Origin of the sequence: Aquimarina megaterium XH134, from assembly GCF_000520975.1 — a bacterium.
GTDB lineage: Bacteria > Bacteroidota > Bacteroidia > Flavobacteriales > Flavobacteriaceae > Aquimarina > Aquimarina megaterium.
The window spans coordinates 1-44,312 of sequence record NZ_JACB01000066.1 but is presented as its reverse complement, the minus strand read 5'-3'; the positions used below and the strand labels follow the sequence as shown (position 1 = coordinate 44,312).

At 33.5% G+C, this 44,312-nt stretch carries 39 protein-coding genes; 30 read left to right on the top strand and 9 right to left on the bottom strand.

The features are described 5' to 3' along the window. Window positions 1–334, top strand: a 334-nt coding sequence (locus Z053_RS29380) for a T9SS type A sorting domain-containing protein (protein WP_035096926.1), incomplete at its 5' end; no start/stop codon positions are given. A gap of 71 nt (window positions 335–405) precedes the next feature. On the opposite strand, the gene Z053_RS0126100 is transcribed toward Z053_RS29380, so the two are convergent. Then, window positions 406–867 carry an Lrp/AsnC family transcriptional regulator gene (locus Z053_RS0126100; RefSeq protein WP_025667904.1) on the bottom strand — a complete coding sequence of 154 codons (462 nt, stop codon included), beginning with the start codon at window positions 865–867 and terminating at the stop codon, window positions 406–408. Between the two features lie 483 nt (window positions 868–1,350). Here Z053_RS0126100 and Z053_RS0126095 point away from each other — a divergent pair, with 483 nt between their 5' ends. The 7 genes from Z053_RS0126095 to Z053_RS0126065 all read left to right on the top strand — a co-directional run bounded on the left by Z053_RS0126095 (window position 1,351) and on the right by Z053_RS0126065 (window position 15,427). Beyond that, window positions 1,351–4,506: a SusC/RagA family TonB-linked outer membrane protein gene (locus tag Z053_RS0126095; protein ID WP_025667903.1), complete on the top strand. Its 3,156-nt coding sequence runs from the start codon at window positions 1,351–1,353 to the stop codon at window positions 4,504–4,506. A 108-nt stretch (window positions 4,507–4,614) separates the two neighbouring features. Then, entirely contained in the window at window positions 4,615–6,291 is a 1,677-nt protein-coding gene (locus Z053_RS0126090) for a RagB/SusD family nutrient uptake outer membrane protein (protein WP_025667902.1), read from the top strand. Between the two features lie 162 nt (window positions 6,292–6,453). Next, window positions 6,454–9,453 (top strand): GH92 family glycosyl hydrolase, encoded by a 3,000-nt coding sequence (locus Z053_RS0126085; RefSeq protein ID WP_051476151.1) that lies wholly within the window; start codon window positions 6,454–6,456, stop codon window positions 9,451–9,453. Between the two features lie 77 nt (window positions 9,454–9,530). Beyond that, window positions 9,531–10,439: an ROK family protein gene (locus Z053_RS0126080; protein WP_025667900.1), complete on the top strand. Its 909-nt coding sequence runs from the start codon at window positions 9,531–9,533 to the stop codon at window positions 10,437–10,439. A 94-nt stretch (window positions 10,440–10,533) separates the two neighbouring features. Beyond that, window positions 10,534–11,832 (top strand): sugar MFS transporter, encoded by a 1,299-nt coding sequence (locus Z053_RS0126075; RefSeq protein ID WP_025667899.1) that lies wholly within the window; start codon window positions 10,534–10,536, stop codon window positions 11,830–11,832. A gap of 70 nt (window positions 11,833–11,902) precedes the next feature. Next, window positions 11,903–14,245 (top strand): GH92 family glycosyl hydrolase, encoded by a 2,343-nt coding sequence (locus tag Z053_RS0126070; protein ID WP_025667898.1) that lies wholly within the window; start codon window positions 11,903–11,905, stop codon window positions 14,243–14,245. 270 nt (window positions 14,246–14,515) lie between these two features. Continuing rightward, window positions 14,516–15,427, top strand: coding sequence for an ROK family protein (locus tag Z053_RS0126065; protein ID WP_025667897.1), 912 nt, complete (start codon window positions 14,516–14,518; stop codon window positions 15,425–15,427). A 49-nt stretch (window positions 15,428–15,476) separates the two neighbouring features. Here the strand turns inward: Z053_RS0126065 and Z053_RS0126060 are convergent, their stop codons facing one another. From Z053_RS0126060 to Z053_RS0126045, 4 genes are all read right to left on the bottom strand, one after another. Beyond that, a complete protein-coding gene (locus Z053_RS0126060) occupies window positions 15,477–15,872 on the bottom strand; it encodes a rhodanese-like domain-containing protein (protein WP_025667896.1) in 396 nt (131 codons plus the stop codon). 11 nt (window positions 15,873–15,883) lie between these two features. Then, entirely contained in the window at window positions 15,884–16,201 is a 318-nt protein-coding gene (locus tag Z053_RS0126055; RefSeq protein WP_025667895.1) for a rhodanese-like domain-containing protein, read from the bottom strand. Between the two features lie 118 nt (window positions 16,202–16,319). Then, window positions 16,320–16,946: a thioredoxin family protein gene (locus Z053_RS0126050; RefSeq protein ID WP_025667894.1), complete on the bottom strand. Its 627-nt coding sequence runs from the start codon at window positions 16,944–16,946 to the stop codon at window positions 16,320–16,322. Window positions 16,947–16,985: 39 nt separating this feature from the next. Beyond that, window positions 16,986–17,510 carry a TlpA family protein disulfide reductase gene (locus tag Z053_RS0126045; RefSeq protein WP_025667893.1) on the bottom strand — a complete coding sequence of 175 codons (525 nt, stop codon included), beginning with the start codon at window positions 17,508–17,510 and terminating at the stop codon, window positions 16,986–16,988. A gap of 330 nt (window positions 17,511–17,840) precedes the next feature. Between Z053_RS0126045 and Z053_RS0126040 the strand changes: the two genes are divergently transcribed. From Z053_RS0126040 to Z053_RS0125990, 11 genes are all read left to right on the top strand, one after another. Next, on the top strand, window positions 17,841–18,212 hold the full coding sequence (locus Z053_RS0126040) for a MarR family winged helix-turn-helix transcriptional regulator (protein ID WP_316930215.1): 372 nt from the start codon (window positions 17,841–17,843) through the stop codon (window positions 18,210–18,212). A gap of 24 nt (window positions 18,213–18,236) precedes the next feature. After that, window positions 18,237–18,803, top strand: a complete 567-nt coding sequence (locus Z053_RS0126035; RefSeq protein WP_025667891.1) for a YceI family protein — start codon at window positions 18,237–18,239, stop codon at window positions 18,801–18,803. Between the two features lie 223 nt (window positions 18,804–19,026). Continuing rightward, entirely contained in the window at window positions 19,027–20,424 is a 1,398-nt protein-coding gene (locus Z053_RS0126030; protein ID WP_025667890.1) for an anthranilate synthase component I family protein, read from the top strand. A gap of 124 nt (window positions 20,425–20,548) precedes the next feature. Then, window positions 20,549–21,121 (top strand): anthranilate synthase component II, encoded by a 573-nt coding sequence (locus Z053_RS0126025; protein ID WP_025667889.1) that lies wholly within the window; start codon window positions 20,549–20,551, stop codon window positions 21,119–21,121. An 88-nt stretch (window positions 21,122–21,209) separates the two neighbouring features. Further along, window positions 21,210–22,205, top strand: coding sequence for an anthranilate phosphoribosyltransferase (gene trpD / locus Z053_RS0126020; protein ID WP_025667888.1), 996 nt, complete (start codon window positions 21,210–21,212; stop codon window positions 22,203–22,205). Between the two features lie 83 nt (window positions 22,206–22,288). Continuing rightward, a complete protein-coding gene (gene trpC, locus Z053_RS0126015) occupies window positions 22,289–23,098 on the top strand; it encodes an indole-3-glycerol phosphate synthase TrpC (protein WP_025667887.1) in 810 nt (269 codons plus the stop codon). A 36-nt stretch (window positions 23,099–23,134) separates the two neighbouring features. After that, window positions 23,135–23,800, top strand: a complete 666-nt coding sequence (locus Z053_RS0126010) for a phosphoribosylanthranilate isomerase (RefSeq protein ID WP_035096923.1) — start codon at window positions 23,135–23,137, stop codon at window positions 23,798–23,800. 28 nt (window positions 23,801–23,828) lie between these two features. Further along, window positions 23,829–25,010 carry a tryptophan synthase subunit beta gene (gene trpB / locus Z053_RS0126005; protein WP_025667885.1) on the top strand — a complete coding sequence of 394 codons (1,182 nt, stop codon included), beginning with the start codon at window positions 23,829–23,831 and terminating at the stop codon, window positions 25,008–25,010. Between the two features lie 80 nt (window positions 25,011–25,090). Next, entirely contained in the window at window positions 25,091–25,852 is a 762-nt protein-coding gene (gene trpA, locus Z053_RS0126000; protein ID WP_025667884.1) for a tryptophan synthase subunit alpha, read from the top strand. Window positions 25,853–25,992: 140 nt separating this feature from the next. Beyond that, complete coding sequence (locus tag Z053_RS0125995) at window positions 25,993–26,598, top strand: hypothetical protein (protein ID WP_025667883.1); 606 nt, start codon at window positions 25,993–25,995, stop codon at window positions 26,596–26,598. Between the two features lie 52 nt (window positions 26,599–26,650). Next, on the top strand, window positions 26,651–27,241 hold the full coding sequence (locus tag Z053_RS0125990) for a DUF1287 domain-containing protein (RefSeq protein ID WP_025667882.1): 591 nt from the start codon (window positions 26,651–26,653) through the stop codon (window positions 27,239–27,241). 7 nt (window positions 27,242–27,248) lie between these two features. Here Z053_RS0125990 and Z053_RS0125985 read toward each other — a convergent pair whose 3' ends face one another. From Z053_RS0125985 to Z053_RS31200, 3 genes are all read right to left on the bottom strand, one after another. Next, window positions 27,249–28,673 (bottom strand): flotillin family protein, encoded by a 1,425-nt coding sequence (locus Z053_RS0125985; RefSeq protein WP_025667881.1) that lies wholly within the window; start codon window positions 28,671–28,673, stop codon window positions 27,249–27,251. Between the two features lie 20 nt (window positions 28,674–28,693). Beyond that, entirely contained in the window at window positions 28,694–29,272 is a 579-nt protein-coding gene (locus Z053_RS0125980) for a hypothetical protein (protein WP_025667880.1), read from the bottom strand. Window positions 29,273–29,488: 216 nt separating this feature from the next. Further along, window positions 29,489–30,148 carry an endonuclease/exonuclease/phosphatase family protein gene (locus Z053_RS31200; RefSeq protein WP_025667879.1) on the bottom strand — a complete coding sequence of 220 codons (660 nt, stop codon included), beginning with the start codon at window positions 30,146–30,148 and terminating at the stop codon, window positions 29,489–29,491. Between the two features lie 661 nt (window positions 30,149–30,809). Here Z053_RS31200 and Z053_RS32105 point away from each other — a divergent pair. Further along, the gene (locus Z053_RS32105; protein ID WP_025667878.1) at window positions 30,810–31,073 is read left to right on the top strand and encodes a 30S ribosomal protein THX; all 264 of its coding nucleotides are present in this window, start codon (window positions 30,810–30,812) and stop codon (window positions 31,071–31,073) included. Between the two features lie 14 nt (window positions 31,074–31,087). On the opposite strand, the gene Z053_RS0125965 is transcribed toward Z053_RS32105, so the two are convergent. After that, complete coding sequence (locus tag Z053_RS0125965) at window positions 31,088–31,741, bottom strand: uracil-DNA glycosylase family protein (RefSeq protein WP_025667877.1); 654 nt, start codon at window positions 31,739–31,741, stop codon at window positions 31,088–31,090. 360 nt (window positions 31,742–32,101) lie between these two features. Here Z053_RS0125965 and Z053_RS0125960 point away from each other — a divergent pair, with 360 nt between their 5' ends. From Z053_RS0125960 to Z053_RS0125920, 10 genes are all read left to right on the top strand, one after another. Further along, window positions 32,102–35,320: an RHS repeat domain-containing protein gene (locus Z053_RS0125960; RefSeq protein WP_025667876.1), complete on the top strand. Its 3,219-nt coding sequence runs from the start codon at window positions 32,102–32,104 to the stop codon at window positions 35,318–35,320. Between the two features lie 12 nt (window positions 35,321–35,332). Beyond that, window positions 35,333–40,051 (top strand): DUF6443 domain-containing protein, encoded by a 4,719-nt coding sequence (locus tag Z053_RS0125955; protein ID WP_025667875.1) that lies wholly within the window; start codon window positions 35,333–35,335, stop codon window positions 40,049–40,051. Window positions 40,052–40,053: 2 nt separating this feature from the next. Beyond that, window positions 40,054–40,545 (top strand): hypothetical protein, encoded by a 492-nt coding sequence (locus Z053_RS0125950; protein ID WP_025667874.1) that lies wholly within the window; start codon window positions 40,054–40,056, stop codon window positions 40,543–40,545. A gap of 201 nt (window positions 40,546–40,746) precedes the next feature. Further along, complete coding sequence (locus Z053_RS0125945) at window positions 40,747–41,109, top strand: hypothetical protein (RefSeq protein WP_035096918.1); 363 nt, start codon at window positions 40,747–40,749, stop codon at window positions 41,107–41,109. Between the two features lie 285 nt (window positions 41,110–41,394). Continuing rightward, window positions 41,395–41,544 (top strand): hypothetical protein, encoded by a 150-nt coding sequence (locus Z053_RS31695; protein WP_160170151.1) that lies wholly within the window; start codon window positions 41,395–41,397, stop codon window positions 41,542–41,544. Between the two features lie 3 nt (window positions 41,545–41,547). Further along, on the top strand, window positions 41,548–41,778 hold the full coding sequence (locus Z053_RS0125940; RefSeq protein WP_025667872.1) for a hypothetical protein: 231 nt from the start codon (window positions 41,548–41,550) through the stop codon (window positions 41,776–41,778). A 122-nt stretch (window positions 41,779–41,900) separates the two neighbouring features. Further along, window positions 41,901–42,593 carry a hypothetical protein gene (locus Z053_RS0125935; RefSeq protein WP_025667871.1) on the top strand — a complete coding sequence of 231 codons (693 nt, stop codon included), beginning with the start codon at window positions 41,901–41,903 and terminating at the stop codon, window positions 42,591–42,593. Window positions 42,594–42,613: 20 nt separating this feature from the next. Next, window positions 42,614–43,111, top strand: a complete 498-nt coding sequence (locus Z053_RS0125930) for a hypothetical protein (RefSeq protein WP_025667870.1) — start codon at window positions 42,614–42,616, stop codon at window positions 43,109–43,111. 20 nt (window positions 43,112–43,131) lie between these two features. Beyond that, the gene (locus tag Z053_RS0125925; protein ID WP_025667869.1) at window positions 43,132–43,707 is read left to right on the top strand and encodes a hypothetical protein; all 576 of its coding nucleotides are present in this window, start codon (window positions 43,132–43,134) and stop codon (window positions 43,705–43,707) included. A gap of 5 nt (window positions 43,708–43,712) precedes the next feature. After that, entirely contained in the window at window positions 43,713–44,186 is a 474-nt protein-coding gene (locus tag Z053_RS0125920) for a hypothetical protein (RefSeq protein ID WP_025667868.1), read from the top strand. The last annotated feature ends 126 nt before the right edge of the window (window positions 44,187–44,312 follow it).

Genomic DNA, 44,312 nt, shown 5'->3' with positions numbered 1-44,312 from the left:
TCTTGATTACGACGGTGATTATCCATGGAATCTGGATTGCGGTAGTAACAATCGAAGCAATCTTCAAACAGTAGAAAACAAAAATCCTGAAAGCGCATTCAATTTAAAGTCATATCCTAATCCAGTAAAAGATAAATTGCTTTTTGTAAAACCACAAAACTTAAAAAACACCTCTTTACTTTTTGAAATTTATGATACCCAAGGCGCTCTAATTTTTACAGAAAAAACTTCAGGCAACGAACTAAGCCTAGATCATTTAGAAAGCAAAATGTATTTTATAATTGTAAAACAATATGGAAAAACCATATATAGAAATAGATTTATAAAGCGCTAACACCGGTTTATACTATACCATAGTTAATTAGAATTGTAAAAACACCTGTACTTTACTGTGCAGGTGTTTTTTTATAAATAATATTCTGAAGTATGCTTAATCACCTTTAAAGAAAAAGTGGTATTCAGGACTCCGATATTATCAATTTTTGATAATTTAGAACGCATAAACTCATGATATTCTTCTAAGCTTGGCATATTTATTTTTAGCAAAAAGTCTACCTGTCCTGCCATATGAAAGCACTCTTGAACTTCTTTCAAATTTTTTATTTGATTTTCAAACTTATCAATAAATGATTCTCCATGAGATTGTAGAGACACCTGGCAAAATGCTGTAATGGGCAAACCAACCATATTTTTATTCACAATTGCAACATATTTTTCTATATACCCTTTACTTTCTAAACGTTTTATCCTCTCATATATAGGAGAAACAGTTAAGTTTAAAAGATTCGCTATTTCCTTCGCAGTTTTTTTAGAATCTCTTTGAAGGATACGCAAAATAGTTTTGTCTGTGTTATCTAACATTTCCATATTATTTATACTATTACACTATTCAGATAAAAATACTTTTATTTTATAACAACAAAGCTTTTTTTATCACAATAATACATTTATCCAATCTATTTAACCAAATATACTCATATTTAAGAAACAAATCATAAAATCTAATTATAAGTGAATTTTCTATCAAATTAACATTTTAAATACATTAAATCAACTTAAAAACACATATACACTTACTTTTATCAAAAAATGAGTAGAATTTTAACACGAAAAAAAACTTAATAGTGTAGTAATACATATTATAAAAAGATAAAAAAACTTCATAAACTAATTTTTACCATAAAAATCACTAATATTTATAGCAAAATACAAATATTAGTCTTCATATTATAAATTTGAAAACAATAATCCTCTTAAACATAACGCATTGTTAATCTTTCAGAAACGCCAATTGATTAAGAGTTTATTAGAGAAATCAGCAGTCAAATTATTAACTAAACCAATTTTAATATGAAGAATAAATTAGGATATCTATTTTTTGTGCTTACCTTCATGTCATTTGCCAATATGGTTACCGCCCAGGAAATTACAATTACTGGAAAAGTAGCAGATAATACGGGAATGTTATTACCAGGGGTAAACATTATTATAAAAGACTCTTCTACAGGAACACAAACCGATTTTGACGGAAACTATTCATTAACAGCCTCATCAGGAGATACATTGTTATTTAGTTATCTGGGAATGGAAACTCAAAGTATTACGGTGTCAGATTCGGGAGTACACAACATCACTATGCAAGAGAGTTCTAATCAACTAGAAGAAATTGTAGTTACCGGGTATTCAAAACAATCGGTAAGAAATATAACTGGATCTGTTACCGTAATCAAAGCAGAAGATTTAGCCGCTACTACTCCTGTCGATATTGAGCAATCTTTGCAAGGATTAGCCTCAGGAGTTACTGTAGGTTCTGAAGGAGGCCCCGGAGGATCTGCAATGGTAAGAATACGAGGGTTTGGAACAATCAATAACAATGACCCTCTTTATGTAATTGATGGTACACCAACAACTACCGGAATTAACCAGCTAAATCCAGCAGATATTGAATCTATGCAAATACTAAAAGATGCATCCTCTTCTGCTATTTATGGATTTAGAGCTGCTAATGGGGTAATCCTTATCACCACCAAAGGAGGTAAGTATAATAGCAAGACTAAGTTTACATTTAATACAAGTCTAGGAGTTGACAACATTGCAAAATCTGCTTTTCCGGATTTATTATCTCCTCAGGAGACTGCAAATGTTATTTGGACCCGTTTTAATAATGATGGCTTTGCTCCTTCTCACCCTCAATATGGTAACGGAAGTACCCCTGTATTACCAAATTATCTAACCCCTGCTGGAGCAGATTCTGCAGATCTATCTACATATGATGCCCAAACTAATAAGATTACCAGAGCAAATAAACAAGGTACAGATTGGTTTGATGAATATTTTAATGATGCTTTTGTTCAAAATTATAATCTGGGATTATCCGGAGGGTCTGAAAATGCAAAATTTCATGTCGGAATGGGTGCACTAAAACAAGAAGGTGTAGCCTTACATACTTTCTACAACAGATATGTATTAAGAGCAAATTCAGAATTTAAAATAACTGATAATTTCAGAATAGGAGAATCGTTTAACCTTTCTTATTCTGACCGAGTTGGTTCTGTTGGAAATCAATCTACCGGAGGGGATATTTCTTTCTTATATAGAGCACAACCTATCATTCCTGTATACGATATTGCAGGTAATTATGCCGGCCCTCAAAGTCCGGGATTAGGTAATGGCATTAACCCTGTAGCCAGTGCAACTCGAAACAAAAACAACTTGCAAAGAAGCTACAGAACAATTGGTAATGCATATGCAGAGCTAGACTTTTTAAACGATTTTACTTTTAAAACTAACATAGGACTGGATTACAACAATAACAACAGCTCGTTTTATGTTTTTCTTAATCCAGAAGTTGCAGAGCCAAATTCTGTTAATCGTTTAATAGAAAGTAACGATTATACCATCTCTTCTACATGGTATAACACACTTAGTTATTCTAAAAATATAGGAAACCATTCTATTAATGCAATGTTAGGAACAGAATCTAATAAAACACAAAGAAAATTCCTGAGTGCTTCAAGAACTGATTTCTTTACCGACGAACTAGATTATAGATATTTGGATAGAGGAACCGGTTCTAGAGATAATAATGGTAGCGGAATTAAAAGTGGATACTTCTCTAGCTTCGGAAAAGTAGATTACAGCTACAACGATAAGTATTTATTATCATTTTCTCTACGAAGAGATGCTACTTCAAAATTTGCTCAAAACAAAAGATCAGATTATTTCCCTTCATATAGTGCCGCATGGAGAATATCTAGCGAAAATTTCATGAAGAGTCTATCATTTATCAATGATCTTAAAATAAAAGCTGGATACGGAGAACTAGGAAACGAAAGCATTCCTCAAGGTAGAATATTTAGTCAATATATTAATAATGATAACAGTAATTATGATATAGGAGGAAACAATTCTAATGTCACACCTGGATATAGTTTATTCATATTTGGAAACCCAGATTTGGAGTGGGAAACAACGACAACAAAGAATATCGGAATTGATGGCGCTTTATTTGATCGAAAATTAACATTCAGCTTTGAATACTACAATGCATTAACAAAAAAATTATTAGTTCAGGATCAAGCCAATGTAACTCTCATAGGTCTTGCCCAGGCTAAATACATCAATGCAGGATCTGTAGAAAACAAAGGATTTGATTTTTCACTGGGATATAGTGATCAGATTAATGAAAATCTAAAGTACTACGCTTCAATAAATGTTTCTACTTATAAAAACACAGTAAAAGAATTAGGAAACAATCCAAATTATTTCTTAGAAGGAAATTTAGCACGAGAAACCAGACCTTCTAGAACACAAGCTGGCCATCCAATTGCTTCATTTCATGGTTTTATTATTGATGGTATTATTCAAAACGACGCAGAACTTGCAGCTACTGGTGATTACCTGGGAAAAGAGATAGGAACATTTAAGTATAGAGATGTTAATAATGACGGAGTGATTAATGATGATGATAGAGATTTTATAGGAAATCCTCATCCTGATTTTACCTATAGTTTTAATTTGGGGGCAGAATACAAAAATATTGACTTTGGAATATTCTTTCAGGGAAGCCAAGGAAACGATATTTATAATTTCACTAAATTCTTTACAGATTACAACAGTTTTCCTGGAGCAAAAAGTAGAAATTATCTAAATTCCTGGAGCCCCTCTAATACAGGTGCTACTTTACCTAGACTTTCTAATAACCCTGCAGAACACTATTCTAGTGCTAGTAATTATTATATAGAGGATGGATCATACCTTCGTCTTAAAAATATTCAATTAGGATACAGCTTACCAGAACGATTAACATCTAAACTAAAGATTTCGAAATTAAGGTTTTTTGTACAAGCCAAAAACCTATACACCTGGACAAAATACTCTGGATTAGATCCTGAAATCAACTTACAACAATATGGCGGCGATTCTGTAAACCTGGATATCGGTATTGATAGAGGTGCATACCCTGTAGCGAGAACCTTTATACTAGGTGTTAATCTTGCTTTATAAATAAAAAACGAGGTAAAATTGAGCATAGGCAAACAAATGAAGATGAAACCAATGATGATCTCTTATTGCTCATTCTACACAATAATCAAAAAAATCAAATATAAACAGATGAAAAAAATAATCTTATTTGTATTCGTTACGTTACTAGTGATTTCTTGCGAGAAAGAACTAGACATTGAACCACAAGGATCTCTCGTTGAAGGAGTAATAGAATTTAATAAAGAATGGGTCGACCAACAACTTATCAGCGCCTACGCTATTTTGGATGGGAATCCTGGTTATTTCTGGGCACCAGCATCTAACTGGGCTCTTGGAGATGTAGCCTCTGATGATTTTCATAAAGGTTCGTCTATAGATGATCAGCCTCAATTGAATGATGTTGAGCGTTTCTCTTCGGGAACAACAAACATTTATCTATCCAGAAAATGGGAATCTTTATTTGAAGGTATTTCCAGAACAAATCAAACGATAGAATCAATTACCAAAGCTATAGAAAAAGGCACTCTAGAAGAAGATTTAACAGTTCTGGGTGCAGAAGCACGTTTCCTAAGAGCACATTATCATATGGATGCAAAAAAAATATGGAACAATATACCTTTCATGAAAGAAGGACTAACCACTACTCCATCTAATGATACCGATATCTGGCCACAAATAGAAGAAGATTTAACATATGCAATAAACAATCTTCCCGAAAGCCAGGATGATGCTGGTAGAGCTACCTCATGGATAGCTAAAGCATATCTGGCAAAAGCACATATGTTTCAAAATGATTATACCGCAGCAAGGCCAATTTTAGATAATATTATTAATGAAGGACCGTTTCAATTGGTTCCTAATTATCATGATAATTTTAATGCTGAAAAAGACAATAATTCAGAATCTGTATTTGCTGTTCAAAACTCTGTAAATGACGGAGGAGATGGGTTTATTAATGGTAATAGGGGTAATAGATTAAACCACCCATATGCTCCTGATGCTCCTGGCGGAGGATGTTGCGGTTTTTTTCAACCTAGCCAAAATTTAGTGAATGCATTTAAAACCGATGTTAATGGATTACCATTATTAGATGCTTTTAATGACTCTGATATCACCAATGATCAAGGAATCACATCTGATCAACCTTTTACACCATATACTGGTAACCTAGATCCAAGATTAGACTGGACAGTAGGTAGAAGAGGTATAGAATATTTAGGTTGGGGGATTATGCCCGGATCGAGATGGACACGTGATCAATCTAACGGAGGGCCGTATGTTGGTAAGAAACATGAAATATTAAAATCTCAAGAAGGCTCAATGTCTGCTGCTGGATTGCCGCAATACAATGCGATTAACACACCATTAATAAGATATTCTGATGTATTATTATGGAGAGCAGAAGTATATGCTCAGGATGGTCAATTAACCGATGCCATGAATCTTGTAAACAGAATAAGAGCTAGAGCTGCAAATCCCGATGGATTTGTTAAAAACCCCGACGGAACACCAGCTGCAAACTATGTAATTAATGAATACACATCGTTTCCTGATCAGGAATATGCCATTAAAGCGGTTCGTTTTGAAAGAAGATTAGAATTAGCCTCAGAAGGACATCGATTTTTTGACCTGGTACGTTGGGGGGTAGCTCCGCAGGTATTAAACAAATATATTAGTGAAGAATCTTCAAAACGTGTTTACCTTAACGGAGCAAGTTTTACCCAGGGAAAAAGCGAATACTACCCCATTCCTCTCGATGCAATAAACTCTTCAGGAGGAGCTTTAAAACAAAATTCCGGATATTAATTATAAACCAAGTTCTACTAATAGATTTGTTTCATTAGTTATTTTTTGTTTTAGATTGTAAAGACAGAATCATTCATACAGATTCTGTCTTTCACATGTTAATTCATCATACATTTTTAACACCCAATGTAATTCAACCACGAAGTTCAAAATAAATGAATTATGAAATTGTTTATGCTTAGAAGAATACTCCTAACCCTTATGATTGCAGGATTAGGGGTCCATTGTACAAATAAAGAAGAAGTAAAAAAGCCGGCAGATTATGTAGATGTTTTTATCGGAACAAAATCACCCGGACATACATTTCCTGGCCCTATGCTTCCTTTCGGGATGGTACAATTAAGCCCTGATACCAGAAATGATCACACCAGCTGGCCGGCCTGTGCAGGATATGATTATACAGACACTTCTATTATAGGGTTTACCCATACGCACTTATCAGGAACAGGAGTTCCCGATTTAGGTGATATTTTACTCATGCCTACAACCGGAGAAGTACAATTTCAAGCAGGTACTCCAGAAAATCCTGATACCGGATATCGTTCTAGATATACTCACCAAAATGAGTTTGCCGAACCTGGATATTACTCTGTTATTCTGGATGATTATAATATAAAGACAGAATTAACAACCACAAAACGGGTCGGAGTACATCGATACACATATCCAGAAGCAGAAAAAACAAGTATCATTGTCGACCTAGAACATCGTGATCCGGTAATAGAAGCAACATTCGAGATCATAAGCAAAACAGAAATTGCTGGATATCGAAGATCAAAGGCATGGGCCGGTAACCAACGCCAGTATTTTGTGGCACAATTTTCTAAACCTATCGCGTCCTATCAAATTCTTACTGGAGAAAAAACAGCAACTACAGGTACCAAATTTAACAACAAGAAAATAATAGCAGCTCTTAATTTTGACAGTGCAGGAGATCAGGTTATCGCGAAAGTAGCATTATCTGCGGTAAGTATTGATGGTGCCAGGAAAAACCTAAAAAAAGAATTACCACATTGGAACTTTGATAAGATTAGAAAAGAAGCAAAAAAAACCTGGAATACTTCGTTACGTAAAATAGCAATATCTGATAGCAACGAAGATAAAAAAGAAATATTTTACACCGCTTTATACCACAGCCTTTTGACCCCTAATTTATATAACGACATTGATGGTCAATACCGAGGAATGGATGACAACATCCATACCGCAAAAGGGTTTAACAATTATACAGTTTTCTCTCTTTGGGATACATTTAGAGGCCTGCACCCATTATTAACAATTATAGAGCCAGAGGTAACCCGAGATATTGTTGTTACCTTACAAAAAAAACACGAACAATACGGTGAAATCCCCATGTGGGAATTGGCAGCAAATGATACAAGGTGTATGATAGGATATCACGGAGTTTCGGTTATGGCAGATGCATACTTAAAAGGAATAACAGATGTGAATGCCGAAAAAGTATTAACTGCCATGATAGAAAGTTCTAATGTAAAAAAAAGAGGCATTAACTACTATACCGAATTAGGTTTTGTACCCTCAAACAAAAGCAGTCAATCCGTTTCTAAAACGTTAGAATATGCATATGATGATTGGTGTATTGCACAAATGGCCAAAGCGTTAAACAAAACAGATATCTATAATGAATACTCTCGAAGAGCTCAATTTTTTGTTAATCTATATGATCAGCAAACAGGATTCATGAGACCTCGATATTCTAATAGAAAGTGGTATGAAGATTTTAATCCTACATCTGTCGAAAAAACGTATAATTTTAATTTCACCGAAGGAAATTCATATCAATACAGCCTGTTTGTTCCTCATGATATAGCAAGCGTAATTAATTTAGTTGGGGGTGACACTAATTTTAATCAATGGCTAGACGACCTTTTCTCTAAAAATTTTGATGAAGAAATTAGCGAAGATTCTGATGTTTCTGGATTGCTAGGTCAATATTCTCATGGAAACGAACCCAGCCATCACCTCGCTTACTTATACAACTATGCCGGTAAGCCCTGGAAATCACAGCAAACTATTCACAAAATATTAAACGAAATGTATACTTCTGAACCTGATGGGCTCTGCGGAAATGATGATTGCGGACAAATGTCTGCATGGTATGTATTAAGCAGTTTAGGATTTTACTCTGTTACACCGGGGGCTTCAGAATATGTTATTGGAAGCCCATCTTTTGAAAAGGCCGAAATTCACCTCGATAACGGAAAAACTTTTACAATAAGAGCTCATAATGCCAGTGAAAAAAACATCCATTTTTCATCCTTGAAACTTAATGGTAAAGAATATCCTAACACATATCTAAAACACGAAGATATTCTAAAAGGAGGGGAATTAGTTTTTGAAATGACAGATATTCCTAATAAAGATTGGGGTATTGATCCATCAAACAGACCACTATCAGATACAAAAAAAACAGTGCATATACCCTATCTAAAATCTGATCATACCACATTTTTAGACACCAAAACAATCGTTTTAGGTTGTGATACAGAAAATGCTAATATATATTATACAGTTGACGGTAGTGAACCCACAGAAAATAGTATACCCTACAACTCTCCTTTCGAGGTGAAAAAATCTACAGAACTAAAAATCAAAGCTTTCAAAAATGATTTAATATCTAGTTATACAACAACATTATTTTTAGAGAAACTAGAGAGTATAGATCCAAAGAAATTAAAGACCAAACTTAAAAACGGGCTTTCATATAAATATTATGAAGGTATTTTTCGATCTGTTTACGATTTCCTACAAGAAGATCCCATACAAAAAGGAGAAGTATCAACTATCAATATAGAACCCCGTTTACGAGATGAATGGATAGGTTTTGAATTTGATGGATTTATCAATATTCCTAAAAATGGCGTATATAATTTTGAAATTGCTGCAAATGATGGTGCCCAACTATTAATTGACGGCAAAGAATTGTTTGAAAGTGATGGAAGAAAATCATTTAGTTTTATTCAAAAAAACGATATAATTTTATCTAAGGGACTGCATAAATTTACTATACGATATTTTCAATGTTCAGATAATATCGGTCTAAAAACATTATGGAGTGGTCCTGATTTTGAGAAAATAGAAATTAACACTTCTCATCTTTATCATATCGTTGATCAAAATAAAAACAAATCTAATCCATAACTTTCGAAAAGATACTAAAAGTAGACTAACCATCGACAGCATACGTAACAACTAACAAACAAAACATAGAATAAAAAATGATATTAGGAGTAGATATAGGAGGTAGCCATATTACTGTAGCCCGCATTGACACCAAAAACCACAAAATACCAGATTCTAATTTAATTTCAATAAAAGTAGACAGCACCGCTCAAGCAAGTGAAATTATTGATCAATGGATTTATGCTTTACAAAAAAGCATAGATGCTCTTGACAACGAACCTCTTGAGGGAATATGCATTGCAATACCAGGTCCTTTTGATTATCATCAAGGAGTTTTTGCCTATAAAATGAAGAATAAATTCACCTCTCTCTTTGGTATAGATATTAAAGAAATAATTAGTAAACGATTAACATTATCAGACACTACGCCATTACGATTTTATAATGACGCTGCCTGTTTTGGTATAGGAGAATTCTGGAAAGGAAAACTTAAGTCTACAGAAAAAGCACTAGCCATAACTTTAGGTACCGGTTTTGGAGCTACCTTTTTATTGCAAGGACTCCCTATACTTTCTGGAGATGGTGTTCCCGAAAATGGTGAACTATACAATATTCCTTTTAAAAATGGAATAGCAGATGAGTATTTCTCTACCCGTTGGTTTATTAAAAAATATAAGGAAGCAACAGGGATTACCATACGTGGAGTAAAAGATCTAATTACCGATTCTAACTCCAATCCGTATACAGATCAAATATTTACTGAATTTTCTAGAAATTTAGCCACCTTCCTGTCTCCCTGGTTAAAAGAATATAATGCAGATGCTGTTGTAATTGGAGGAAATATATCTAAAGCATGGAATTCTTTTGCAGAGCACCTGAATACAGAACTAAAAAATCAGGGATGTACTACCAAAATATATCAAAGTGAATTAAAAGAAAAGGCTATTTTACTAGGTGGGGCGCGTCTGGTTAATAACATATTTTATCAGAGCCTCTGTTTTTAGAGTTATATAAACCGAGCATATTGGCAAAAGATTAAATTATAGTAACCAACAATATTAAAAGATAAAACAAATTATAATCTAAAAAAACACTATTTTGAAAAACAGTACAACATATAAAAGTGCTTTTATATTTTTAACTTCCTTATTCTTTTTATGGGGGTTTATAACAGTACTCGTCGATTCTCTAATCCCGAGACTTCGGGAAGTTTTTACTTTAAATTACTTTCAAGCTGGATTAGTTCAATTTGCGTTTTTTGGAGCCTATTTTTTATTATCAATCCCTTCTGGCTTTATTCTATCTAAAATTGGATATAAAAAAGGGATTATATTAGGCTTGTTAACTCTGGCAACAGGATGTTTATTATTTTATCCTGCTGCATCGTATCGCGAATTTAGTATTTTTATGTTAGCGTATTTTGTTGTGGCAAGTGGAATTACCATTCTACAAGTTGCTGCTAATCCATATGTAGCTGTATTAGGTTCTGAAGAAGGTGCTTCGAGCAGACTTAACTTATCTCAGGCCTTTAATTCTTTAGGTACTACTATTGCTCCGGCTATTGGAGCTATGTTTATTTTAAGTGATAAAGTTAAAAACCCTCAGGAAATTGCCGCTTTAAATACCATAGACAAAGAGAGCTATTATATTTCTGAGGCCGCTGCAGTTCAATCTCCTTTCATAGGAATCGCCATATTTGTCGCCATCCTAGCCTTTATATTTATATTTATCAAACTTCCTAAGCTAATAAAAAGCAGCCCAAAAGGTGGGTATATAAAAGTTTTACAAAGTAAATCTTTGATGATGGGAGCTATTGGAATATTTGTATATGTTGGTGCCGAAGTTGCTATAGGTAGCTATCTAATCAATTATTTTTTGGATATGAATCTTGCTTCTCTAATCAAGGAGAGCACATTTATGAGGAGTATCTCTGAAGGGATTTTGGGATCAGATAGCCAAACACTAGACAATAAAGCAATAGTAGGTGCTTTTGTTACTTTTTATTGGAGTGGTGCTATGATTGGTCGATTTATAGGAGCACATCTAACCAAAATTATAAAACCTGCAAAGGTTTTAAGTTTCTTTGCCATTGGAGCTATTTTACTGATTCTAATATCTATGTCAACATCTGGTTTTATAGCAATGTGGAGTATCCTGGCAGTAGGACTATTTAACTCTATTATGTTCCCAACCATATTTTCTTTATCTATAGAAGGATTAGATGACCTAAAACCACAAGCATCTGGTGTTTTATGCACTATGATCGTTGGTGGCGCAATAATCCCTCCCCTATTTGGATTACTTTCTGATCAAACAGGGTTTAAGACCGCGCTGACCCTTGTGTTAATCTGCTATATTTATATAGTCTTCTACGGTAGAAGAAAAGCTAATATTTAACATGTAAAAAATAAACCCTCATCACTCTATATACTAAAAACTTAAAAGTGAACATAAAAATCATATCGTAATGAAATATCTATCAATTATAATAGCAGCGATACTTTGCTTTTCTTCATGCAAGAAAGATTCTACAAGTCCTGTAGTCGAGGATTCTGTACCAAAAACTATCAAAAAGACAGGTTTTACAAAATATGTCAATCCATTTATTGGTACCAGCAAAATGGGGCATACATATCCAGGAGCAACAGCACCATTCGGGATGGTACAGCTAAGTCCTCAAACGAATTTTGAAGTAATGTTTAATGAAGATGGTAGTTATAACAGAGAAACTTATGAGTATTGTGCCGGATATCAACATAGAGACTCTACCATACTAGGTTTTTCTCACACCAATTTAAGTGGTACGGGGCACTCTGATCTAGGAGATTTTTTGGTAATGCCAACAACAGGGAATTTAGTACTCGACCCCATAAAAACAGCCGATGGCTCTAAAGGATTTTATTCTATGTTCTCTCATGATCAAGAATATGCTTCGCCAGGGTATTATAGAGTAGAACTAAAGGATTATAATATTATGGCAGAGCTTACCGCTACAGAACGTGTAGGGTTTCATCAATATACGTTCCCAGAAACAAAAGACGCACATATTATTTTGGATTTAGTTTATAATGTTTATCATCATGATGATAAAAACGTATGGACATTCTTACGAGTAGAAAATGATTCTTTAGTAACCGGGTATCGTCAAACCAAAGGTTGGGCAAGAACCAAAAAAGTATTTTTTGCTATGCAGTTCTCTAAGCCTTTTAGTAGTTATGGGCACAAAAAATACGATACTGTAAAATACGATGGATTCTATCGTCGTTTTGAACAGCAGGAAAATTTTCCTGAAATGGCAGGAAAAGACATTCGAGCATATTTTAATTTTGACACCAAAACCAACGAAAAAATCAATATCAAATTTGCATTATCCTCTGTTAGCACTAACGGAGCATTAAAAAATCTGCAGTCTGAATTGCCAGGTTGGGATTTTGAGAAAACAAAACAGAAAACCGAGAATAAATGGAATAATGAATTATCAAAAATAGAAGTAAAAACAATTACCGAAGCAGACAAAACTACTTTTTATAGTGCCTTATACCACACTATGCTTAGTCCTATTATTTATGAAGATGTAGATGGTAGTTATCTTGGATTGGATCAAAACATACATACTTCCGAAAATTTTACAAACTACTCGATTTTCTCGTTATGGGATACATATAGAGCCTTGCATCCATTGTTTAATATTACGCAACCCAGTCGTAATAATGACATGATCAAATCAATGCTTGCTCATCAAGAACAAAGTGTGCATCATATGTTACCGATCTGGAGTCATTATGCTAATGAAAACTGGTGCATGATAGGTTATCACGCAACTTCGGTAATAGCTGATGCTATCGCCAAAAATGTTGGAGATTTTGACAAAAACAAAGCTCTTTCTGCATCAGTGAGCACTGCCAACGTACCATATTTTGATGGTTTAGGAGATTATATCAAATATAAATATGTCCCCGATGACAAAAGCCACTCTTCGGTTTCTAAAACATTAGAATTAGCTTATAATGATTGGTGTATTGCACAGATTGCAAATAGTATCGGAGATAAGAAAACTACAGATCAATTTCTAAATAGATCAGAGTATTATAACAATGTATATGATCCCAAAATTGGATACATGCGTCCTAAATTATCTAATGGTGAATTTAGGAAAGAATTTGATCCTTTAGATACACACGGGCAAGGGTTTATTGAAGGAAACGCATGGAATTATGGTTTATATGTACCTCATCAACTGGAAAAAATGGTAAAAATGATGGGAGGAAACGAACGATTTAGTCAACATCTGGATTCTTTGTTTACTATGAAATTAGAAGACAAGTATATAGAAAAACACGAAGACATAACTCGAGACGGAATTATAGGTAATTATGTACATGGTAATGAACCAGGTCATCATATCCCTTATTTATATAACTGGACAGGAAAACCATATAAAACCCAAGAGCGCGTTCGTATGATTATGGATACTATGTATGGTCCTACGGTAGATGGATTGTGTGGTAATGATGATGCTGGGCAAATGAGTGCATGGTACATATTTAGTAGTTTAGGATTTTACCCGGTTACACCAGGATCCCCCAATTACGCAATAGGGAGTCCTCTGGTTAAAGAAGCAGTATTACATCTAGAAAATGGAAAAGATCTAACAATCATAGTAAAAAATCAAAGTAAAGATAATATCTACGTAAATCAGGTTACGGTAAATGGTAGAGTAATCAATAACACTACTCTTTCGCATAATGATATTATAAATGGTGGAGAAATTATTTTTGAAATGCAAAGCACTCCAAAGACTATAGAATAATATTTATCATTATTTTTTTCATAGTATTAAATTTACATAATGTATAAGGTATTTTGTCAAATTTTATATAAGAATTAAGAAGGCAAGGTGGATACTATACTTTAGTAAAAAAATAAAAGAGACCCCAAGGCTTTGACTTGGGGTTTGCTATACAATACAATTTACAGAAAGAATAATTAATAATAATCAAAGCAAAAACTATTTTAAATTGTAATTTTAACGACTAGCTATTTTTTAGTTAGTATTACTTAAATAGACTATATATAACAAATGATATTAGGAGTAGATATTGGAGGTAATTATATTACTGTAGCCGGAATAGACACCAAAACAAACAAATTATCAGAAGCTAATCTAGTTTCTATTACTGTAGATAATACCGCTGAAGCTAATGAAATATTAGAACGATGGTTATTTGCAATACAGAAAGTTATAGATACTCTTGCAGATGACCCTCTAGAAGGAATTGGTATTGCTATACCCGGGCCATTTGATTATTATAATGGAATTTTTGCTTTTAAAATGAAACAAAAATACGCGTCTCTTTTTTGCACAAATATTAAAGAAATACTGAAGAAAAAATTGCAACTATCTGATGATATCCCTATACGATTTTATAATGATGCTGCTTGTTTTGGTATTGGTGAGGTATGGAAAGGAAAGCTTAAATCAATTCGAAGAGGATTAGGGATAATATTGGGGGCTGGTTTTGGAGCTTCTTTTCTGTTTCATGGACTTCCGATTCTTTCTGGCGATGGAATTCCTAAAGATGGAGAGCTGTACCACATCCCATATAAAGACGGGATTGCAGATGATTATTTTTCTACTCGATGGTTTATTAAAAGATATAAAGAGATTACAGACACAACAATTGATAATGTTAAAGAACTTACAGAAGCTTCCTTAGAAAATGATGTTGCTGTACAACAAGTTTTTAATGAGTTTTCAGAAAATCTAGCTGAATTTTTAAGTCCCTGGTTAAAATCTTACAATGCAGAAGCTATAGTTATCGGTGGCAACATTGCTAAAGCATGGCCCTTTTTTGCTAATGAGTTAGAGAAAAAAATAAATGCTCAAGATTGTCTTGTGAAAATACATAAAAGCGAACTTCAGGAAAAAGCTATATTATTAGGTAGTGCAAGATTGGTTAATGACACTTTCTATAAAGGGCTCGCTTTTTAATACAACACCTCGAATGTATAACTTTTAGATCAGTATAAAAGAATGGATTTTATTTGATTACTTTTTTCTTTTTAAACTTCCATTCGGTAATACCACCATCGAGATCATAGATTTTAGTAAATCCAGCTTTTTTCATATAGTTAGAGCATTTATTACTCCTTCCTCCACGGGCACAATATACAATTACAGGTTTTGTTTTATCGACTTTAGAAATTAGATCTTCAAAATTTTCATCTCTAAAATCAATATTTACAGCTCCTTCAATATACCCCTGGGCATACTCACCCGGCGTTCTTACATCGATAAGTTGTACTTTACCCATTTCTAATAGTTCATCCATTTCTTCAACAGTGATTACTTCTACTACAGCATCATCTTCGACCTGTTTACAATTAAGCAATACAGAAGCAATAAAAATGACTACTAAAAATGATTTGATTTTCATAAAGTTGTATACTAATCTTCTACGATTTCGCCTTCCCAATTCATAAAACCACCTACCAAATTATATGTAGTCTCGAATCCCATTTGATTCATTAACATACATGCCTGGGCGCTACGTGCTCCAGAACGGCAGTATACATAGTAATTTTTAGTCTTATCCAGTTTTCCTAATTCATCAAGAAAACCTTGCCCCTGACGAATATCTACATTAAGCATATTAGGTATGTAACCGTCCTCTACTTCTTCTTCTGTTCGTACATCTAAAATTACTGCATTATTGTCATTAGCAATTTGCTCTTGCCATTCTTCTTGAGTGATATCTTCTGCCATTATAAAATGTGTTCTACTAAAATTGGACTTTTGTTTTTTTACTCCTTACAAATATAAAAAGTAGTTCATTAATTGTAGTAAAACTACACCTTCAATTTATTAAAAAATTAGAAAAATATTATGCTTTAATGCTACAACCTATAGCTTTTGTAACTTCTACAGGAACCTTTTCTCCTTTTAACAGGGCATTTACAGCATCTTCGACATATTTTTGATCGGCTGCCGATGCATCTTTATAATTATTATCAATAGCCCCTATATATCGAACAATATTACCCTGAGGTGTTTTCTCCAGAACATAGACATGAGGAGTCTTTGTAGCTCCATACTGAGGATATATTTTTTGTCCATCATCAAACAAATACGGGAAAGTAAACCCTTTATCTTTTGCTCTTATTTGCATATTATCAAAACTATCATCTGGATAAGCCTTTGGGTTATTAGGGTTTATAGCCACAACGGGATATCCCTTTGTTTTAAAAGTAGCATCCAGCGCTATAATTCTATCTTCGTAAGCCACCGAGTATGGACAATGATTACATGTAAAAACCACAATAAATCCTTTGGCATCTTTATAGTCTTCTAAGGACACTAATGAATTGTCTACATTTTTAAGTTTAAAATCTGTAGCAACATCTCCAATCGAATATCCTTTATCAATTTTAGCACCAGATACTTTATCTAATGCAAATGCACTTATTGCTATTACAAAAGCTACTCCAACCAGAATCTTTAAAGTTTTCATTGGTTTATTTTTTTATTACTCTTTGATTTATATAGATGCTTACAGCATTTTTTTAAGCTCTTTTTCTAATTCATTGTAGGTAAAAGATCTTTCATAAAAATTACTATTTCCATCTTTATATATTACTGTTGCCGGAATAGAACCCGACCATTCAGTATTAACTTCTGGAATCCAACTATTTGCATCTGGATCATCTAGTAAGATAACTTTACTTCCTATTTTTTGTTTTTTAACAAATGGAATTAACTTAGCTTCTACTTGACTGGGTAAATCCAGACTCACCAAAATAACCTCTACTTTATCCTTAGGATACCTACTGTTGATTAACTCAAAATAAGGTAACTCGGCCACACATGGTTTACACCAGGTAGCCCAGAAATTAATCACTCTTACTTTTCCGTCATTAATATTTAATAATGGCTTAAAACTTTCAAAATCATATACAGGTATTTCTATACCTTTACTTTCGAAAACATCTGTTGCATCAAGAGCCACAGTCTGTTGCTCTCCTTTGCAGTTAGCAAAAAGCACAATAAATATGGTATATAAAATTAATCTCGACATCATACTAATGTATCAAAACCATTAATTCTGTAAAAGAAAATTAACAAGGTTTCTATATTTTATCTAAATATTTTCAGAATTTTTCACAATTGTTTAACTCAATAATGATACTTTTCTAAATCACAATAATACTATTAAACCTGATCTCAAAACTTGAATTTAACAAAGAATTAATAACATTTTACAATTTTTGAAATAAAAATTAACATACATTTGTATAGACAAATATTGTAGATACAATTGAACATAGAAAAGATTATAAAAACAGAAATTGAACTTCCGCTACCTAAAAAAGTCGTAATAAATTTATTATATACGGAAAACTGGATAATGGACAAAATCAATATCGAATTAAAAGCGTTTGATATTTCTCTTCAACAATTTAATGTACTACGAATCTTAAAAGGACAAAAAGAGAAACCTGCTAACCTTTCTACCATACAAGAAAGAATGGTTACCAAAATGAGTAATACAACTCGATTGGTAGATAAGCTCATTAACAAAGGTTATGTACAACGTGTAATCTGCGAATCTAATCGAAGAAAAGTTGAAATTACCATTACAGAGCAAGGAAAAAAATTTTTGGATAAAGTAAGTCCCATAATGGATGAATTTGAAAATAGAGTTACTTCAAATTTCTCTACAGGAGATTTGATCCAATTAAATGAATTATTAAATAAACTTCGAAATTCTAACTCATAAATAACTATTAATTTTTTAACAATCATGAAAACTAGACTTAAATCATTATTCTTAGCAATTGCAGTAGTTGCAACAACATCTACTTTTGCTCAAAAAAAAGAAATCAAAACTTCAGAAAGTACAATTAACTGGACAGGTAAAAAAGTTACAGGATCGCATACAGGAACACTAAAATTATCAAAAGGGTTTTTGGTATTTGATGGCGATAACATTACAGGAGGTGAATTTGTAGTAGATATGACCTCACTTGCTGTTACTGATCTTGAAGCTGGAAAAGGAAAAGAAAAACTCGAAGGACATTTAAGTTCTGATGATTTCTTTGGAATAGCAAATCATAAAAATGCAAAATTAGTGGTTACAAAAACCAAAAAAACAGATAAAGGTCATATAGTAGCCGGAGATCTTACCATTAAAGGAAAAACAAATCCAATCAAATTTATTCTAGCCTTAAATGATGGTACTGCATCAACCACACTTAAAATTGACAGAACAAAGTATGACATCAAATATGGATCAGGAAGTTTCTTTGATAATTTAGGTGATAAAGCGATCAGCGATGAATTCGAATTAGCTGTAAGTTTAAAAATGTAATTTTTTATTGTTCTGAATTATAATTAATTTATATATTTGACCCAATAAATAAAAAATGAAAACAATCTTAACAAATAATTGGTGGTGGTCATCTCAAAACGAAAACGTCGTGAGATAGCTCCTATCATTGTGTTAAGTAAACATATCAAAGGCTTGTCGAATCACGACAAGCCTTTTTTTTGTTCCCTAAACAGAGATTGTATTTAAAAATTAAAAACGCAAAATGACTTATAAATTAACCACACATTTCAAACAAATTCTGGCAGACACCTTTACTCCAGTAAGTGTTTATCTAAAAATTAGAGATCGTTTTCCTAATAGCTTATTATTAGAAAACAATGATTACAGAGGTAGTGAAAATAGCTTTTCTTACATCTGCTGTAATCCAATCGCCAATATCAAGGTAGAAAACGAAACTATTTATCAGTCTTTTCCCGATAAGAGTATCGAGGAAACACCTATTACTGATTCTACTAATATTGCTGAAGTTGTTGAGCAATTCGGTAAAAAATTTATAACCTCAAAAAGCAAATTCAAATTCATTAACAATGGCCTTTTTGGTTATATCTCTTATGATGCGGTTCGATATTTTGAGGATATCTCTATTTCTAAAAAAGAAGATGGTTTACATATACCCGACATACAATACACGGTATATCAAAACATTATTGCTATTAGTAATTTTACTAATGAAGCCTATATTTTTGCGCACTGCTATGAATCAGAAAGTAATATTGCCGAAATAGAATCTCTACTTAAAGTCAAAAATTTTGCCTCCTATAATTTCACTACAGTTGGTGATACAACCTCTAATCTTAACGACGAACAATATAAAGAACATGTTTCCCTTGCCAAAAAACATTGCCATCGCGGTGATGTATTTCAATTAGTACTATCGAAGCGTTTTTCACAAAAATTTAAAGGAGACGAATTTAATGTCTACAGAGCATTACGTAGCGTTAATCCTTCACCCTACCTGTTTTACTTTGATTATGGTGATTTTAAAATATTTGGTAGTTCTCCCGAGGCACAACTAGTCGTAAAAGATGATACTGCAGAGATTCACCCCATTGCAGGAACTTTTAAACGTACAGGTAATGATGAGCAAGATGCAGAATTAGCAAAAAAACTATCTGTAGATGAAAAAGAAAATGCAGAACACGTGATGTTAGTAGACCTAGCACGTAATGACTTAAGTAGAAACGGAAACCATGTTACTGTAGAGACCTATAGAGAAGTTCAATTTTATTCTCATGTGATCCATTTAGTTAGTAAGGTTACCAGTAAAAAACACAAAGACACCACCACTATGCAAATTGTAGGAGATACTTTCCCTGCAGGTACACTAAGTGGTGCACCAAAACACATGGCCATGCAACTTATCGAGAAATATGAAAACGTAAATCGTGATTTCTATGGGGGAGCAATTGGTTTTATGGATTTTTCAGGAAACTTTAATCATGCGATCATGATCCGTACATTTCTAAGTAAAAATCACAAATTACACTGGCAAGCAGGAGCCGGATTGGTTAACGAATCAAATGAAGAAAACGAATTACAAGAAGTATATAATAAACTAGGCGCATTAACAAAAGCATTAAAAATAGCAGAAGAAATATAAGGGTGTTTCCCCAATTACTTGGGGTCGGGCTATTCGCGCTACAAGGTAGCCAGCTGCTATCCCTAACACAAAAAAGCAATAAAGAGATAAAGTAATAAAGTGTAAAAGCTCTGAAAAAAAAACAATGAATACAAAAATATTAGTAATAGACAATTACGACTCATTCGTATACAATTTGGTTCATTACCTAGAAGATCTTGGTTGTGAAGTTGTCGTAAAACGTAATGATCAATTACGATTAGAAGATGTAGATGCATTTCAAAAAATCTTATTATCTCCAGGTCCGGGAATCCCAGATGAAGCAGGGTTACTAAAAGACATTATCCGCAAATATGCAGACACCAAAAGTATTTTTGGAGTTTGCCTGGGGCAACAAGCGATAGGAGAAGTTTTTGGTGGTAGTCTGATCAACCTCAATGAGGTTTATCATGGTGTGGCAACCAATGTAACATTATCGGTCACAGATGAATCTCTTTTTAAAGGACTTGACACCAGTTTTGATGTAGGGAGATATCACTCCTGGGTAGTAGCAGATAAAGATTTACCCGATTGCCTGCAAGTGACATCATATGATGAAAACGGACAAATCATGTCCCTGCGTCATAAAGAATTAGATGTTCGAGGGGTACAATTTCATCCAGAATCTGTATTAACTCCCGATGGAAAAAAGATATTAGAAAATTGGGTTAATAATTAACACTTAAAGATAAAATATACTAACTTAAATACTACTCTATACAAGCTTGCTTTCCTGTTTAGAAAGCAAATGCCAGAGTGCAAGGCTTATGAAAAACTTACTCAACCGATTAATCAATCACGAAACCATCTCTAAAGAAGAAGCCAAAAGTGTTTTGGTTAACATCTCTAAGGGAGAATATAATCAAAGTCAGATTGCTTCATTTCTTACCGTATATATGATGCGTAGCATTACTATCGAAGAATTAGAAGGGTTTAGAGATGCCTTACTAGAGCTTTGTATCGCAATAGACCTTAGCGAGTATAACCCCGTAGATCTTTGTGGTACAGGAGGTGACGGCAAAGATACCTTTAACATATCAACACTTTCTTCTTTTGTCTCGGCAGGAGCTGGGATTAAAGTCACTAAACATGGTAACTACGGCGTTTCTTCGACATGTGGTAGTTCTAATGTAATGGAGCATTTGGGAATTAAGTTTAGTAATGATAAAGACTTTTTAAAACGTAGTATCGATGAAGCAGGGATTTGTGTATTGCATGCCCCATTATTTCATCCTGCAATGAAAAATGTTGCTCCGATACGTAGAGAATTAGGAGTAAAAACATTTTTCAATATGCTTGGACCAATGGTAAATCCAGCATTTCCAAAAAATCAAATCGTAGGAGTTTTTAATCTGGAATTAGCAAGGATGTATGGATATTTGTATCAAAATACAGATAAAAAATTCACTATTATCCATGCGTTGGATGGATACGACGAGATTTCACTAACCGGAAACACAAAAACAATTTCTAATACTACCGAAGGAATGCTTTCTCCATTAGATTTTGGAGTACCATTATTGAAACAAGAAGATATTTACGGAGGAGATTCTATCGAAGCATCTGCTGCTATATTTATGAATATCCTGAGCGGAAAAGGAACCGAAGCACAAAATAACGTAGTCTGTGCCAATGCAGGAATGGCTATCGCCACAGTAGAAGGTCTCGAACCAAAACAAGGATTCGAAAAAGCAAAAGAATCATTACACTCTGGAAAAGGGTTAATGGCACTAAAAAAAGTTCAGGAACTAAGTAAAAATTAAAATAATTTGTCATTCCAGCGTAGGCTGGAATCCAAAATTGAAATTATAATTAAAAAAGACTAACCGACACTTAGGTATAAAACATGAATATCCTAGACAAAATAATAGCCGATAAGCATAAAGAAGTTGCCCTTAAAAAAAGTATAATCCCTATCAAACAATTAGAGAACTCTGTATTATTTGATCGCGAAACAAACTCATTGGCCAAGGCTTTACAAAACAGCGATACAGGCATCATAGCAGAACATAAACGCAGATCTCCCTCTAAATCTGTAATCAATCAAAAAGTAAGTGTACAAGATGTAGCCGATGGATATCAAAATGCCGGAGCTTGTGGGATGTCGGTACTATCCGACGGTAAGTATTTCGGAGGATCTCTAGAAGATCTTTTACTCGCCAGAGCCACAGTACAAATGCCCTTGCTACGTAAAGAATTTATCATCGACGAATATCAATTAGTAGAAGCCAAAGCTCACGGAGCCGATGTAATCTTATTAATTGCAGCCGTTTTATCCCGTGATGAGATAAAATCTTTATCCCAGTTTGCCAAAAGCTTATCTCTCGATGTATTATTAGAAGTTCATAACCAGGACGAATTACAAAAATCTATCATGCCATCTTTGGATATGCTGGGCGTAAATAATCGAAATCTAAAAACATTCGAGGTAAGTACAGATATTAGTAAAACACTAAGTACTCAAATCCCAGATGATTTTGTAAAAGTTTCAGAAAGTGGCATTAGTACTATAGAAGCTATAAAAGACCTAAAGCAATATGGGTATAAAGGTTTTCTTATTGGTGAAAATTTTATGAAAACCGAAAACCCCGGAGCCAGTGCAATAGAATTTATACAAAAACTAAATACAGACCTCACAGGTCTTCGATACCTGTAAGGTCTAACTTAGTAAAAGCTAAAAAAACAACAAACGATGAAGTTGAAAATTTGCGGAATGAAATACCAGGAAAACATAGAAGCTGTTGCAGCTCTCAAACCAGATTACCTTGGCTTTATTTTCTATGAAAACTCTCCCAGAAATTTTGAAGGAGAAATTCCAAAATTACCTTCTACAATAAAAAAAGTAGGGGTTTTTGTAGACGCCTCTGTAGATTTTATTGTAGAAAAAGTAAAGCAATATGACTTTAAAGCTATTCAATTGCACGGAAATGAAACTCCTCTGTTCTGCCAGGAGTTAAATTATAGTCTAAATAAACTTCACAAGTCTTCGAGACTTGTGAGGTCTAACCAAATCAAGCTCTGGAAAGTATTCTCTATCAAAGATCAATTTGATTTTGACCGTTTACAACCCTATGAAGGTATTGTAGATTATTTTCTCTTTGATACCAAAGGAAAAGAAAAAGGAGGTAATGGATATACTTTTGATTGGAGTGTCTTAAAAGACTACCCCTCTTCTACCCCATTCATTTTAAGTGGTGGTATCGGACTTAATGAAACCGAAGCTATTTTATCTTTTCAGAAGCGCCCCGAATCTAAATATTTACATGCTATTGATGTAAACAGCAAATTCGAAAGTGAACCCGGAGTAAAAAAAACAGAAAATCTCGAAAAATTTATAAAGCTTGTCATTACGACATAAACGTAATGACAACCAAAAACAATAAAAAATGAATTATCAAGTAAACGAAAAAGGATATTACGGAGATTTTGGAGGAGCATATATACCCGAAATGCTTTATCCTAATGTCGAAGAATTACGAACTACCTATCTCGATATTATGAACGAACCTTCTTTCAAAAAAGAGTTTGATCAATTATTAAGAGACTACGTGGGGAGGCCTTCTCCTTTGTATTTTGCTAAACGTCTTTCAGAAAAACACAATACCAAAGTATACCTTAAACGCGAAGATCTAAACCATACTGGTGCACATAAAGTAAATAATACGATTGGGCAAATTCTTGTAGCAAAACGATTAGGTAAAAACAGAATCATTGCAGAAACAGGTGCAGGACAACACGGGGTAGCTACAGCAACAGTATGTGCCCTTATGGGTATCAAATGTATTGTCTATATGGGTGAGATTGATATCAAACGACAAGCACCCAATGTAGCCCGAATGAAAATGCTTGGTGCAGAGGTAAGACCAGCCAAATCAGGAAGTAAGACCCTTAAAGATGCTACCAATGAAGCAATACGAGATTGGATCAATAACCCTGTAGACACACATTATATTATTGGTTCTGCAATAGGACCTCATCCTTACCCAGATATGGTAACACGATTTCAATCTATAATTTCAGAAGAAATCAAGTGGCAGCTAAAGGAAAAAGAAGGTAGAGAGCATCCTGATTATGTAGTAGCATGTATTGGTGGTGGTAGTAATGCTGCGGGTACATATTATCATTTTTTAGAAGAACCCAGTGTTGGAATCATTGCAGTAGAAGCTGCCGGAAAAGGAGTACATAGTGGCGAAAGTGCAGCTACCTCGCAATTAGGAAAAGAAGGAATTATTCACGGGTGCAAAACCTTGCTAATGCAAACTCAAGATGGGCAAATTACAGAGCCTTATTCTATTTCTGCAGGGCTGGATTATCCTGGTGTTGGACCATTACATTCTCATATATATAAAACCGCACGCGGAGAGTTTTATTCTGTAACCGATGATGATGCCATGGCTGCCGGATTAGAACTATCACAATTAGAAGGAATTATTCCTGCAATAGAATCCTCACATGCCCTGGCCATTTTTAATGATAAAAAATTTAGACCCGAAGATATTGTTGTCATAAGCCTTTCTGGTCGTGGTGACAAAGATCTTGACACCTACATAGACTATTTTAAATTATAACAATTCAGTAGTAAGTATATTGTAATGGGCACTAATTATTCGCTGCTCAACACTAAATACTCAATACTAAATACTAAAAAATGAACAGAATAAACACAGCACTAGAGCAAGATAAAAAATTACTATCTATATATTTTACAGCTGGATATCCATCACTAAATGATACCACAAAAATCATACAAGATCTAGAACATCATGGAGTAGATATGATCGAAATCGGATTACCTTTTAGTGATCCTTTGGCAGATGGGCCAACAATACAAGAGAGTTCGACCACAGCTCTTAAGAATGGGATGACCACTAACATTCTTTTTGAACAACTAAAAGACATTCGTAAATCGGTTAACATTCCTTTAATCATTATGGGATATTTTAATCCTATGATGCAGTATGGCATAGAAGTTTTTTGTGCTAAATGCCAGGAGATTGGTATAGACGGATTGATTATTCCCGACCTACCAGTTAATGAATACCACGAACATTATCAGGAAACTTTTGAGAAATATGGCTTGATCAATGTGTTTCTAATTACTCCGCAAACTTCGGATGAGCGTATTCGATTTATAGATGATGTATCTAATGGGTTTATCTATATGGTAAGTTCTGCCAGTACAACTGGAGCCAAAAGTACATTTGGTGATACACAACAGCAGTATTTTGAACGTATCTCAGCTTTAGATCTTAAAAACCCGCAAATCGTTGGTTTTGGAATCAGTAACAATGAAACATTTACACAGGCGACCAAAACAGCTAAAGGTGCGATCATTGGCTCTGCTTTTATAAAACATTTAACTCATAACAGAACAGATAACATCGGTGACTTTGTAAAAAGCATTCGGTGATTTTGTATCTTTCGATTTATAAGTAAAGCATAAGAGTTTTTATCTTTCTAATCAAAAGATTAAAGTTCTAAGTGCAAACATAGCAGTACATGGGATTATCTCTATGTTGTAAATAATCAAATAAACCGATAGATACTAGGATGTTAAAACGAGGGTTTAAAATATTACTTGCATTAATAGTAATTATCGCAATTGGAGGAGGGTACCTTTATTTTCGTTTACACAATACTATAGAGAACGTTCTTGAAGCACAAAACAATTGGCGTAGTGAAGTTCTCGAGTTTCCATTAATATTTGCTGGAGATATAGAATATGAAGGTGAAGAACATATTCGATTTGCACCGGGGTGGGGTGAAAAAGATAGTGAGGATTATTTTTCATATGTTTTTTTGTGGATGATTAATGAAAATCCGAGTTTAACCGCTTCGGATTTGGAAAATATAGTGAATATATACTTCGATGGGCTTATGAATACTGGAGCAATCACTAATTTTAATTTCTTTAAAAAAATTCCTAAAACTCAATCTTCCTTTCATCAGACTGATAAAAACACATTTGAAGGTTCAGTAGAATTGTATGATGAATTTTTTAAAAAAGGAATAATTGTTCTGAATGCTAAAATTAAAAGTGAATACTGTCCAGCACAAGAGAAATATTTAATTTGGTTTTATTTATCTCCCCAAGAAAAGAGTCATCAGATTTGGGATCAATTCACAAAAGTACATTTAAATATTAAGTGCCGTTAAATTAGAACTATTTATATAACCTATGTGATATACAACTTATAAGAGCTAATCTATGATTACAAAACATCGCTTACTTTCTCTATTGCTTTTCATATTTTTTGTTCAATTTAATTTTGGGCAAGCCGATTTTAAAGATCAATTGTCTAATGCTGCCTTAGCATTAACTAAAAACAAAGTTACATACGACCCTGCTTATTTCTCTATCGACTATCCAAATGGTGATGTCCCCAACGATAAAGGAGTATGTACCGATGTAGTAATTAGAACCTACAGAGCTTTAGATATTGATTTACAGAAAGAAGTACATGAAGATATGCGTGTTAATTTTGGGCTATATCCCAAAAACTGGGGATTGTCTAAGACCGATAAAAATATTGATCATAGAAGGGTTCCTAATCTAATGAAGTTTTTCTCAAGATTTGGAAAAACAAAACCAATAACTAATAACCCAAAAGATTATACTCCTGGTGATATTGTATGTTGGAGTCTGGGAGGAGGGCTAACCCATATTGGCTTGGTAGTAAACAAAAAATCTAGTGATCAACAGCGTTATTTAATCGTTCATAACATTGGTGGCGGACAAGTAGTAGCAGATTGTCTATTTGATTATAAGATTATTGGGCATTATCAGTATGAGAAATGAAACATCTTTATTCCTTGTCCTTGCTATGAGGATCTTTTTTTATTTCAGAATCTAGGTTTTCTTTCTCTTCGCCTTTTAAGTAATTAGGCAATTGCATCCCTGCCATATTAAACATTTCTTGTAAAGGTGGTACTGCTTTATACATCCCTGAAATAAAATTGGAAGTCGAAGTTTTGCCATCTTCTCCATTACCATTTTCCCAGACCGTAATTTTATCTATTTTAATATTTTTAATTGCTTCTGCTTGTGTTTTAACTAACTCAGGTAATTTATCCGCTATCAATAATAACACTGCTTCTTTAGGGTCATTTCCTGCAGCTTTTACAATACGATCTAACCCTTCTGCTTGTTTAGTTAAAATTTCATACATCCCTTTTGCTTCAGCTTCTTTTTTCATAAAAATTGCATCTGCTTCTCCTTTTGCAATTCGTCTAATTTGTTCTGCTTCCGCCTCTGCATCAATTTCAATTTTTTTCTTATCAATTTGTGCAGGGACAATAATATCTGCGCCTTGCTCTGCTTCTTTACGTTTTGCTCTAGCATCTTCAGCTATTTTCTCAGCTGCATAGGCTTCTTCTAATGCTTTTGCAGATTGTACTTTTTCTGAAGCATTAGCTATTCTCTCTGCCTCTGCTTCACGAGCTCTCCTATCTGCATCAGAATTAGCAACCTGAATCTTTGCTGTATTTTCACCTTCAACCGCTTTTGCATTTGCTGCAGCAACTTGAACTCTTTGATCTTGAAGAGCTTCTGCTTGCCCTATTGCCCCATCTCTATCTTTTTGAGCTACAGAAATAATAGCATCATTAATAGCTTTTGCTGCGGCTTCTTTTCCTAAAGCTTCGATATATCCAGACTCGTCATGTATATCTGTAATATTTACATTAATTAGTTTTAAACCTACTTTCTTTAATTCGGCTTCAACACTATGAGTAATATGTGATAAGAACTTATCTCTATCTGTATTAATTTCTTCAATATCCATTGATGCAACAACCAATCGTAGCTGACCAAAAATAATTTCTTGCGCTAATTCTTGAACAGCATCTAAGCTTAGTCCTAATAAACGTTCTGCTGCATTTTGCATTATAGTAGGTTCTGTAGAAATACCAATAGTAAATCTAGAAGGTACATTTACACGGATATTTTGTTTACTCAATGCATTAATCAGATTTACTTCTATCGAAATCGGAGTTAAATCCAAGAACGAATAATCCTGAATTATAGGCCATATAAATGCTGCTCCTCCATGAATACACTTAGAAGAACTTTCCCCGCCAGTTTTTCCATAAACCACCAACACTTTATCAGAAGGACAACGCTTGTACCTTCTGAACATAGAGAACATAAAAACAACAAAAATTAATATAACTGCTGCCACCAAATATATTCCAGTAACTCCAGTTCCAGCAAATAATGAAAATATATTCATTCGTATTTTATTTAAAATTTTTAGTTAGATAATTTTTCGACCAATAGTAATTCTGAGCCTATAATTTCAACAACTTTTACTATAGTAGAAGTGCTCAAAATTTCTTCAGAATCTGTTACTGCTTCTAGTTCTCGTAAACTACCTTGTACTTTAATCTGAATTTTTCCTATACTAGATCGATTTGCTCCAATTGGTAAATATACTTCGCCAATTGCTCCAATAGCATTTTTAATTTTCAATGTACCAGATTCAGCCATTTTATGCATCCAGAAAAACAAAAGAGAGGTTAATATCATCATTAGTAATCCTGCAAAAGAAGAAATAAAGATTGTAACAATAGTAGATAATTCGTTATCAATACATAAAATACCTGTCCAACCAAAAATGGTAAAAAAAGCAATTACATTTTTAAATGTGAAAAATTGAAAACCTACACCTCCATCATCTGCATCAACATCAGAAATATCTGCTTCCATATCCACATCACTAGCACCGATAAAGGTTAAAGCAAAAATAATCAGGAATATAATAGAACCTAATATGGCTATAATCCAATATGCTTGCTCGAAGGTTGACATACCTTCAAAAAATTCGTTCATAGATTTCAGAATTAACAGGCATAAATCTACTAAAAAAAATCAAGATTTAGTTAGGATAAAAATATTAGGGATGTTAATTTATGAATCCAATCTGTATAAACAAATAAGAAGACTAAAAAACGAAGTAATGTTAGGTTTCAAACTTCTCTATAGTTAAAATTAGATAATGAATACATAATAAACATACGCTTCATTTTTCATTTCTAAATCAGTCTATCATTTATATTCATATACCCCTATTAAGAGTGCATGATCTGATATGTTATAATATTCTTTTTTCAGAAAAATCGGTCTAATCGCTTTGGCACCCCATATTTGATCTATTTCGAATAAAGGAATACCATATGGCCAGGTTGCTGTGAATCCTTTCGACATCTTATGAAAACTATTCAGGTTATTTTTAAAATCACCAAAATGTACACTTTCATAAGGTGTATTAAAGTCTCCTATAATAAAAGACGGATTATTTTTTATAGAGAATTCATAGATCGTATGTAATGCCGATTTTCTATTCGTAAAAGGTACTGCATTAACATCTGCAACCAGTATTGATGTTTTATGATTTGCAAGAGTAACAGTAATATAATTAAACTTAAAACTCTCATCTTTGCAGTGATACCGGATATCATCTATCTCTCCTTTTATTGCCAGTACCATCCCACCTTTCAGTTTTTGTATACTGTATGATGGAAATGTCTCCTTAAATCGCATTATATCCTTATCGGTCAATTCCTCTGCTTCGACCAATCCTATAAAAGACGGTTTTTGTTCCTTTGTTTTTTTGATAATAATATCCATCGATCGCTTTCCTTTTCTTGCGATATTCCAAAACAATATGCTATTGCTTTTATCAGAAAGTTCTGGTGGGGATTGCATCCTATAGTAGCCCATATACCAATACAACGATACACATAAAAAACACCCGATTAAGGAATACAATATCTTTTTCTCTTTAAAAAACAATACACATAGCACTAAATTTCCGATCAGTAGAAATAACACTGGGAATGCATAGTAAATTATATTGATAGGATATATAGTATCCCTAAGAACGAAATGAATAAAAATAAGTATACCATAAAGTATAAGAAGAAACTTTCTTTTCGAAATACGATACTGGTGTTTTACTGTTTTTCGAAATGAACTCATCCTTACTTTTTTGATTCGCTCGAAAATAGTTTTTTTTATCGAAGTAGTTTCAAGATGCAATAGATTTTCTAATGTATGATCCTGCTTAAACCACTTCACTCAAAAAAATATTATTTTTCATAGCTGTTGTGCATTTAGGAAAATTATTACGAAAAAAGCGTCAATTCGAGTGTTTTGTAGTAATGAAATGGAGACAAAATGTATCGAGAATAGCTTTTTTAAGCTAAAATCCTATTCTCGATACACTTCTCCTAAAGTCGAATCACTCGAATTGACGGATTATAGTTAAAAAAACATCTAAATGCACAACAGGTTTTTTCATTTCTATTTCTAAATCCTTACATTAGTAATTCACACTTAATCAATTATTTAATCTAAAATTTAATATATGGGCAAAGGAGATAAAAAAACACGTCGTGGTAAAATCGTTATGGGAACGTATGGAAGATTAAGACGTCGTAAAAAATCAACTGCTATAACAGCAGCGGCAAAACCTAAATCACCCCCAAAACCTAAAACAGAAGCTAAAACCGAACCCGCGCCAAAAGCTGAGGTAAAAACAAAAACCGAGACAAAGACCGAGGCAACACCAAAAGCCAAACCAGCAGCAAAGAAAACTACAAAGAAGAAAACCGAGGAAGAATCTGAATAAGTTTTAAACCCGGATTAAAAATATTTTTGATATTGCATCACCCTAAAATCAATAGTATTGAATTTAGGGTTTGCTTTTTTTAATGCCTTATATTCCTGTAAACTTCCTATAGATCGATTAGCAGCTCCCGATGGCGCGGTAAGAGATACTGTATTGATGATTCTACCTTCTATACTAAATCGATGTATTCTTGGGATATCGTTTGATACCAATTCTAATTTGAGATCATATCCTTTTAGGTGTCTTCTAAAAAAATATTCGGGGCCATTTTTACTATTGCCCCCTGTAAAAAGTAATGTATCTATTTGTGGATATTGTTTTAAATATGATATGATATCCCTAAGTGTACTATTTTGCATTCCTAAATCTGATGCATCGATCTTTTCTCGCTCACAACTATGCACAATATCACAAACTCCTATTCCTCTAGAGATTAAGAAATCTTTTCTTTGATCTATTGCTTTTTGGGTGGTCTCAAACTTTAAACCCAAATCAAATATGCTATCCAAAACAGGCCATAACAAACCACTTATACTACCATAACAGAAATTAACATCTCCTTTTTTTAATTGTCCCGTAGTAAACCTTGGTGGCGGTAATGTTCCTATAATTAGTTTGGTAGCTCCTTTAGGAAAAAACGGTTCGTATGGGTGCGTATGTAGAAACAAATGAATTACGAATTAATGAATCACGAAGGTAGTAGTATTATTTAAAAAAGTAAAAGAAGAAGTTTATCCCATTATTCAAACACCTATAACTTCTCGATTCTTGACTTCAAAAAAAGCTATTATTTTTTTCTCAGTCCCGAAAAATGAAACTGGCGCGCTTTAATATTGCACTATAAAATAATTACAAATTAAAACAAGAAATTCATTTCCAGTTCTTTACCTATAAATGTATAATTCCTTAACAAAAAAATAACCAAAAACAGCTGGAAAGATCTCGTTTGAGACACTGATTTTTGTAGGTTTTTACTGTAGGTTTGCTGCCGAAAAAATTAAGTTAGTCACTAAATATTTACTTTTATTATGAAGCACCTTTTTATTGCTTTCTTACTGGTACTATCCAGTACGTATGCCCAGGAGTTTACTCCGGATTACATTTCACATCATTCTAAGTATACTCCCGTTACGCCCAATGCGAGTAGTTTTTTAATTTATGGTAATACTCCGGTAAATCACGCTACGGGTGTCCCCCAGATCAGTATCCCGTTATATACTATTGAGGAGGATGGGGTTTCTATTCCTATTTCTCTGTCTTATCATGCTTCTGGGGTTAAGGTCGATGATCTGGCCAGTGTTGTTGGACTGAAATGGACATTGAATGCCGGTGGAGGAATATTTAGACAAGTAAATGACAAGATCGACGAAGAGGGATGGTTAGTTCCTTCCAAACGTGGTATTGTTAATAATGAATGGTTAAGTCAAAATGATATTAATCACTACCAAACTCAAAACAACATTGCTAATTCTGATCTTCATGAAGATTACCACCCAGATGATTTCAGTTTTAGCTTTATAGGATATTCAGGCAATTTTATATTTGATAAGAACGGCAATGTAGCAGATGATTTTAAGGATGATTTATACATCAACACCCTTCCATTGGCTAACAATCATTTTAGTTTTTTGTCAAAGGATAGTCGAGGAAATACTTATTATTTTGATAATGCCAAGGAATGGAATATAGCACATACTTCTAGTGTTATGGGAAGTTCGCTTAGTGAAGTCACTCGTTCTAGTAGTGTGTCGGGTTGGATGTTAGATCGTATCATTACCAAAAACAATGCACAAATTAACTTTACTTATACTCCTTATACATTTCAATATACCATTACGGGGTTATCCCAAAGCTTGATCAATGCACCAGGTTGTGGAACAGAAGCTATTCAAACATGTGGATGTATAGGCTCTGATATAGGTCCTGTTGTTCGTCGTGTAACCCAATCTACCACCACAGCAACCTACACCCCAACCAATCAATTAGTAAATACTATAGAGACCAATAATGTTCTAGTTACTTTTAATTATGTAGAAGATACTGCTCTATCTACCTGGAAGAAGAAGCTGACTTCGGTTACTATTTTTGATAAGATCAAAAACAAAACCAAATCTTTTGTATTTACCTATGATACTTTTGAAGGTGATCCCAGATTACGATTAGATCAACTACAGGAGATTGGTTTTGACGGAATATCAAAACCAGCTTACAAGTTTTATTATGAATCTGGAAAACTTCCTCAAAAAGGTAGTAAAGCTAAAGACTATGCAGGGTATTATAATGGTAAGACAAATAATCAAACTTTAGTTCCATTTTCAATACAGGCCTTTAATACTTTTAATAATAGTGATCGTCAAAAACTCGCTAATCGTAGAGAAGATTTGTCTTACCTCAAAATAGGAACGTTAAATAAGATTGTATATCCTACAGGAGGGTCTACGACATTTACATATGACTCAAATTCTGCTCCTACCACAGCAATAAGTGATAAGAGATATGTGCCAAAAAAAATTACACTGTTACCCTTCAACGAAGAGTTTATATCAGGAGGTTATAAAGTGTTCAGAGTTCCATTTACGATAGAAAAAAACATAAGTGAGTTAACAGGGACACTAGTGAGCTATTCAGCATCCTCTACAATTTGCGATTTTGATGCTCAGCAACCCAGTATTGATTGCTCAAGGTTTAACATCTACCCAAAACAAAGTGATGGTAGTCTGGGAACACCTATATTTTCTCCTTTTAAAGTGATTGGAGCAGAAGGAAGTAAAAATCTTTTTAAAGGGGATTATGTTTTAGAACTTAAAGTTAAAGAATCAGAACTCACAGCTAATCCTAATGCGCTAATTTCGGTAGATTTAAGTTGGTATCAGGAAGAATCTGTTGAGCAAGGAACCCAAACCATATACACCGGCGGATTGCGCGTTAATGAGATTACAGATAAAGATATTGATAATAATCCTGTAAAAACGACCAGGTATACTTATGAAAAACTTACTGGATATGATTTTCATGGCGCAACATACCAAAAAACATACGGTCAGCTTGGTACTCGACAAGTGTTTTCTTCTGATAATATTTGGTTAAATCCTGAACTAATCAAGACCGGAAATTTTTATAAAAAAATAACAATAGAACAAATTGGTCATCAAGAAACAATAAAAACAATAGAAGAATATAAAGAGACTTTTAAACAAAAAACCTATGCTCCTATAATGACCAAACAGGTATATTATCAAGGTGATAATAAAGTTAGAACTACTATTCTTGATTATGAGAACACAGTAGAGTCTCATTTAAAATTCAATGTGCTTGCTGATAAAGATTTGTGCTATAATTATGCTATTCCTAGTCCACAAATCCTGGGATATGGAGGGATTAACGGAGTTAATTACTATCATAGGCGCAATCTGCTAACTCAGAAAACTCAGATCGATTATCATCATAAAACAGGTGAACCCTTTAATGCATCAATTACTCGATACAAATACGAGTATAATGATGATATGCAAGTTACCAAAGAAGAATTGGATGGTAGGTTGTATGCAGAAAATGAACAAGCTATTCTGGATGACAACTATAGTATAGTAACCGATGGGAAACATGCAGAAATTAGATATACCTACCCTGTAGATCACCAGTCTCAAAACAGCACTATCGCTACTTTGTATAATAATCACCAAACCGGCTTACCAATAAGCAAAAAAGTATATGTAAATAATGATCTTATCCAGGGGCAATACATGGATTATGATCCTAAGGGTAATGTGATTGCTACCTATAGACATCATAAAGGACTATCTAGCCATCAATCTGCTGCGGGACATATCCCATCAAATTATGAATTATACCAGGAGTTTAAACTTGAAGCAGGAAAACCGATAGAAGTACAACGCAAAGATGGGGTTCCTACTGCTATCTTATGGGACACCACACATAACTATGTTTTGGCACAACTCATAGGAGTAACCAAAACCGAATTAGATGGAGTGACCGGGGCTGTTAATCTAAAAACAACTACCGATAGTCAACTCAATACGCTGTATAGTAATTTACGAAATACTTTTACTGATGCGCAGATCACCACTTTTGTTCATGATCCGCTAAAAGGAGTTGTAGCAGTTACCGATGCAAGAGGATATACTACCCAATATGATTATGATGGCCTAAGCCGATTGATTTTGGTAAAAGATGAAGATAACCATCTGATCTCAGAGCAAAAGTATCATTATAAAAACCAACAGTAAGTACAACAAAAAATGAAAGATACAACACTAAAATATATAGTATTTCTTGTTACCCTGTTTTGTGGTATACAAGGATATTCGCAAGTACCAATTGGAGGCGGAGACGGTAATAATGCTTACTACTTTGATGGAGATCATGATGGTTATGGAGATCCTTCTAATCGTGTAGTCCGAGCTACACAACCACCAGGTTATGTAACCAATAATCAGGATCTTGATGATAATAATCCTTTGATCACTAATGTTGCTCCCAAATATTTCTATAAAGATGCTGATGGAGACAATTACGGGGTGACCAACATTACAGTGTATCAAAGTGTACGCCCTACCGGATATGTAATTAATTCAGGTGACTGTAATGATAATAATGCTGCATTACACCCCAACACGGTATGGTATCATGATAGTGATAAAGATACCTGGGGAAATCCCGGTGTAACCAAAAAGCAATGTAACCAACCTTCTGGATATATTCTTAGAGCAGGAGATCTTAATGATGGTAATGCATTGATCACTAATATTACACCAAAGAATTTCTATCGTGATGCAGACGGGGATACCTTTGGAAACCCTAATATTAAGACATATCGAAGTGTTCAACCTGCAGGTTATGTTACCGATAGCGGGGATTGCGCAGATAATAATCCTGCTATTCATCCCAATACCATATGGTATCGCGATGGCGATGGCGATGGTTGGGGAAGCGATCAGGGAATAGGGGCTATCGGTGATAACACCCCTCCTACACTAAAACAATGTATACAACCTATCGGGTACGCTATTAAAAAAGGAGATCTTAATGATGGTAATAACTTGATTACCGATATCCCTCCAAAGAACTTCTATCTGGATGCAGATGGGGATACTTTTGGAAATTATAGTACAAAAACCTATCGTAGTTATCCTCCCAATGATGGCAATACCTATGTTCTTATCGCTGATGATTGTGACGATACCAAAATAGAAATACACCCCAATACGGTTTGGTATAAAGATGGAGATGGTGATACATATGGAGATCCTAATACTACCAAAACACAATGTATACAGCCTTCAGGATATGTTTTTAATGATAGTGATTATGATGATGGTACTGAATTCATCACCAATATCCCACCCAGATATTTTTATAGGGATACAGAGGGTGATGGTTTTGGAGACCCTAATGATAAAATCTATCATAGTGTACAACCCGATGGATATGTTGATAATGCAGATGATCAATGCCCCAATGAATTTGGTAAAAGCCAGGGGTGTTTATTCTCGCCAGAAAATTATATATACACCAAGGTATACCAAAAACCTGTGACTTCTTCTCAATCTACAGATATCATAGCAAATATTGCTTTTTTTGATGGATTAGGTAGATCAAAACAAGAAATAGCGATCAAAGCTTCGCCAGATCAAAAGGATATTGTAACTCATGTAGCATATGATGCATATGGCAGACAGGCAAGGCAGTATCTTCCTTTTGAGCGAAAGGATACGCACCCAGGCAGTTATGAAGATGTAGATGTTACAAATGATATTAATAGTTATTATGCAACTGCTTATGCAGATGATTTTACCGGGGTATCTTTATCCGATATTAATGCATATTCTGAAAGTGTTTATGAAGCCTCTGCACTCAATCGGGTGTTAGAACAGGGAGCACCAGGAAAAGCCTGGAAAGCTAACAAAGAAAGTGATACCGATCACACTATTAAATTTGAGTATAGATCAAACACTACAGCAGAAAATATTGCATATTTTAAGGTGAATTTTGCAAACCCTGGTAATACAGAAGTACCTAACTTAGTAAAAGTTAGGAATTATGTTGCCGGAGAATTATATGTCACCAGTACTAAAGATGAGAACTGGACTCCGACTGATGGGAATCTGCATACCACCAAAGAATATAAAAACAAACAAGGGCAGATCGTATTAAAGCGCACCTATGCTTTGACAAGCTCAGTAATACCTTTGGCAAGCTCGGCAACAGGTTCAAACTCAGCAACAGGGACAACGAGCGTAGTCGAGGCGCATGATACGTATTATGTATATGATAAATATGGGAATCTTACTTATGTGATCCCGCCTAAAGTAACTACAAATAACGGTGTATCAGACAATGAGCTTGCCGAGTTGTGTTATCAATACCACTATGATTACAGAAACCGATTAATCGAAAAAAAGATTCCCGGTAAGGATTGGGAGTATATTGTATATAATAGGTTAGATCAGCCCATTCTTACCCAAGATGCCGGTTTAAGAAGAGGAAACTCTGGAAAACCTTGGGATCAATGGCTATTTACCAAGTATGACGCCTTTGGTAGGGTGATCTATACAGGAAGTATAATAAACAATAGCATAAGAAAAGTATTACAAGGAAGAGCTAACGCTTCGACTGATCCACAGTATGAAACCAAAAGCACTACCCCTATTAGTATTGCAGGAACACCAACATATTATAGCCTGGATGCCTATCCAGATAGAGGGCTGTATAAAGTATATACCATCAATTATTATGATGACTATACTTTTGATATTGCAGGATTGACCAACCCGGGAACAGTATATAACGAAGCTATCACCGATCAAACCAAAACATTACCTACCGGAAGCAAAGTACGGGTGTTAGATACTAATGATTGGATCACCACGGTTACCTATTATGATAAAAAAGCAAGACCTATCTATGTAGCCAGTAAAAATGAATACCTCAATACTACTGATATTATAGCAACCCAATTGGATTTTGTAGGTAAAGTAGAAGAAACTACTACTAGACATAAGAAAGACAATAATACTGAAATTGTTACCATAGATACCTTTACCTATGATCATATGGGTAGGATGCTAACTCAAACCCAAAAGATCGATACCCAAACTCCAGAGGTAATTGTAACGAATACCTATGATGCTTTAGGACAGTTAGAACGTAAACAAACAGGAGGAGGATTACAAGAGGTAGATTATAGCTATAATGTACGGGGTTGGCTTACCAAAATTAACGATCCCGGTACAGCTCTGGGTAACAAGCTTTTTGCTTTTGGTATAAATTATAATACTCCACAACATGGGACTACTGCTTTATATAATGGAAATATTACAGAGACAAAATGGAAAACTGCCAATGATAATATAGAGCGACATTACAAATACAGTTATGATGCTTTAAATCGAATTACCGATGCAAATTATAATAGTCAGGATAATAGTGAGCAGGATTGGTTTAGGGTTTTTGGGATTACCTATGATAAGAACGGTAACCTAAAATCATTAAAAAGACATAAAAAAGGAAGCCTTAATCAAAGTGTAGCCTTAGATTACCTATCCTATACCTATGATACTGGAAATAAACTCTTAACGGTAGAAGAGCAAATCGATGGAGCCAGTGGATTTGAAGATGGTAGCAATACGGGTAATGATTATACCTATGATGCCAATGGTAATATGATCATAGATCAAAACAAAGGGATCACAGGCATTACCTATAATCATTTAAATCTCCCTAAAACAGTAACGGTAAATAATGCTTCTCATAATGGAAATATTACCTATATTTACGACGCCACTGGGGTAAAATTAAAAAAGATTACCACAGAGGGAAGTTCTTTAATTACAGAATACGCTGGGAATTATGTGTATAAGAATGGTACACTAGAATTCTTTAACCATACAGAAGGGATTGTAGAGCATGAAGCTGATGGGTATAAATATGTATACCAGTTTAAAGATCATTTAGGGAATATCAGACTATCATACTCAGACCGCGACAATGATGGGAAAATTGACTTAGAAGGTACAGGGGAAGATCTGGACAATGATAATCGTGTAGAAGAATATGAGGTTGTAGAAGTTAAAGATTACTATCCCTTTGGTATGAGAATCAATTACGGAGCAAGCCATCCTAACTCTAAGGTGAATGGTAGAAAACATAACTATCAGACGTATCAAGGTCAAGAATTTACAGAAGATTTAGGGTTAAATATTCTTGAATGGAAATATCGAATTAGTGATCCTGCTATAGGTAGATTCTGGCAAATTGATCCATTGGCTGAGGACTATAGTTATCAATCACCATACAATTTTTCGGAAAATAGAGTTATTGATGCTGTAGAATTAGAGGGATTAGAGAAAGTACTAGTTGTTGATATTGATGAAAGACCACAAGATAATGGTACTGCTGGAACTACTTATACAGGTGAAATTTATTTTTTAAATGAAGAGACAGGAGATGTAAATGGACCTTATGAAGCAAGTTCGTATCCAAACTCAAAGTCAAATTCTGATAATTCAACAGATTATAATACTTTAAATGAAGGAGAGCACCTATATAATAATGTTAGTGGGCATAGTGGTAGTACAAAAAAAGGATTAAATATCGTTAATGAGAATGGAGACCGTGAAGCAGAAGGTAAGGATCCACAAGGTAATGATGCTGATATGACCCTTGTAAATGTACATGATGGGGCAAGTGATAATGGTAATTATAATAGTAGAGGGTCACAAGGGTGCATAACCTGCAACCCTGATAGTTCAGATGCATTTTGGTCTAATTTTAGTTGGACAGGTTCAAACCCCAACACAGGTAATTCTTCAGGGACTATTAATGTTGTAAGAGGAGACGCAACAACAAGAACAAATGCAGTTAAAGCATTAAAGGGAGAAGGAAGTAGTATTAAGACAAAAAACTTCCATGCTCAAAAAGCAGAACAAAGAAAACAACAACTAAAAGGACACTTTTAATTATGATACAAAAACTAATAATAATTTCTTTTTTATTTATTGTTTCTTGTAAAGACGATGTTAAAGTTAATATTGATCAGGCAAAAGAATCAAAAATTGAGACTCAAGAAATATCATCGATAGAGAGTAACAAGAAATGTGATATAGAAAAAGTAATTTCTTTAAAAGAACAGTTGCCGAATGTTTCTAATGAATCGATTAGAGCATTTTTATCTACAATATCTGCTGATTGTAAGAATAATGTAGAATTTAGCCAATTTTCAAATGAAGTTTTGTTTGAAGTATTAGAAGCAAAACCTATAGACGTTATATTGATTATAGGAAAAGAAAATACAATAGATAAAGATGAAGTTTACAGAATGCTTGAAAGTCCTATTAATGAATCAGTTAATCTAAATAAGCTGATAGCTAATATAGATGAAATTAAAATTCAAAGTACAGAAAAAACAAAATTCTTAGAAGTATTAAAAAAAGCTTTGGATAAATATAATTAATAAAATTGATACCAGATAACTCGGATTGCAATCCGAGTTTGATTAATATTATAAATCCACAGCATTACTGTTGTGGATTTTTTTATTGTGTTATGATGAGTAAGCTTTTTGTGTTTTATAATCACGTAAACACATATCTATAAAGTCATAGATATATTTTTTACGTTCTTCTGATAAGTTAGAAATCCCGTTGGAGGAGTCATGATGGCAAACACTATAAGCAATAGTGTTAATGATAGTATTTATTCTGTTTTAATAAAAGAGGAGACTAAATATATACTAAAAGATGATCGTTTGATAAGTATTCAATCTTGGGAGGAACATTTGTTAAATAGTGTTTTTGCGATTGGTTTTGATGTAGAAGAAAACCCAATTAGAGAATCTATAAAAGGAAAACCAATATTGTCTAAAAAATCAAATAATCATAGGATATCTCCTATTGAAATTAAAGGAGAATGGATGAAAGTAAAACATCAAGATTTTAATACTGAGAAAATAACGGAAGGTTGGATAAAATGGAGGAATGAAAAATGTCTTTTTATAGAAATCTTTTATTTTGCATAGAAAACCCCCGCTGCTCCTAGCGAGTAATTGATCGCTCCCGCTATGCCTCTTGGCTAGTGCGATGATGAGTGAGCGGTAAGAGTAAACAAATACTAAAAACCAGTTACAGTGATGTAGCTGGTTTTTTTATCAGGATTACAATATTTTAGCAAGATAAGTAGGAATTATAAATTTTATAATACATCTGGATTATATTTTGTTAGCTTCGCTATGGTGTATTGTAAATATAGTTAAGTAAGAAATTATTAGAATGACACTATAATACAATATAAAGATTGATGTTTTTTGCGTTATCTAAACTGTAGTGCCACTAGTGAGACGGGAGCGACGGCAAAAACGCAAGGGTTTGAAACAATACAATTTCATGGTATTAGAGATACAGGAGTAAGAAAAGGACAAAGACAATCCACATCAGTCATCAATCTAATAGATTAAATTATGAAAGAACATATAAAATTTATTTCTGAAATATTTATAAATACTGTTGATATTGAAATGGTTAACAGGTATTTTGAAAAGAATAATATATCAGTAAAAGATAGAGTACTTATAATTAAAAAAGTTGTTCCTGTAAACACAGATCAAGCTACGGACATTGTATTACAAAAGTATAAAGGAGAATTATCTGATGAACTTTTGGAAAATTTTTTAAATAATGATAGGGAATAGTTCTTTCATAGGTAATGAGGGTAATGGGTCAAACTGGTGCTTTTGAAAAAAATCATATTTTTAATACTGATTATCCCCCGCTCCCGCTAGCGTCTCGCTAGTGGTGTCAAAGTCCAGATGGAATGGATATTGAACCAGCACTTAATCAATCGGGGACTATTCAAGAAGCTATTGCCCAATGGAAAGCTTACGGTATTACTACGGTTAAGCAAATAAGTTCATTTTCTAGTACTAAGGATATTAATGGTATTAAGGGAAATAATGCTATTAGATATGTTTATACAGAAGATAATGGATGGATAGATTTAGCACATTATGCAGGTGTTCAGGTATATGGTAAATTTTTGATGGATGGTCTTGAATCTGCTAGTGGGAATAAATTACTTCAAAAATATATTTTTGGAGAAACAGCGGATAAAAGTTATTTTTCTTATGAAGATTTACCTTCAAATGAATTTTCATCTCAGGTTGACATTGATGGACTTGAAGGGGATGAACTTTTTGATGCCATTTTAAGTCATTTTGAAAGTGCTGGAGCTACGGATCCACAAGAAGCACCAAATTATGATCAAATACCAAGTGATGATCAAAAAAGATCTCGATTACCAGAGAAAGAAGAAACAGTTTTTGATGATTCTTCTCCATCAAGAACTTCTAAAAAGAGAACACCTGATAAAAGTAAGTTGAAAACGGGAAAATATATACCACAAAACAAAACTTCAAAACCCTATAATTTGGATAATTTTGATCCAGCAAATACAAGTCGTGAAAGAAATAGACATGGTGATGCAGGTCAAGCAGGTGGTGGAGTTTAATCAAATTCAATTAATATAAAATGAACAAATTAATTTTATTATTTACTTTTCTTATAATATTTAGTTCTTGCACTAAAGATGTTTCAGATGTATACACTGAAAATAAAACTGAATTTAATAATATCGCTAGTATTATTAAAAGTAATTCTGAGTATTTTCAAAATGAAGTAAATAGACCTACAATCTTTTATACTTTTGTTTTTACTCAAAATTATGAAGATTTCCTTAAAAGAAATTTGAAAAACAAACGCTTATCTGAAGATGATTTTATTAAGCTAAGAGAATTATTTAAAAAATTATCTATTAAAGAATTCTATCTTTTAGATTCCAAAAATTTTATATTTAAGATAAATCAAGATGATTTTATTTTAAGAAAAAACATGTATTATTTGGGGTATTTGGATAATAATACTCTTTTTATAAACCACAAATCATTTGATGGGTTATATTTAGAAGAACATGAGAAGATTTCGAATAACTGGCATTCATTAGTTTATATGTCTTCCCCAGCTGATTAAGTGGTAATAGGTCAAACCCGATGACCCCTACGGGTATGGGACCAGAGGATTGGGTTGACAAAAATGGTAATCTTGTTTATGACCCAAGTTTAAATGATGGCAAAGGAGGTTTTACTGAACACGCTACGAATACCGATAAAAATATAGCGAGATCGCTAAGACAAACTAAAACCGGAGAAGAACAATTTCAAAAATTAGTGAATTCTGATGCCGAAATACAAATAGAATTGGATTCTAAGTCTGAAATTAAGACCAACCCTAAAAATGGAGAAGTTATAGTGGGAGAAACTCAAAATTATGAATTAGGTCTAGATGCAAAAACTGGTGATATTACTGTTTCGAAATCAAAAATAGTTTTATTTGAAAAAACAATTGATGCCGTTGTAGATGCTACAGAGACTCAAGATATAAAATTTGAAGGAGAGTCAATCAATGGCTTGAATTTTAGTGAAGTTTTAGGTTCTGTAGTAGCTCATGAAATAGAGTACACTACAAATGAAAATGAAAGGACTGCTAGGAAAAATGAAGATACGGAAACTATCCCAAAGCTAATTCAGGTTAAAATGATTAAAGAATTAAAGGAGAATAAAAGGTAATAAAAATGAAAAGTAACATTCTAACAATAATATGTTTATTGTCATTAGTTTTTAGTATTCAAATTAATGCTCAAGATATTGATGGTAAGCCTAATGATAAGATCAAAGAAGAAATCGCTAAGTTTTTAGTATCTAAAAACATTCTTAAAAAGGAAAATGATTTATCTAAATATTATTCATCTATTTACATTTCTAATTTAAATGGTAATCATTCTGAAATTGATAAAGGAATAGGTGTATATATTGCTGGGATTTCTATAAGTCATACTCCTGTTGTTTTGCTTTTAAAAGAAAGAGATAATAATAGTTTTTATGAAATAAATAATTTTAAATCATTATTAACTAATGTTTTGATATTGTTGGAGAAAAAACAAGAATTAAATGATGAAGCGATTATGAATTATATTGAAAATATTTTTAAAGCTTATAAAAATAATTTATCAAAATCTTCTGGCTTTGTAATAATAAAAAAAGATTAAAACCCGATGGTAATAGGTCAAACTGGTGCTTTTGAAAAAAAACATTATAAAGATTGATTATTAAATAAATTATATAAGTAAAAAAGAGTTGTAGAAATGCAGCTCCCCCCGCTCCCGCTAGCGTCT

Coding starts and splice junctions, on each gene's coding strand:
- Z053_RS0126100 (WP_025667904.1), bottom strand. CDS start 867: ATGGAAATGTTAGATAACACAGACAAAACTATTTTGCGTATCCTTCAA.
- Z053_RS0126095 (WP_025667903.1), top strand. CDS start 1,351: ATGAAGAATAAATTAGGATATCTATTTTTTGTGCTTACCTTCATGTCA.
- Z053_RS0126090 (WP_025667902.1), top strand. CDS start 4,615: ATGAAAAAAATAATCTTATTTGTATTCGTTACGTTACTAGTGATTTCT.
- Z053_RS0126085 (WP_051476151.1), top strand. CDS start 6,454: ATGAAATTGTTTATGCTTAGAAGAATACTCCTAACCCTTATGATTGCA.
- Z053_RS0126080 (WP_025667900.1), top strand. CDS start 9,531: ATGATATTAGGAGTAGATATAGGAGGTAGCCATATTACTGTAGCCCGC.
- Z053_RS0126070 (WP_025667898.1), top strand. CDS start 11,903: ATGAAATATCTATCAATTATAATAGCAGCGATACTTTGCTTTTCTTCA.
- Z053_RS0126065 (WP_025667897.1), top strand. CDS start 14,516: ATGATATTAGGAGTAGATATTGGAGGTAATTATATTACTGTAGCCGGA.
- Z053_RS0126060 (WP_025667896.1), bottom strand. CDS start 15,872: ATGAAAATCAAATCATTTTTAGTAGTCATTTTTATTGCTTCTGTATTG.
- Z053_RS0126055 (WP_025667895.1), bottom strand. CDS start 16,201: ATGGCAGAAGATATCACTCAAGAAGAATGGCAAGAGCAAATTGCTAAT.
- Z053_RS0126050 (WP_025667894.1), bottom strand. CDS start 16,946: ATGAAAACTTTAAAGATTCTGGTTGGAGTAGCTTTTGTAATAGCAATA.
- Z053_RS0126045 (WP_025667893.1), bottom strand. CDS start 17,510: ATGTCGAGATTAATTTTATATACCATATTTATTGTGCTTTTTGCTAAC.
- Z053_RS0126040 (WP_316930215.1), top strand. CDS start 17,841: ATGGACAAAATCAATATCGAATTAAAAGCGTTTGATATTTCTCTTCAA.
- Z053_RS0126035 (WP_025667891.1), top strand. CDS start 18,237: ATGAAAACTAGACTTAAATCATTATTCTTAGCAATTGCAGTAGTTGCA.
- Z053_RS0126030 (WP_025667890.1), top strand. CDS start 19,027: ATGACTTATAAATTAACCACACATTTCAAACAAATTCTGGCAGACACC.
- Z053_RS0126025 (WP_025667889.1), top strand. CDS start 20,549: ATGAATACAAAAATATTAGTAATAGACAATTACGACTCATTCGTATAC.
- trpD (WP_025667888.1), top strand. CDS start 21,210: ATGAAAAACTTACTCAACCGATTAATCAATCACGAAACCATCTCTAAA.
- trpC (WP_025667887.1), top strand. CDS start 22,289: ATGAATATCCTAGACAAAATAATAGCCGATAAGCATAAAGAAGTTGCC.
- Z053_RS0126010 (WP_035096923.1), top strand. CDS start 23,135: ATGAAGTTGAAAATTTGCGGAATGAAATACCAGGAAAACATAGAAGCT.
- trpB (WP_025667885.1), top strand. CDS start 23,829: ATGAATTATCAAGTAAACGAAAAAGGATATTACGGAGATTTTGGAGGA.
- trpA (WP_025667884.1), top strand. CDS start 25,091: ATGAACAGAATAAACACAGCACTAGAGCAAGATAAAAAATTACTATCT.
- Z053_RS0125995 (WP_025667883.1), top strand. CDS start 25,993: ATGTTAAAACGAGGGTTTAAAATATTACTTGCATTAATAGTAATTATC.
- Z053_RS0125990 (WP_025667882.1), top strand. CDS start 26,651: ATGATTACAAAACATCGCTTACTTTCTCTATTGCTTTTCATATTTTTT.
- Z053_RS0125985 (WP_025667881.1), bottom strand. CDS start 28,673: ATGAATATATTTTCATTATTTGCTGGAACTGGAGTTACTGGAATATAT.
- Z053_RS0125980 (WP_025667880.1), bottom strand. CDS start 29,272: ATGAACGAATTTTTTGAAGGTATGTCAACCTTCGAGCAAGCATATTGG.
- Z053_RS31200 (WP_025667879.1), bottom strand. CDS start 30,148: ATGCAATCCCCACCAGAACTTTCTGATAAAAGCAATAGCATATTGTTT.
- Z053_RS32105 (WP_025667878.1), top strand. CDS start 30,810: ATGGGCAAAGGAGATAAAAAAACACGTCGTGGTAAAATCGTTATGGGA.
- Z053_RS0125960 (WP_025667876.1), top strand. CDS start 32,102: ATGAAGCACCTTTTTATTGCTTTCTTACTGGTACTATCCAGTACGTAT.
- Z053_RS0125955 (WP_025667875.1), top strand. CDS start 35,333: ATGAAAGATACAACACTAAAATATATAGTATTTCTTGTTACCCTGTTT.
- Z053_RS0125950 (WP_025667874.1), top strand. CDS start 40,054: ATGATACAAAAACTAATAATAATTTCTTTTTTATTTATTGTTTCTTGT.
- Z053_RS0125945 (WP_035096918.1), top strand. CDS start 40,747: ATGATGGCAAACACTATAAGCAATAGTGTTAATGATAGTATTTATTCT.
- Z053_RS0125940 (WP_025667872.1), top strand. CDS start 41,548: ATGAAAGAACATATAAAATTTATTTCTGAAATATTTATAAATACTGTT.
- Z053_RS0125935 (WP_025667871.1), top strand. CDS start 41,901: ATGGATATTGAACCAGCACTTAATCAATCGGGGACTATTCAAGAAGCT.
- Z053_RS0125930 (WP_025667870.1), top strand. CDS start 42,614: ATGAACAAATTAATTTTATTATTTACTTTTCTTATAATATTTAGTTCT.
- Z053_RS0125925 (WP_025667869.1), top strand. CDS start 43,132: ATGACCCCTACGGGTATGGGACCAGAGGATTGGGTTGACAAAAATGGT.
- Z053_RS0125920 (WP_025667868.1), top strand. CDS start 43,713: ATGAAAAGTAACATTCTAACAATAATATGTTTATTGTCATTAGTTTTT.